Source organism: Paenibacillus sp. S28 (genome assembly GCF_016624415.1).
GTDB classification, from domain to species: domain Bacteria; phylum Bacillota; class Bacilli; order Paenibacillales; family Paenibacillaceae; genus Paenibacillus_AQ; species Paenibacillus_AQ favisporus.
Genome location: NZ_JACVTM010000026.1, coordinates 1 through 57671, shown reverse-complemented (window position 1 = coordinate 57671; position 57671 = coordinate 1). Strand labels below are relative to the sequence as shown.

Annotated in this window: 57 protein-coding genes and 1 riboswitch; of the genes, 3 read left to right on the top strand and 54 right to left on the bottom strand. The window is 53.0% G+C overall.

Translation table 11 applies throughout. The annotated features are described in order from the left end of the window. Positions 1–38: 38 nt before the first annotated feature. The 30 genes from folP to pth all read right to left on the bottom strand — a co-directional run bounded on the left by folP (position 39) and on the right by pth (position 34214). On the bottom strand, positions 39–863 hold the full coding sequence (folP, locus tag IAE55_RS32040) for a dihydropteroate synthase (protein ID WP_145165254.1): 825 nt from the start codon (positions 861–863) through the stop codon (positions 39–41). A 35-nt stretch (positions 864–898) separates the two neighbouring features. Continuing rightward, positions 899–1786, bottom strand: coding sequence for an aminotransferase class IV (locus tag IAE55_RS32035; RefSeq protein WP_145165242.1), 888 nt, complete (start codon positions 1784–1786; stop codon positions 899–901). Then, complete coding sequence (gene pabA, locus IAE55_RS32030) at positions 1783–2364, bottom strand: aminodeoxychorismate/anthranilate synthase component II (RefSeq protein WP_105442418.1); 582 nt, start codon at positions 2362–2364, stop codon at positions 1783–1785. The genes IAE55_RS32035 and pabA overlap by 4 nt, the downstream gene beginning before the upstream one ends. Before the next feature lie 4 nt (positions 2365–2368). Beyond that, complete coding sequence (locus IAE55_RS32025) at positions 2369–3967, bottom strand: anthranilate synthase component I family protein (protein ID WP_145165240.1); 1599 nt, start codon at positions 3965–3967, stop codon at positions 2369–2371. A gap of 191 nt (positions 3968–4158) precedes the next feature. Further along, entirely contained in the window at positions 4159–5097 is a 939-nt protein-coding gene (gene cysK / locus IAE55_RS32020) for a cysteine synthase A (RefSeq protein WP_105442420.1), read from the bottom strand. Between the two features lie 250 nt (positions 5098–5347). Next, a complete protein-coding gene (locus IAE55_RS32015; protein ID WP_084204274.1) occupies positions 5348–6304 on the bottom strand; it encodes a peptidylprolyl isomerase in 957 nt (318 codons plus the stop codon). A gap of 17 nt (positions 6305–6321) precedes the next feature. Beyond that, positions 6322–7206: an Hsp33 family molecular chaperone HslO gene (gene hslO, locus IAE55_RS32010; protein WP_145029920.1), complete on the bottom strand. Its 885-nt coding sequence runs from the start codon at positions 7204–7206 to the stop codon at positions 6322–6324. A gap of 108 nt (positions 7207–7314) precedes the next feature. Further along, on the bottom strand, positions 7315–8082 hold the full coding sequence (locus IAE55_RS32005) for a type III pantothenate kinase (RefSeq protein ID WP_105442423.1): 768 nt from the start codon (positions 8080–8082) through the stop codon (positions 7315–7317). A 5-nt stretch (positions 8083–8087) separates the two neighbouring features. Further along, positions 8088–8954: a carboxylating nicotinate-nucleotide diphosphorylase gene (nadC, locus tag IAE55_RS32000; RefSeq protein ID WP_145165238.1), complete on the bottom strand. Its 867-nt coding sequence runs from the start codon at positions 8952–8954 to the stop codon at positions 8088–8090. Next, positions 8944–10560: an L-aspartate oxidase gene (gene nadB / locus IAE55_RS31995; RefSeq protein WP_145165236.1), complete on the bottom strand. Its 1617-nt coding sequence runs from the start codon at positions 10558–10560 to the stop codon at positions 8944–8946. The genes nadC and nadB overlap by 11 nt, the downstream gene beginning before the upstream one ends. Positions 10561–10599: 39 nt before the next feature. Next, positions 10600–11538: a quinolinate synthase NadA gene (nadA, locus tag IAE55_RS31990; protein WP_145029928.1), complete on the bottom strand. Its 939-nt coding sequence runs from the start codon at positions 11536–11538 to the stop codon at positions 10600–10602. 442 nt (positions 11539–11980) lie between these two features. Continuing rightward, positions 11981–14095: an ATP-dependent zinc metalloprotease FtsH gene (gene ftsH, locus IAE55_RS31985; protein ID WP_145165234.1), complete on the bottom strand. Its 2115-nt coding sequence runs from the start codon at positions 14093–14095 to the stop codon at positions 11981–11983. A 113-nt stretch (positions 14096–14208) separates the two neighbouring features. Then, the gene (gene hpt / locus IAE55_RS31980; RefSeq protein ID WP_076176679.1) at positions 14209–14748 is read right to left on the bottom strand and encodes a hypoxanthine phosphoribosyltransferase; all 540 of its coding nucleotides are present in this window, start codon (positions 14746–14748) and stop codon (positions 14209–14211) included. Between the two features lie 52 nt (positions 14749–14800). Beyond that, positions 14801–16246 (bottom strand): tRNA lysidine(34) synthetase TilS, encoded by a 1446-nt coding sequence (tilS, locus tag IAE55_RS31975; protein ID WP_105442426.1) that lies wholly within the window; start codon positions 16244–16246, stop codon positions 14801–14803. Between the two features lie 77 nt (positions 16247–16323). Next, positions 16324–17271: a serine/threonine protein kinase gene (locus IAE55_RS31970; protein WP_145165232.1), complete on the bottom strand. Its 948-nt coding sequence runs from the start codon at positions 17269–17271 to the stop codon at positions 16324–16326. Next, positions 17255–17992, bottom strand: coding sequence for a vWA domain-containing protein (locus tag IAE55_RS31965; protein ID WP_145165230.1), 738 nt, complete (start codon positions 17990–17992; stop codon positions 17255–17257). Before IAE55_RS31965 ends, IAE55_RS31970 begins: the two co-directional genes overlap by 17 nt. Positions 17993–18158: 166 nt before the next feature. Next, positions 18159–20570, bottom strand: a complete 2412-nt coding sequence (gene spoIIE, locus IAE55_RS31960) for a stage II sporulation protein E (protein ID WP_438822561.1) — start codon at positions 20568–20570, stop codon at positions 18159–18161. A 536-nt stretch (positions 20571–21106) separates the two neighbouring features. Further along, on the bottom strand, positions 21107–21592 hold the full coding sequence (locus IAE55_RS31955) for a S1 domain-containing RNA-binding protein (RefSeq protein WP_116234462.1): 486 nt from the start codon (positions 21590–21592) through the stop codon (positions 21107–21109). A gap of 125 nt (positions 21593–21717) precedes the next feature. Continuing rightward, positions 21718–22083 carry an FtsB family cell division protein gene (locus tag IAE55_RS31950; RefSeq protein WP_116234463.1) on the bottom strand — a complete coding sequence of 122 codons (366 nt, stop codon included), beginning with the start codon at positions 22081–22083 and terminating at the stop codon, positions 21718–21720. Between the two features lie 60 nt (positions 22084–22143). Beyond that, positions 22144–22722 (bottom strand): spore cortex biosynthesis protein YabQ, encoded by a 579-nt coding sequence (gene yabQ / locus IAE55_RS31945; protein WP_145029942.1) that lies wholly within the window; start codon positions 22720–22722, stop codon positions 22144–22146. Next, entirely contained in the window at positions 22719–23000 is a 282-nt protein-coding gene (gene yabP / locus IAE55_RS31940) for a sporulation protein YabP (protein ID WP_089549461.1), read from the bottom strand. The genes yabQ and yabP overlap by 4 nt, the downstream gene beginning before the upstream one ends. A gap of 189 nt (positions 23001–23189) precedes the next feature. Next, positions 23190–23468, bottom strand: a complete 279-nt coding sequence (locus IAE55_RS31935; protein WP_076176670.1) for an RNA-binding S4 domain-containing protein — start codon at positions 23466–23468, stop codon at positions 23190–23192. Between the two features lies 1 nt (position 23469). Beyond that, the gene (locus IAE55_RS31930) at positions 23470–23742 is read right to left on the bottom strand and encodes an HU family DNA-binding protein (RefSeq protein ID WP_076176669.1); all 273 of its coding nucleotides are present in this window, start codon (positions 23740–23742) and stop codon (positions 23470–23472) included. 317 nt (positions 23743–24059) lie between these two features. Next, positions 24060–25550, bottom strand: coding sequence for a nucleoside triphosphate pyrophosphohydrolase (gene mazG, locus IAE55_RS31925; protein WP_200634853.1), 1491 nt, complete (start codon positions 25548–25550; stop codon positions 24060–24062). A gap of 218 nt (positions 25551–25768) precedes the next feature. Continuing rightward, positions 25769–27448, bottom strand: a complete 1680-nt coding sequence (locus tag IAE55_RS31920) for a putative polysaccharide biosynthesis protein (RefSeq protein WP_200634858.1) — start codon at positions 27446–27448, stop codon at positions 25769–25771. A 189-nt stretch (positions 27449–27637) separates the two neighbouring features. Beyond that, positions 27638–28180, bottom strand: coding sequence for a stage V sporulation protein T (gene spoVT / locus IAE55_RS31915; protein WP_105442451.1), 543 nt, complete (start codon positions 28178–28180; stop codon positions 27638–27640). Between the two features lie 244 nt (positions 28181–28424). Continuing rightward, the gene (locus IAE55_RS31910; RefSeq protein WP_200634852.1) at positions 28425–29591 is read right to left on the bottom strand and encodes a peptidylprolyl isomerase; all 1167 of its coding nucleotides are present in this window, start codon (positions 29589–29591) and stop codon (positions 28425–28427) included. Continuing rightward, on the bottom strand, positions 29578–33102 hold the full coding sequence (mfd, locus tag IAE55_RS31905) for a transcription-repair coupling factor (protein ID WP_105442432.1): 3525 nt from the start codon (positions 33100–33102) through the stop codon (positions 29578–29580). Before mfd ends, IAE55_RS31910 begins: the two co-directional genes overlap by 14 nt. Positions 33103–33342: 240 nt before the next feature. After that, on the bottom strand, positions 33343–33573 hold the full coding sequence (locus tag IAE55_RS31900) for an anti-sigma-F factor Fin family protein (protein ID WP_076176664.1): 231 nt from the start codon (positions 33571–33573) through the stop codon (positions 33343–33345). An 80-nt stretch (positions 33574–33653) separates the two neighbouring features. Next, on the bottom strand, positions 33654–34214 hold the full coding sequence (pth, locus tag IAE55_RS31895; protein ID WP_076176663.1) for an aminoacyl-tRNA hydrolase: 561 nt from the start codon (positions 34212–34214) through the stop codon (positions 33654–33656). Between the two features lie 149 nt (positions 34215–34363). Between pth and IAE55_RS31890 the strand changes: the two genes are divergently transcribed. Beyond that, entirely contained in the window at positions 34364–34564 is a 201-nt protein-coding gene (locus IAE55_RS31890) for a hypothetical protein (RefSeq protein ID WP_076176662.1), read from the top strand. Positions 34565–34641: 77 nt separating this feature from the next. On the opposite strand, the gene IAE55_RS31885 is transcribed toward IAE55_RS31890, so the two are convergent. The 13 genes from IAE55_RS31885 to IAE55_RS31825 all read right to left on the bottom strand — a co-directional run bounded on the left by IAE55_RS31885 (position 34642) and on the right by IAE55_RS31825 (position 47200). After that, the gene (locus IAE55_RS31885) at positions 34642–35595 is read right to left on the bottom strand and encodes a ribose-phosphate diphosphokinase (RefSeq protein ID WP_105442434.1); all 954 of its coding nucleotides are present in this window, start codon (positions 35593–35595) and stop codon (positions 34642–34644) included. Between the two features lie 104 nt (positions 35596–35699). Further along, positions 35700–37091 (bottom strand): bifunctional UDP-N-acetylglucosamine diphosphorylase/glucosamine-1-phosphate N-acetyltransferase GlmU, encoded by a 1392-nt coding sequence (gene glmU / locus IAE55_RS31880; RefSeq protein ID WP_200634857.1) that lies wholly within the window; start codon positions 37089–37091, stop codon positions 35700–35702. 123 nt (positions 37092–37214) lie between these two features. Further along, positions 37215–37499, bottom strand: a complete 285-nt coding sequence (gene spoVG, locus IAE55_RS31875) for a septation regulator SpoVG (protein ID WP_076176659.1) — start codon at positions 37497–37499, stop codon at positions 37215–37217. A gap of 194 nt (positions 37500–37693) precedes the next feature. Then, positions 37694–38524: a pur operon repressor gene (gene purR, locus IAE55_RS31870; protein WP_076176658.1), complete on the bottom strand. Its 831-nt coding sequence runs from the start codon at positions 38522–38524 to the stop codon at positions 37694–37696. A gap of 120 nt (positions 38525–38644) precedes the next feature. After that, positions 38645–39499 carry a 4-(cytidine 5'-diphospho)-2-C-methyl-D-erythritol kinase gene (ispE, locus tag IAE55_RS31865; RefSeq protein ID WP_105442436.1) on the bottom strand — a complete coding sequence of 285 codons (855 nt, stop codon included), beginning with the start codon at positions 39497–39499 and terminating at the stop codon, positions 38645–38647. A gap of 266 nt (positions 39500–39765) precedes the next feature. Then, a complete protein-coding gene (locus tag IAE55_RS31860; RefSeq protein ID WP_076176656.1) occupies positions 39766–39945 on the bottom strand; it encodes a small, acid-soluble spore protein, alpha/beta type in 180 nt (59 codons plus the stop codon). A 134-nt stretch (positions 39946–40079) separates the two neighbouring features. Continuing rightward, positions 40080–40355, bottom strand: a complete 276-nt coding sequence (gene veg, locus IAE55_RS31855) for a biofilm formation stimulator Veg (RefSeq protein WP_076176655.1) — start codon at positions 40353–40355, stop codon at positions 40080–40082. Positions 40356–40592: 237 nt separating this feature from the next. Continuing rightward, entirely contained in the window at positions 40593–41492 is a 900-nt protein-coding gene (gene yabG / locus IAE55_RS31850; RefSeq protein WP_076176699.1) for a sporulation peptidase YabG, read from the bottom strand. Between the two features lie 56 nt (positions 41493–41548). After that, a complete protein-coding gene (gene rsmA / locus IAE55_RS31845) occupies positions 41549–42439 on the bottom strand; it encodes a 16S rRNA (adenine(1518)-N(6)/adenine(1519)-N(6))-dimethyltransferase RsmA (RefSeq protein WP_145165220.1) in 891 nt (296 codons plus the stop codon). Beyond that, a complete protein-coding gene (gene rnmV / locus IAE55_RS31840; RefSeq protein WP_076176653.1) occupies positions 42436–42990 on the bottom strand; it encodes a ribonuclease M5 in 555 nt (184 codons plus the stop codon). The genes rsmA and rnmV overlap by 4 nt, the downstream gene beginning before the upstream one ends. A gap of 228 nt (positions 42991–43218) precedes the next feature. Continuing rightward, positions 43219–44388 (bottom strand): ubiquitin-like domain-containing protein, encoded by a 1170-nt coding sequence (locus tag IAE55_RS31835; protein ID WP_200634851.1) that lies wholly within the window; start codon positions 44386–44388, stop codon positions 43219–43221. Positions 44389–44658: 270 nt separating this feature from the next. Continuing rightward, positions 44659–44885, bottom strand: a riboswitch (cyclic di-AMP (ydaO/yuaA leader). A 205-nt stretch (positions 44886–45090) separates the two neighbouring features. After that, positions 45091–45861, bottom strand: coding sequence for a TatD family hydrolase (locus IAE55_RS31830; protein WP_145165216.1), 771 nt, complete (start codon positions 45859–45861; stop codon positions 45091–45093). A gap of 58 nt (positions 45862–45919) precedes the next feature. Continuing rightward, positions 45920–47200 carry an HD domain-containing protein gene (locus tag IAE55_RS31825; protein WP_192717534.1) on the bottom strand — a complete coding sequence of 427 codons (1281 nt, stop codon included), beginning with the start codon at positions 47198–47200 and terminating at the stop codon, positions 45920–45922. 322 nt (positions 47201–47522) lie between these two features. Between IAE55_RS31825 and IAE55_RS31820 the strand changes: the two genes are divergently transcribed. Beyond that, on the top strand, positions 47523–47777 hold the full coding sequence (locus tag IAE55_RS31820) for an AbrB/MazE/SpoVT family DNA-binding domain-containing protein (RefSeq protein ID WP_036712714.1): 255 nt from the start codon (positions 47523–47525) through the stop codon (positions 47775–47777). A 307-nt stretch (positions 47778–48084) separates the two neighbouring features. Here the strand turns inward: IAE55_RS31820 and rsmI are convergent, their stop codons facing one another. From rsmI to IAE55_RS31770, 10 genes are all read right to left on the bottom strand, one after another. Then, positions 48085–48969: a 16S rRNA (cytidine(1402)-2'-O)-methyltransferase gene (gene rsmI / locus IAE55_RS31815; RefSeq protein ID WP_200634850.1), complete on the bottom strand. Its 885-nt coding sequence runs from the start codon at positions 48967–48969 to the stop codon at positions 48085–48087. After that, entirely contained in the window at positions 48966–49733 is a 768-nt protein-coding gene (locus IAE55_RS31810) for a tRNA1(Val) (adenine(37)-N6)-methyltransferase (RefSeq protein ID WP_076176648.1), read from the bottom strand. The genes rsmI and IAE55_RS31810 overlap by 4 nt, the downstream gene beginning before the upstream one ends. A 112-nt stretch (positions 49734–49845) precedes the next feature. Continuing rightward, positions 49846–50211, bottom strand: coding sequence for a DNA replication initiation control protein YabA (yabA, locus tag IAE55_RS31805; RefSeq protein WP_076176647.1), 366 nt, complete (start codon positions 50209–50211; stop codon positions 49846–49848). 29 nt (positions 50212–50240) lie between these two features. Then, complete coding sequence (locus IAE55_RS31800) at positions 50241–51041, bottom strand: PSP1 domain-containing protein (protein WP_076176646.1); 801 nt, start codon at positions 51039–51041, stop codon at positions 50241–50243. A gap of 45 nt (positions 51042–51086) precedes the next feature. Then, the gene (holB, locus tag IAE55_RS31795; RefSeq protein WP_105442445.1) at positions 51087–52061 is read right to left on the bottom strand and encodes a DNA polymerase III subunit delta'; all 975 of its coding nucleotides are present in this window, start codon (positions 52059–52061) and stop codon (positions 51087–51089) included. Between the two features lie 139 nt (positions 52062–52200). Then, positions 52201–52644, bottom strand: a complete 444-nt coding sequence (locus IAE55_RS31790; RefSeq protein ID WP_076176644.1) for a YaaR family protein — start codon at positions 52642–52644, stop codon at positions 52201–52203. Positions 52645–52659: 15 nt separating this feature from the next. After that, positions 52660–52989 (bottom strand): cyclic-di-AMP receptor, encoded by a 330-nt coding sequence (locus tag IAE55_RS31785; RefSeq protein WP_036712689.1) that lies wholly within the window; start codon positions 52987–52989, stop codon positions 52660–52662. A 175-nt stretch (positions 52990–53164) separates the two neighbouring features. Beyond that, positions 53165–53794 (bottom strand): dTMP kinase, encoded by a 630-nt coding sequence (tmk, locus tag IAE55_RS31780; RefSeq protein ID WP_076176643.1) that lies wholly within the window; start codon positions 53792–53794, stop codon positions 53165–53167. Beyond that, positions 53791–55470 carry an aminotransferase class I/II-fold pyridoxal phosphate-dependent enzyme gene (locus tag IAE55_RS31775; RefSeq protein WP_200634849.1) on the bottom strand — a complete coding sequence of 560 codons (1680 nt, stop codon included), beginning with the start codon at positions 55468–55470 and terminating at the stop codon, positions 53791–53793. Before IAE55_RS31775 ends, tmk begins: the two co-directional genes overlap by 4 nt. A 308-nt stretch (positions 55471–55778) precedes the next feature. After that, the gene (locus tag IAE55_RS31770) at positions 55779–55964 is read right to left on the bottom strand and encodes a sigma factor G inhibitor Gin (RefSeq protein WP_076176641.1); all 186 of its coding nucleotides are present in this window, start codon (positions 55962–55964) and stop codon (positions 55779–55781) included. A 210-nt stretch (positions 55965–56174) separates the two neighbouring features. Here IAE55_RS31770 and IAE55_RS31765 point away from each other — a divergent pair, with 210 nt between their 5' ends. After that, positions 56175–56699, top strand: coding sequence for a hypothetical protein (locus IAE55_RS31765; RefSeq protein ID WP_105442448.1), 525 nt, complete (start codon positions 56175–56177; stop codon positions 56697–56699). A 101-nt stretch (positions 56700–56800) separates the two neighbouring features. Here IAE55_RS31765 and IAE55_RS31760 read toward each other — a convergent pair whose 3' ends face one another. Then, entirely contained in the window at positions 56801–57217 is a 417-nt protein-coding gene (locus IAE55_RS31760) for a hypothetical protein (protein ID WP_076176639.1), read from the bottom strand. Between the last annotated feature and the right edge of the window lie 454 nt (positions 57218–57671).

Genomic DNA, 57671 nt, shown 5'->3' with positions numbered 1-57671 from the left:
AATCTACATCGTACCAAACGCTCCTGTATTTAAAACGTCTATTCTCGGCTCACAACCGCTGAAGTGTATATCATCGCATCGCACATTTTGACGGTTCGTTTGATCGATTTCACATCGTGCACCCTCACCAGCTGGCAGCCCTGGGCGATTCCGAATGCCACCGTGGCCGCGGTGCCCTCGACCAAATCATCCACCGGCAGATCCAGCACGCTGCGGATGAACCTTTTGCGGGACGTGGCCAGCAGCACGGGATATCCAATCTGATTCAAACGGTCCAGCTGGGTCATCAGCTTCAAGTTGTGCTCTCCATTTTTGGCAAAACCGATCCCCGGGTCCAAAATAATATGTTCCGGACGAACTCCGGCCGCCAAGGCGAGGCGCACGCTCTCTTTCAGGTCAGCGACGACGTCCTCCACAAAATCGGTGTAGTCCATATCGTGCCGGTTATGCATCAGAATAATCGGACAGCCCAGCTCGGCTGCCACCTTCAGCATGTCCGGATCGCCTTTGCCTCCCCAAATATCGTTGATGATATGGGCACCGGCCAGAATGGCCTGGCGAGCCACTTCCGCCTTGTACGTATCGATCGAGATCGGAATGTGCGGGGCCGCTTTATGGATCGCCTCAATCACGGGAATCACGCGGGCCAGTTCCTCTTCCGCGGATACCGGCGTATATCCCGGCCGGGTTGATTCTCCTCCGATATCAATCAGGTCAGCGCCGTCCAGCATCATTTTGAGCGCATGGCGTACGGCCGTGTCCGGATCCACATACCGGCCGCCGTCGGAGAAGGAATCAGGCGTTACATTTAAAATGCCCATCACCTGGGTAGACTGTCCGAGCCTCAGCACGGCTTGACCCATCGTAAAGTTACGTTCGTAGATTGTCGTTTTCACTGTCAAATCCCTGCTTTCTGTCGGTACAAATCGAGCAGCCTGCGGGTGATCGGTCCGGCGGCGCCGTGACTCACCGTTGTGCCCGTTCCCTGCCTGTCCAGCAGGAGCGTAACGGGCACAAGCTCCTGGATGGAGCTGGTCACGAACACCTCATCTGCGTCCAGCAGATCTTCCCACGTATACAGGCCTTCCGTGCAGCGGATGCCTGCCGCGCCGGCGAGTTCAAGCACAACCTGGCGCGTAATGCCAGGCAGCAGCCCGGTGGATGCATCAGGTGTATAGAGTTCCCCTTCTTTCACAAAAAACACATTGCTGACGACGCCTTCGCTGACATGTCCGCGCTCATCGAGCATCAGGCCTTCCGCCTGGCGGGAACGCGGGTCGCTCACAGCCACCAGCTCCCTTTTCGCCAAAATGTTGTTCATGTAATGGAGCGACTTTAGGCGGATCGGAGCTTCGGGAGAGTTGCGCCGCGTGTCCAGCAGCTGCAGGGCTTTTCCTTGGGTGTAGAGGTTCTCCGGCGCCTCGGGCAGCGCCTTAACAAGCAGAACATGATTGGGGCGGCTGTACGCCTCCCCGGGAAGCCCGAGAACATCAACGCCAGCGCTGACGGTATAACGAATGTAAGCCTCCTCAAGGCCGTTCGCCTTCATCAAGGCTTCAATCCAGCCGGGCATGGACGCAAGGGCATCCTCCGGCGAAAAGGGAATGCCCAGCATCCGGCAGCCCTCTGCCATCCGCTTCAAGTGCCTCTCCAGCAAAAAGGGCCGGCCGCGGTATGTCCGCAGCGTCTCGAACAGCCCCATTCCGTATAAAAAGCCGTGATCCATTACAGGTACCACGGCGTCGGCGGCATCCACGATCCCGCCGTTCAATCCTATCTTCTTCATGCTTTGGCGCCTGCGGTCTGCTTCAGGAAATTACGCAGTATTTGATGCCCGTAATCGGTGATGATCGACTCCGGATGGAACTGGACGCCTTCAATTGGATACTCCTTATGACGCAGTCCCATAATCTCGCCTTCCTCGGTTTCTGCGGTGATCTCCAGGCAGTCCGGCAGACTGTCCCGCTCCACCAGCAGCGAGTGGTATCTTGTCGCCGTAAATGGCGATGGAAGGCCTTCGAACACGGAGGTGCCGTGATGATGGATCGGCGATGTTTTTCCGTGCATCAGCCGTTCAGCGCGGATGACATTGCCGCCGAATGCCTGCCCAATGGCCTGATGACCCAAGCATACGCCGAAAATCGGGATTTTGCCTTTAAAATTCGCAATCGTCTCCAGGCTGATTCCCGCCTCGTTCGGCGTGCAGGGACCCGGGGAAATCAAAATATGGTCGGGTGCAAGCTCCTCAATGCCGGATACGGTAATTTCATCGTTGCGGTATACCTTCACTTCCTGTCCGAGCTCCCCCAAATACTGCACCAGATTGTACGTAAAAGAGTCATAATTGTCGATAACCAAAATCATATGCTCATCCCCTTATCCCAGATTTGGCGGCGGATTCCTCTTCGCTTGCGAGAACCGCCAGGATCATGCCTTTAGCCTTGTTTTGGCATTCCCGGTATTCCCGGTAAGGGTCGGAATCGATGACGATTCCCGCCCCGGCCTGGATATATCCCGTACCTTCCAGGACGGCCATCGTTCTTATGATAATATTTAATTCCATATTGCCGTTGTAGTCAATCCAGCCGATTGAGCCGGTGTATGGCCCGCGCCTTACCGGTTCCAGCTCCTCGATGATCTCCATCGTCCTCACCTTAGGGGCGCCCGTGATGGTTCCTCCCGGGAAAAAGGCGGCGATCACGTCGTATACGCCTTTGCCCGGAGCGAGCCGGCCTTCCACCTGAGAAACGAGATGCATCACATGAGAGTAATGCTCGACTGTCATCAGCTCCGGGACGTGCACCGAGCCGTACGCCGCTACCTTCCCCAGATCGTTACGTTCGAGATCCACCAGCATGATATGCTCGGCTCTCTCCTTCTCGCTGCCCAGCAGCTCGGCCGCCATGGCCGCATCCTCCTGCGGGGTCAGCCCCCGGCGCCTCGTGCCGGCGATCGGGCGGGTGCTGATCCGCTCCCCCTGAAGCTTCACCAGCAGTTCCGGAGAGCCGCTGACCAGCGTGAATCCCGGAGAGCGCAGAAGCCCCATGTAAGGGGAAGGGTTCAGCAGGCGGAGCCATTCATAGGCCTGCTCCGGCGGCGAATGGAGGTCTAGCTCCTGACGGAGCGACAGATTCACCTGGAAGACGTCCCCTTCGCGAATGTACTGCTGGATGGCCCGCACAGCCTGCTCAAAGGATTCCTGCGGGAATCCGGTACGCAGCTGCGGCCACTCCATCCGGGGGGACAGCTCCTCCGCCTGCTTTCGCCGCCGGTCCGCTTCGGCCTGGATCCCGTCGTCCAGATTCACCATGGACAGCCACAACGACTGCATGGACCGGGCACGCTCGGCAGCCTCTTCGTAAAGCACACCCAGCCTTTGCCCGATCAGATCCCTGTCCAGCCCTTCTGCATCAAAATGCACATGGACCGTGCAGTACACCTTCCGTCTGTCTGCATCATGCACCCACAACTCTTCCATCCGCATCCACAAATAATCCGGGAATGCCGGAAGATCGGCTGCGGTGGATGGAAGAGATTCAAGGGAACGAACGATGTCATATCCTAGAAAGCCAACGCATCCTCCAAGAAGGGGCGGCAAATCTGGATCCGGCTGCTGGGGAGCCCGGTACGGCGCCATCCACCGCTGCAGCACCTGCAGCGGACTTCCGTCCACCTTCTCAGTTGCCCCGCTCAGCAGGTGCGTCACGACGCCACCGTGATCTTTTCCGTGAAGAACCGACACCGGCCGCAGCCCCAGGTAGGTATACCGCCCCTCCTTACCGCTCTCGAGTACGAAGGAATAGGGCGAAGCCTGTTCCCAGGCTGACGTCCAAGCCGCCGGGAACTCCTCTTCTTCCTGCCGGTCCCATCCTCCGGACGACAGCACATATGGAAACATCGTGATGCCCTCTGCGGCCCAAGTCATCCATTGATCCAAGGTGATCAAACCGCTCTCGTTTCTCTTCATTTTCTGATCCCCTTTTAGTAACAAGACCTGTCTATTGGTTGTCAGTATACTTGGAGTCGGCAGGTTTGAAAAGACTTTTCCAAAAAGATGCCTGATTTGGCTGCCAATGAGCAGCTGCATGAACAAAAAAAACCTGCAGCCGGATAGACCGGCAGCAGGGGCGAGAGTTTTTACAATGTATAAGACGCTAATTACGCCTCAAAGTTATACAGCGGTGTGCTCAAATAGCGTTCGCCGTTACTTGGGATGACTACCACGACACGTTTGCCTTTACCGAGCTCTTTGGCCACTTTAAGTGCGGCAAACACGGCAGCGCCGGAAGAAATACCGGACAGGACGCCTTCTTCTTTGGCGATACGGCGTGCCGTTTCAAAGGCTTCGTCGTTCTCCACGTGAATGATTTCATCGTAGATGTCACGGTTAAGGATATCCGGAATAAAGTTGGCGCCCAGACCTTGAATTTTGTGCGGTCCTGGTTTGCCTCCTGCCAGAATTGGAGAAGCCGCAGGCTCAACAGCCACGATCTTAATGTCAGGGAAGCGGTTCTTCAGCACTTCGCCTGCACCGGAAATCGTTCCGCCCGTTCCGATTCCTGCCACGAAGGCGTCGAGGGAGCCGCCGATGGATTCAATCGCTTCCACAATTTCCGGACCCGTCGTTTCGCGGTGAATCTTCACGTTGGCCGGGTTTTTGAACTGCTCAGCCATGAAATAATCCGGATTTTCCTTCACGATTTCCTCAGCTTTCTTAACGGCACCGTTCATGCCTTCAGCTCCCGGTGTCAGAACCAATTCTGCACCGTAGGCGCGAAGCAGGTTGCGGCGCTCAAGGCTCATCGTTTCAGGCATGACGATCACGGCTTTGTAGCCTTTGGCTGCAGCTACCATAGCCAGACCGATACCGGTGTTGCCGCTTGTCGCTTCCACAATCGTACCGCCAGGCTTCAGAAGGCCGTCCTTCTCCGCTTGTTCGACGATGCTGATCGCAATCCGGTCCTTAACGCTGGAGCCCGGATTTTGATATTCCAGCTTCAAGTAAATTTCCGCGCTGTCTTCCGGTGCAAGCCGGTTCAGCCGGACAAGGGGTGTTCCTCCGATTAATTCCGTTACGTTGTTGACGACCTTAGCCATAGGTAAATCCTCCCTGTTTATAATGAATTTGATGAATAACTGCTGTATACAAAATTCTAGAAAGAGAATCTGGCTGGCTTGGATCAAACTATATCCGAGTAAATAAGTAGGTATTTATACCTTCATCTTATCAACCTTCCACCTCAATGTCAATACGAACCCGGACGTAAGGCCTGGTTGTAAACAAAGAAAACATCCTGAAAACGTATGTAAGCCAGGGCTCATCATCTTGCCTGCCGCTTCTGTCGTTTCAGGATGCTTTGGATGGCGATATTTTGATCAAAATTTTGGCGTCATATTTGTTTCTCAACTGTTCTTCCAGCTGCGAAAGGGGGACAGCCTCGCTTAAGGCAAGCTGTTTGCGGGCCTCCCGAATGATCTCCTCGCTGCTCTTGGTACTGCCGTTCTCCACGCTGATCAGCTGGACGACCGCATATCCGTCATTTAGCCGTACCGGACCCGCTGCGTCCCCTGGCTTCAGGGTTGAGGCTGTCTGCAGTACTTCCGGAGCAATAAAAGGATCATCCTCTTCCACCGTCCCCAGGTCACCGCCTTGATCGCGTGTAAATTCATCCAGGGAGTACGCTGCCGCCAGCGTGCCGAAATCCTCTCCCTGCTGCAGGCGGTCAAGCACCCGATTCGCCTCATCTTCGGTATCCGTCTGAATCCAGGCAAGATGATAAGCCTTCTTGGCTGCAAACTCCTCCTGATGCTGATCGATATAACGCTGTACCTCCGCATCCGTGATGCGAATTCCTGCGGTTGCGATCTTTTGCAGTGTGAGACGGTACTCGGTTTCCGCCCGGATTTCCTCGGGAGTCAGGTTCAGCTGGTCGGCCATCTCCCGATAATAGTCGTCCGGGGAAGCGTAACCCTGCATTTCCCGGTTAATCTCCTCCGTCACTTCCTCCGGGGTTACCTTAATTTTTAGGGACTGGGCTTCCGCATATACCGCCTTGTGATTCAGCATCTGCGTCAATGCTTCCTCCCCGTGCGTCCGTTTCAGCTCCTCGACCCAATCGCTTTCCGTAATGGTGCTGCCGTTAAAAGACGCCACCGCATCCGCCCCTGCTTGCTTGTCTTCAGCCGGTGACGGCTCATCTGCCGGTTTAAGTCCACGGATGACAATCAGACTCCCCATAAACAACACGCCCGCTGCCAAAATAATGACCGCGGCCCACAGCCCCTTCTCCTGTCTGGTTATCATATCATCGAACCCGCCCCTTACTTCATGGCTTGTTCAAGAATTTGCTGCAGTTGTTCCCTGTCAAAATCATACGCTTCATTGCAGAAATGGCACACCACTTCCGCCTGTCCATCTTCCTCGATCAAACGCTCCAGTTCCGCTTGGCCTAGGCTGACCAACGTTTGCTCTACCCGGTCACGGGAGCACTGACAGCGAAACATGATGTCCATCTCTTCGAGAACCTCTACATCGGGAAGCAGCTGCTTCAGCATATCCTCCAGCTCCAGCCCTTGGTCCAGCAGGGTGGTTACCGGCGGAATCGCGCTTACCGCCTGCTCGATCGCCGTGATTTCCTCATCGGAAAGGCCCGGAAGCAGCTGAATGATAAAGCCGCCGGCCACGAGCACGGAATTGTCGGGAGCGACGAGTACGCCCAGGCCAACCGCAGTAGGGGTTTGCTCCGATACGGCAAAATAATACGTAAAGTCCTCTCCGAGCTCTCCCGAAATAATCGGTACGCTTCCGCGGTAAGGCTCTTTGAGGCCCAGGTCTTTAGTTACGTGCAGGTATCCCTCACGGCCAACCGCGCCGGCTACGTCGAGTTTTCCCTGGCTGTTGCTGGGCAAATGGACATGCGGATTAGTGACGTATCCCGTCACTTCGCCAAAGGAGTTGGCTTCTACGACGATCTGTCCGATCGGTCCGTCGCCCTTGACTTGAATGCTCAGCTTTTCCTTGCCCTTCAGCATGGCGCCCATCATACCAGCGGCTGTCAGCGTGCGTCCCAGCGCCGCTGTGGCGGTAGGCCACGTATCATGCCTTCTGCGAAGCTCCTCCACGAGAGCCGTCGTTCTCACCGCGAAAGCCCGGACACGTCCGTTCATGGCCGTGCCCCGGATGAGGCGGTCCTGTTTGTTTTCCATTATGTGTACTGCCTCCTTTATTGGATGAGCCGGGAAGGCTCTGCCCTTATCTATCTATTTTACCGCAAAACAGGCCTTTTTGGTGATCCGGTTGATCTTTCTGGCAATTCAGCGGTTGCGCTCATAAATAATCCGGAGACCGTCGAGCGTCAGCAGCGGATTCACTTCCTGGATGACCTTCGTTTCGCTGGCGATCAGATCCGCCAGTCCGCCCGTTGCGACCACTTTCAGGGAGGGCACCTGCATCTCGCCGCGAATCCGCTCTACAATGCCTTCAACCTGCCCGGCGTATCCGAAAATAATGCCTGCCTGCATCGCATGGACTGTATTTCGTCCGATGACCTTTTTGGGCTTCTCCAGCTCAATCCGAGGCAGCTTCGATGCGCGCTGATACAGCGCTTCGGTCGCAATGCCGATGCCCGGCACGATCAGGCCGCCGAGATAGGCGCCTTTGGGATCGATGCAGTCAAATGTGGTAGCCGTGCCAAAGTCGATCACGACGAGCGGGCCCTGGTACTTCTCCACGGCGGCAACGGCGTTGGCGATCCGGTCAGCCCCGACCTCGCGCGGATTTTCGTAACGCAGATTGAGCCCGGTTTTAATCCCCGGTCCGACGATGAGCGGCGAATGGTGGATATATTTTTGGCACATCTCCTCAATGACATGGACCATAGGCGGTACCACCGAAGAAATGATCACGCCCTCAATATCGCTGACCGGGATCCCGGACATCTGAAACATGTTCCGGAACATAATGCCGTACTCGTCCGGCGTGGAATGATTGACCGTGCTGAGACGGAAATGATGCAATAGCTCCCGGTTTCTGTATATCCCTAGGACGATGTTCGTATTCCCGATGTCGATCACCAGAATCACGGGGGCTATCCCTCCTTCACCGCATTGAGATCAAGGCTGATGTCCAGGCTGTCGAAGGAATACGTCAGTCTGCCGACCGAAATGACGTCGACACCGCAGACCGCGATCCCCTTCACAGTCTTCAAAGACACGTTGCCGGAGGCCTCCACAGTCACATGCGGGGACTTGGCCTTAATACGCCGGACGGCCTCTTTCATCAGATCCTGGCTCATGTTATCCAGCATGATGATGTCTGCACCGGCTTCCAGCGCTTCCTCGACCTGCTCAAGCGATTCCGTCTCCACTTCGATGGTCATCGTATGAGGAATAAACGCCCGGGCACGCTCCACGGCCTTGCGGATTCCGCCGGCGCCTTTAATATGGTTGTCCTTGATCATCACAGCATCATACAGCCCGAAGCGGTGGTTGGCTCCCCCGCCGACGCGGACCGCGTATTTCTCCAGCATGCGGTGTCCCGGCGTCGTCTTCCGGGTATCGACCAAGCGGGTAGGCAGGCCTTCCAGCGCATCCACGAACGAACGTGTCCGCGTCGCAATGCCTGACAGGCGCTGCAGCAAATTCAAGGCCAGCCGCTCCCCCGTCAAAATCCGGTGCGTGCTGCCTTCCACGACAGCGAGTACCGTTCCCTTCTTTACGAAATCGCCTTCCGATACTTGAGGCGTGAACGTGAGCGCCGGGTCCACGACTTGAAACACAAGCTCCGATACGGGAAGTCCGGCTACCACGCCATCTTCCTTGGCATGAATGATTCCCTTGGATTCATGTCCTGTCGGGATGGTCGACAGCGTCGTCACATCTCCCGATCCGACGTCCTCTCTCAGCCACAGCCGGATGGATTCCACAAGACTTTCATCATATCCGTTAAACGTCATCGCTGATTTCCTCCACTATTTCTTGATCCCGCCGCTGCAGCAGATGCTTGCGCCAGCCTTCGTCATCCCGCAGGGGGAAGTCTTCGCGGTAATGCGCCCCACGGCTCTCTTCCCGGGACAATGCCGCGCTGGTCACCAGCAGACTGCTGGTCAGCATGTTGGCAAATTCAAATTCCTCACGCTTGCTCAGTCCGGACTGGAAAATCGGCAGCTGGCGCTTCAGTTCATCCAGCCCCTTCAACAGCAGCGTCTTGTTCCGGCGCAGTCCAACGTACCGCACCATCACCTTCTGAAGCTTGAGCCGACGCTCTACAATGGCCTGCCTTGGCGATTCAAGGCGCCCCTCATCGACCCGAATATCTTTGGGTTCCCAGTCCAGCGGGGACAGTTCCTGCAGGCGGTTCACAATACGCCGTCCAAACACGATCGCTTCGGAGAGCGAGTTACTGGCCAATCGGTTGGCGCCGTGCACGCCGGTCGAGGACACTTCGCCGCAGGCAAACAGCCGCTTGATGCTGCTCTCACCATTCAGGTCCGTTTTGACGCCGCCCATCATATAATGCGCAGCCGGAGCCACTGGAATCCAGTCCGTCGACATATCCAATCCGTAAGTCATGCACGTTTCGTAAATGGTCGGAAACCGATGCTTAAGCATATCCTCCGGCTCATGGGTAATATCCAAATAGACGAAGGTGGATTTCGTTTCTTCCATTTCGCTGAGGATCGCCCGGGCGACAATGTCGCGTGGCGCCAATTCGAGCAGCTCATGGTATTTTTCCATAAAACGTTCGCCTTTAATATTCCGCAGAACGGCGCCTTCGCCCCGAACCGCCTCGGAGATTAAAAACCTCGGAGCACCCGGATAACAGAGAGCCGTCGGGTGAAACTGGATAAACTCCATATCCCGTACCTCAGCCCCCGCCCGATAGGCAATCGCCACACCATCGGCCGTGGCCACTTCCGGATTGGTGGTATACCGGTAGAGCTGTCCCGCGCCGCCGGAACAAAGCACGGTCGCGTTCGCCTGCACAAAGATCCGCTGCCCGTCGGGACGCTGAACCAGTGCTCCCTTGCACTCGCCGTCTTCTGTAATAACGTCTATTACAAAGTGATGCTCCCATACCTCAATATGATCATGCTCCGCAACCTTCTCCGCCAGGGCTCTGACAATTTCGTAGCCGGTCGCGTCCCCGTTGGCATGCAAAATCCGCCGGTGGCTGTGCGCGCCTTCCTGGGTCAGGGCAAGCTCCCCGTTCTCCAGGTCAAACGTTGTGCCGAGCCGGATCAGCTCCTTGACGCCCTCAGGGCCTTCATTGACCAAGAGGTCCACCGAGGAGGATGAACACAGCCCTGCCCCTGCCATCAGCGTATCCTGCCGGTGATACTGTGGGGAATCGTCCTCCGAAATGACCGCGGCAATCCCCCCTTGGGCGTACCGGGTGTTGCTTTCGAGCAGTGCCTTTTTCGTGATCATGATGACGTGCCGGTCCTGGCTTGCCTGAATCGCCGTAAACAGTCCGGCTATGCCCGAGCCGATGACGATGACATCCGTCTTGGTCCGGGGCAAAGTCTGCAGATCAAAGTCAACCAGATATTGTGGAATCATGTGCCTGTTCACCTGTCTTAAGAGAAAGAGTAGCGCATGCTACTGTACTTGTAACATGCGCTCTAAAGAAGTTCTGGCTTTATCTGCAACAACCGGCGGCACGTAGATTTGCGGCTTCATGGTTTCCAGACACTTCACCAGTTTTTTCAGATTGTTCACCTTCATGTTCGGGCATACCAAAAACTTGGTGGCGAAATGAAACTCCTTATCCGGGCTGTCGAGACGAAGCTGGTATCCGGTACCGTCTTCGGTTCCGACGATAAACTGTTTGCTGCTTGATTTTTTGCAGTATTCCAAAATTGCCGTAGTGCTGCCGACGAAATCGCCCATAGCCACGACCTCCGGACGGCATTCCGGGTGTACGACAAACTCGGCGTCGGGATATTTGGCTCTCATCTCCACAACGTCTTTTACCGTCAGCATATCATGCGTATTGCAGTACCCTTCCCAAATGATGAGCTTCTTGTCGGTATGCTGCTGCACATAGTGACCCAAATTTTTGTCCGGTACCCAGATGATCTCATCGGAATCGACCGATTGAATCACTTTTACCGCATTGGAAGAGGTACAGCAAATATCCGTTTCCGCCTTGATCTCTGCCGAAGAGTTGATATACGTAACCACTTTGGCGTTAGGATGCTGCGCTTTCAGTTTGCGGAGTCCGTCCACGTTGACCATATCGGCCATTGGACAGCCTGCACGCTCATCCGGAATCAGCACCGTTTTGTTCGGAGCCAGAATCTTAGCGCTTTCACCCATAAAATGAACGCCGCAGAAGACGATGACTTCCGCATCGGTTTGAGCCGCTTTCTGGGCAAGCAGGAAGGAATCACCACGGAAATCCGCTACTTCCTGAATTTCATCCCTTTGATAATAATGCGCCAAAATAATGGCGTTTCTTTCCTTCTTCAGCTTAAGCAGCTTCTCCGTCAGTTCCCGCTTTTGTTCCTGCTTATGCTCCAGTGCCAGAGCTTCCACCAGTAACCCACTCCCTCTGAAATCCCATGATTTTACCCGGTTGATGGCTTCATAACCTCATAACATCATGAATAGTTTGTGAAAATTCTCCCAAAGTTGCCCGTTGCAACCTCGAGACCATCTTGTTTATCAACTAATTTACACAAGGTTCACGATACTGTCAATTGACTAAAATGATCTTTATATGCTATCTAGCCGAAAGAAAACAAAGCTTCCCGCTCGATTCCGTCCGATTAGGCCGCCTCGCTTCTGTTTGGAGCTTGCAGCCGCCCCTATCGCTACTATGCCTCAAAAAAAAATTAACTGGTGCGACAGAGTTAAGGCGGAACGCTATCGGCTTCAATGCTTGAACACCCCAAATGGCCGCCGCTCTTATTTCCTGGCAAACGACACAAAAAACCCGGGGACGGCTAACCGTCTCCGGGCTGTTGTTGCATTGGGATTAGGATCTGGATTCCGGCGGTGTTCCGCCGTTGCCCGAACCTGGATTCTCATTCGTCCCATCATTGTTATTTGGAATGTCGCCCGGTGTATCCGTGTTGATATCGCTAGGCGGGTCATTCGGCAAGTTGGATGGAACATCGTTCGGAATTTCTTCCGTTGGCAGGCTGGTATTATCCTTGCCCTGAATGCGTACACGCACGTCACCGACGTTGTCGATCACTGGGGCACCGCTTTCGGAAGAACCTTCACCATCTCCGCCCTCTTTCGGACCGTCTTCGGAAAGATAACCCTGCTCGATCAATTCCTTGATTTGATCAAGCTCCAGCGTTTCCTTCTCAAGCAGCGTGTTGGCGATGAGGTGAACCTCTTTCGAGTACTTGGTCAGCAGTTCTTTCGCCCGCTCGTAAGACTCGTTTGTCATGCGTTGCATTTCCTGGTCGATCTCGTAAGCGATCGAATCACTGTAGTTCTGCTCGTGACCGAGGTCGCGGCCCAGGAATACCTGACCTTGCGTGGACCCGAATTGAAGCGGTCCAAGCTTCTCGCTCATACCGTATTCCATAATCATGCTGCGGACGATACCCGTAGCCTGCTGGAAGTCACTGTATGCACCGGTTCCGATTTCACCGATAAACAGTTCCTCGGAAACCCGGCCGCCCAGGAGACCCGTTACTTTATCAAGCAGCTCCTGCTTGGTTACCAGCATCCGGTCTTCCTTCGGCATCATGATCACATATCCTCCGGCGCGTCCACGCGGAATGATCGTTACCTTGTGCACCATATCGGCATGCTCCAGGAAGTAGCCCACGATCGTGTGGCCTGCTTCGTGGTAGGCGACAATCCGTTTCTCCCGGTCACTGATCACGCGGCTGCGCTTCTCCGTACCGACGATAACACGGTCAATCGCTTCATCGACCTCTCTCATGGAGATGTCTTTACGATTACGGCGTGCGGCAAGCAGTGCCGCTTCGTTCATCAGGTTCTCCAGCTCGGCGCCGGTAAAACCTGTCGTACGTTTAGCTACAACATCCAGCTTGACGTCTTTGGTCAGCGGCTTGTTGCGTGCGTGAACCTTCAGTACTGCCTCGCGGCCTTTCACGTCCGGACGATCGACCGTAATTTGACGGTCAAAACGGCCTGGGCGCAGAAGCGCAGGGTCGAGGATGTCGGCACGGTTCGTTGCAGCCACGATGATGATGCCTTCGTTGCCGCCGAAACCGTCCATCTCTACGAGGAGCTGGTTCAGCGTCTGCTCGCGCTCATCATGCCCGCCGCCGAGTCCGGCACCGCGCTGACGACCTACGGCGTCAATCTCGTCAATGAAGATAATACATGGTGCGTTCTTCTTGGCATTCTCGAACAAGTCACGCACACGGGATGCACCGACACCGACGAACATTTCCACGAAGTCCGAACCGGAAATACTGAAGAACGGAACTCCGGCTTCACCCGCTACGGCACGGGCGAGAAGGGTCTTACCTGTACCTGGAGGGCCTACGAGGAGAACCCCTTTAGGAATACGGGCACCTACCGCGGCAAACTTCCGCGGATCCTTCAGGAATTCAACGACTTCGACAAGCTCCTGCTTCTCTTCGTCGGCTCCCGCAACATCCTCGAAGGTAACCCTTTTCTTCTCTTCATTATATAGACGGGCGCGGCTCTTGCCGAAGTTCATAACCTTGCCCCCGCCTCCCTGCGCTTGATTGAACAGGAAGAAGAAGAGAATAAACATAATAACCAAAGGAATCAGGGAGGAGAGCAGCGTCAGCCAGACGCTTTCGCCTTCCATTTTCTTCTGGGTGAATTTCATGCCGGTTTTGTCACTGGCAGCTACCAACTCATCGATTGCAGCATCTGTAGCCGGAGTGTAGGTCGAGAAATTCTCTGATTTAACGTCGGCCGGTTTATTCTTATATTTACCGGTTACCAGATAGGCGTAACCGTCGAATTGAACCGTAATTTCCGATACGTTACCAGCAGCGATTTGCTGGCGCAATTGATCGTATCTAGGGCTGTCAGCAGATTCACCGCTGTTGCTGACAAACTGGACTATGCCCACCACAACTAAAAAAAGAATCAAATAAAAACCAGAATTCCGGATGAACCGATTCATCCCCTACCTCCTCTCAAAACACTTTAATTATTTTACCATAGCCTGTCTAACCATCTCAAATAGAGGTGGTAAAGGCATGAGCGTGCTTAAGCTCATGGGCTTGAGTAGCGCAATTAGTGGGTATAGATTTCCGGTTTCAAGATCCCGATGTAGGGCAGGTTCCGGTAATGCTCAGCGTAATCCAGACCGTATCCGACAACAAACGCGTCAGGGAGTACGAATCCGGTATAATCCGCCTCGAGCTTCACAGTTCGGCGGGCAGGTTTGTCAAAGAGCGTAACCACGCACGTCGATTTGGCGTTGCGGCTCTTGAGCAGCTCAATCAGATGGCTCAGCGTGAGACCGCTGTCGATGATATCTTCGACAATCAGCACGTCACGTCCTTCAACCGGGACATCCAAATCCTTGATGATTTTGACAACGCCCGAAGACTTGGTCTGCGCCCCGTAACTGGATACGGCCATGAAATCGAGTTCCATAGGTACTGTCATATTTTTAACCAAATCCGCCATAAAAATAAACGCGCCTTTGAGTACACAAATCACAAGAGGGTTGCGACCCTCATATACCGAGCTCAGCTCGGCACCGAGTTCCTTAATTTTCTTCTGGATTTCTTCTTCGCTGATCAGAACTTCTTGAATATCGTTTTGCAACTGAGCGAACCTCCTACGTTATACTATGAAAGCCTAACAATGACCATTACAGTTACTCCGCATTCCCCGCATCCTCCAGGGAAAAGTGAAGCACCGTCGATGTATGCGCACCTACAGCGGCATGAATCGAACGCCTTACACCCGGGATCCATACGATGCTGCCTGAACCGTCAACAAGAACCGGTATGCGGGAGCGCATGGATGGAGGTATCTTCGCGTCAATGAAAATATCTTTTACCTTTTTGCTTCCGTTTAATCCCATGATTCTCATTGTGTCCCCAGGCTGTCTTGAACGGATCGTGAGCGGAAACTGCAGCTCATCGGCGTCAAAAACCGCTTGATGACCGTCTAACGCCATCTTGGACAATTGATTTACTTCAGGCGTATGCTCCGCCATTCTCAGGACTTTCCTTATTTCTTCCAACCACAACTCCGGGACGATTGCATCCAACCGATATGTATAGCCAATCATCTTCTCCGGCATCCCGTGCATAAACGTTATCCAATCGTATTCGCGTATGCAGACCAGGCCGCAGCCCAGGTCCAGGTGCCATGTTGTGCTGTCTTTCTGGTGAATCCCGTGCCGAATGGTTTCGATCTTGTGATAATCGGTGTTTTCGGAACCCGGCGACAGATAATTTAATATTAGTTTAATCAACCTCCGTTGTAAAGCGACATGTAAGGCCAAAAAGGAAGGCGCCCGAAAAGCGTGCCTTCCATGATTACACTGTACCAGTTCGCGGTATGCGTTCACCGCTGCCTGTTCCACGAAGTCGTCTTCCGGGCCGATAATGTCAGCCATCTGATTGATCGATTGAACAATCCGACTATTATATTGCCCTAAATAAGGCAGGACATCCAGACGGATTGCATTCCGTCTGTACTCGGTCTGGAAGTTGGTCTGGTCGACAGCGTAAGGATAACCATTCTGCTCACACATATCCACGAGGTCTGTTTTGTATATACGTAAGAAAGGGCGGATAAGTTCCACATTTTTTTCCCGTCTTTTGAACCGGATTCCCCGGAGCCCCCCCGGCCCGCTTCCGCGCAGCAAATGCATCAGCACCGTCTCCGCCTGATCGTCGGCGTGATGGGCCAAAGCGATAGTGTTGGCGCCGCACGCCTGCGCCGTTTCAAACAAAAATTCATAGCGCTTGAACCGGGCCGCCTCCTCCACCCCCTTGCCGCTCTCCTTCATATAAGAGGGTACGTCGACTCTGGCCATCTCAAACCGGATGCCTAATTCCGCGGCCAGCCGCCGGACCAGTTCGGCTTCCTCATCCGCTTCCGCCCGCAGCCCATGGTGAGCGTGGGCACAAATGAGGTTAAGGGGGACCGCCGTTTCGGAAATGTCCTTCAGAACATGCAAAAGAGCCACAGAGTCCGGACCTCCGGATACTGCGACTACGAGGGTGTCATGGGGAGACCATAAGCGGTGCTCTTCCGCCGTGCGGAGCACTTGCTCTTTAATTGTGCTGAACTTCTGCCTGCTCTCCATCCATGTTCTCCTTTTTTCTCGCATTCATGCCTATGTATCAATATCTTCTATTATACAGCTCACCGATCTGGTGTTGCTCATTTAAAAAATACAAAGTACACCGCAGCTCCCAGCATAATGACTGAGAAGGCAAACGTATTGATCAGCCACCTCGGCGTCTTGCCCGGGGCTCTGCCGGAAATGGCCGGTGCATAAATTTGCTGTTTCCACGCGGCCAGCGCCTCCCTGGACCCTGAAAACTCACCTTGGATTGCTTTGCGCAGCCATTGGGCATACGGCTTCAGCCTCGGGCTCCGGCCAATCAGATTGAGCAGCTCTGAACGGTTCCGCGTCTGCGGAAGCAGCTGGGCGCAGGCCGCCTTCAGTCCCTCTTCATTCAGAAGCTGGATTATCAGCACGGCAAAAGCGAACAAGTCGTAAGCTTCATCACTGCTGCGGCTGCCGGCATTCCAGTAACCCCGGTCATACCACTCCGTGAACTGCTTGACGCTGCGTCCAATTTTACTGACGCCGCCATAATCGATCAATTCCACCTGCCCATAATCCGATACCATGACATTGTCGGGCTTAAGGTCTCCGAATATGAACCCGAGCCGATGCAGGCCGGTCAGCTTTTCGAGCAGCCGCAGCCCTGTAATTCCAACCCATTCCTCGCCCCGCCGGCGGATAAAATGATGGATCGGATTCCCCTCAATATAACGCATCACGTAGAATGGCACTTCTTTACCCATCCCCGTAAAATCATCCACTTCCAGCAGAAACGGAGTTTTGAAGCTCCCCTTCAGTCCGTCCTGGCGCCTGCTCTGTGACTGCAATGAGGTCAGCACATTGATCTCCGACTGCAGATCCAGCGTGTCATACCCCATTTTCAGCGCGTACAAATTCCGGTATCCGGCCTTGTGAACGAGGTATACGATGCCATTGCCGCCCTGTCCAAGCACTCGCCGGATCACAAAGCGGTTATTATGCCATTTTCCCGTAATTACCGTTCCGGCCGGATATGCCGGTCTAGACGACGTAGTCACCGAGCATCCCTTCTCCTTCTCCGTCATTTCCCCGCCAGGTTTGTCCGTCTAGTGTACCATAACGGAAGAAATCAATCACCTTCAGAATCGCCGGTCCGGTTGGCGTGGCCCCTTTCATTTGGATTCGTTGGAACAAGTTGCGCACTCCGGCAAGATCCTGGATCCAGTCGGAGTCCATGACGGCGTCCTCTCCGCTGTTCCGTCCGGGAAAATGGAATACAGCCAGTTCACTTAGGCCTTCCCTGGCCTGCAGGCTGAGCATCAAATCCCGAATGGCGTCCTCGACCGCAGCCAGCTTCGGCTTCATACTGGCACTGGCATCAATCAACAGGGCAACTTGAAGCGGTGTCGTTTCGGTCAGCTCATCCACGACTTGAACCACCTGAGACCGCTGCTGAGGCGGAAGCTCCTCCAGGGATCCGTCCCCCAAAATCGTCTTTAACTCCTTATTAACCGCCTGCTGTATCGTCTGAACCACCGTTTTGCGTGTCATCATCTGCATCGTTTGAGCCAGCTGCCTGGTCCCCACGATGCGGCTCACCCCCCCGCCGGCCTTGGCAATTTCAGCAATTTCCAAGCTGCCAAGCTCCCCAATCGTTCCGTAATCGATCACACCGGCGACATTTACCGTAATTCCTTCCTGCAGCGCATGAGCCGCGGCCATGACCGGGCTTGCTCCGACATTGGAACAACCGTCCGTAATTAATAAAATTTGTTTCATGATGGCATCATTCCTCCCAAAAGTGTCTATCACCCTTTAGGTTCTAGTATTTCCACTTTTGAGAGATTCAAACGGCTGCCCGGCCTCTCCATCCCATTTCCCGGGCAATGGGACGGATAACAACTAGTTTTACATATTCACCTCCGATCATGATCCGGCAATGCGGTCAGCTGACCGTGCGCGGCCGCTCCATGCGGTCGACGCCCGGCACATGCAGGGTAGCCCACTCCGGCTGGTAATGCTCTACCTTTCCTACAACGACGGTCATGTCGTCATGAATTTGATTTTGCTGGTAACGAATCACTTTCTCGAGCAGGCAGTCGGCAATATGCTGCGGGTCGTTACTTTCAATCTCCTGCAGCATCCGCTTCATCCACAATTCCTTGTTCACGGCGTAACCCGGCGCATCATAGATGCCGTCCGTCATCATGATAACGATATCCCCTGCTTGCAGCTTCAAGGTGACCAGATCCACCTCAATATCCTGAATAATGCCGATCGGCAGGTTGCTGGCCGAGACGGGAATCACTTCATTGCCCCGTTTGATAAAGCTTGGGGCGGAGCCGATTTTCATAAACGTCGTTTCCGCTGTATATTGATCAATCAACGCCATATCCACTGTCGCATAAATCTCCTCCGGGGATCTCAGCATTAGAATGGAATTCACCGATTTGATCGCCAGTTTCTCATCCATGCCCGACTGCAGCAGCTGCTCCAAAATGTTCAGCGCGGTGCTGCTCTCCAGCCTCGCCCGCTCTCCGTTGCCCATTCCGTCGCTCAGCGCCACGGCGAAAGTGCCGTTGCCTAGCTCAACCGTACTAAAGCTGTCGCCTGACAGCAGATCTCCTCCTTTGGCGGCCCCGGCCACCCCCGTCGTAATTTCAAACGTTTTGGCCGACCCGAACATCACGGTCGCAAGCCCGTCTTTGGTGCTGCTGAACGTTTCATTCAGCACGGCCACATGCTCGTCCAATATATCGGAGAGCAGCGGCGCAATAATTTTACGGCATTCATCGTACCCCCTTGTATACGCATGCACAATTTCGATTTCCACATGTCCGGGATCCAGACTAATGATTTCGATCCCCTGGATCGACAGTCCCAGCTTCTCCAAAGCGTCCCGGATTTGCTCCTCCTGCCGGTACATCGCTTGTCCTTCCCGCTGAATTTCCTTAGCCAGGTCCTCCATCACCTGGGATACGCCCGATAATTGCTCGGCGACCAATTGACGGCTATCGTATATTTGCCGTTTCCACTGCATATCATGTTGGTAGAGATGATACTGCTGCTTCATGACATCCACAACGTCGCCGGTTTTGGCGCACATTCTCTTCCATTCCTCCGGAACGTCCTCAGCCGACATCTCCGGATTCTCCTCCACCGAAGTCATCACGTCGGTCATATATTTATAGGTTTGATAGAACTTCGCGTCCCAGCAATGGTTTTTCTTGAAACAGTTCGCACACGCCCCTTCCGTCACAGCATTCATAAAATGGTCCATATCTTCGTTCCGCTTGCTCACCTCCTCCGTGCCGGACACCTGGCCGAAGCTCTGGGACAGCTGACGGAACACCTGCGAGAATTGGGTCACCCGCTCGGCGGTCAAATCCCTTACCCGCTTGGCATACTCATGCTGCGATTTGCTGTGATCCGTCGTCCCCGGCACATACTTGGAGATCACCGCAATCATCGCTTTCGGGGTCAGCAGAAACAGTCCGATGGCGATACAGGTTTCCCAGGTGGACTGCATGACGTCGCCCGGACCGCTGAAATAGATGGACAAAATGGAAGAGCCCAGCAGCATGCCGATGGATACGGCCCCTTTCCGCCCTTCCCGCAGCATTCCGGCGAGCATCCCGGAAAAAGCGAGCAGGCTCATCTGATAAATGGCCGATATATCCGCCAAGCTCAGAATCAACCCGGTTACGACGCCGACCGAAGCCCCGAGCGGCGCCCCGCCGACCAGCGCAAACACCAGGATCAGGTACCTGGAGAGGACATGCTCCACGGACAAATTATATACGCTCCACCCCACCGCACCTGTCATGACGGAAGCAAGCAGGATAATCAAGCATAGAATTTCTTCGTTTTTCAGCTGGTAGTTCTTTTTCCTGTACGTAAACACCGGAATCGCCTGGATAAACACGAGCGTCAGCACAAAGCTGAGTACGGCATCGACCGCGGTCATCATCAGGGCATACCATGTAAACGGCGGACCGATCAGCACCATGAATATTTTGACGCAGAAGGCGGAGACGAACACCATCAGCGGCGCGTAGGATAACTCGGCGTGGTCAAAGGCGTTCAGCCCTTTATACATCAGGTGGAAGATGATGAGCTCAGCGGCGATAATCAGCGGTGCCGGAAACGGAGCAAACAGGGAGCCCAGGATTACGGCCATCCCCACCGGCAGGATGTAATCCCGGCGCATGAAGGCGATGACTGCAAAAAAGGCGACCGCAAACGGCGACAGCTCGTCCAGTATCATGGCTTTTCCGAGTAAGAAGCCCATAAAAGTCAGCAGCAGCATCCACTTCTTTGCTGCGAGGAACTGCATCGGCCGCTGCACGGCCGACATGTTCCGGATCCGTTCCGACCAGCTCATTCCGTCCACGACCGCTTCCCCCTTTGCCGATTTCATGACAGGCACGTCCATCACATTCCATTTTTCCATGATCTTGGCACCACCATTTCGTAGGATTTGTTGGTACCCATTATAGAACCGGTGAAACATGAAAGTTTGTCAGAACAGCGGACAAGCGACCAAGAAATTTCCGACAAAAAAGCCTGCGTTCCCGAATGATCGGAAATCAGGGTCGACTGGTTGTCCCCCAACACTTCCAGCCCGTTTCCAGCGGGTTCGATCCGGGGGAATCTCCCGAATAAAATCACCGCTTCGGCTAGCGATTGCGACAGAGATAGCTGGAATGGCGTTGGATGCTGTCGGTAATTTCTTGCAGAACGACAAAATTACCGAATGCCGCCCTTGATGGGAAGAAGACTGCAGAACAGCGCCTGGCCCGCAGCAAAAACAAAAAAACCGCAGAAGGCTTGATGCCCTCTACGGTTATCTGCTTCATACGGTTATCGTATGCTCTAATCTGTTAGTAAAAATTACATGCGTTTCGCGCCACGGCCTCCGCGCTTGGATTCCGTGTTCTTCTTGATCGACGATATGCGCTCCTCGCTGTCTTTTAGGAAACGAGACATTTTATCCTCGAATGAAGTCTTGTTGGCCGCAGGCTTAAACGGACGCCCGCCACGTTCACGATTGTAACCTCCACCACCGCCAAAACGGTCTCCGCCGCCTCCACCAGTACGTTCCGGTCTTGGTCCTCTTGGAGGCCGAGCTTCGGATGCCGGCTTATCAACAGCTTGTTTGATGGAAAGCCCGATCTTGCCGTCCTTATCGACATTGATCACCTTCACTGTCACAACATCATTGATCTTCAGGTGATCGTTAACATCCTTGACGTAATTATCGGCGATTTCCGAGATGTGAACGAGACCCGTGACACCTCCTGACAGATCCACAAATGCTCCAAAATGCGTTATGCCTGTCACCTTGCCTTCTAACTTGGTGCCCACTTCGATTGCCATAGAATAAAATGATCCTCCCTTAAAAATATACAACAAGATTTAATAAAACCTTGGCTGTGGTGATTTGATTATACATAAAGCGTAAACCCAGGTCAACTGAGTAATAACCCACTTCAGCGCCTATATTAAGGGCTGGTGGATTCCGCATGAATCGGGGTTTCCCCCGGCAAATACAGACCATAATTTTTCCTTGCCAACTGTCCGATATACTCCGGATCGTTCAGCCGTTTCACATCCCGCTCGAGCTGTGCCTTCGTCTGTGTGGTCTGTGCCTCCAACTTCAGCTTCTTCGACAGCTCGGAACTCTTGTCCGCAATTTGCGAATTCTGGTCAATAAAGGTATAACCTGCCCACCCCATAAACAGAATCATGAAAGTCAGCCATAAAAAAATCCGCCTCCGTGCGCCAGCATGATGACCGGCAGGCTGTTTGTCATTCTTTTGTGTAGTCTGCGGACGGGTTTGGGCTGGTGATGCAGCGTATTTTCCCATGAATGCCTCCTCTTTACAAATACGGAAATCGTTGCGTAACAGGCCGTTCCTAAGCCTTGTCTACTCCTTGGAGAACCATCGCTTCCACAGCTCTGCAGCTGCGGTGAGAAACTTCCTGAACCACTCGGGCATCTTCAGACGGGAGGTGATGGGGCGGAGCATCCATTGAAGCAGCTTCCAGAAAGGCGTGAGACAGCGCAGGATCACGTGGAGAAGAAACATCAGGAGGCTGCCGAGCATGACGGCAATCCACTTCAACAGTTTCAAGATCGCACGGATCGGAGCCCAGACGAGCGCTCGAAACAAACGCTTGACCACATCAATCACGTAACGTACTGTCCTTATTAACATTACCACAAAACGCTGGGTTGTAACACTCAAGATTAAAAAATATAACCATACCCCAATAAAGAGTCCCACAAATACATAAAACCGAAGCTGGCCGTAATTGCTGATATACAGCATCCGAAACACAAACAGGGCCGCAGCGCTCCAGTACAGCACGTCCAATACATGAAGGGTCCATTTCGGAAAGTGGAGCTGGCCCGACAGCACCCGGTAACTGTCATAGGCCACCCCCAACGCCGCTCCCGAGAACAGCATCCACAGCAGGGTAATCCATTGAATCTGTGGACTCATTTAAACAGCTTGCCGAGCATTCCTTTGTTTTTGCTGTGCGAACCGGGATCCAAATAAACCAGGGAATTCACGTGACCCTCGATCGAGAGCAGGCCTTCTTCCAGGTTTAAATTTTTAATATGTAAATTCTGGCCTTTGATGGTCAGGTGCCCTAGCTCGGTTTGGAGCAGAAACTCCTCGCTGTCAAAACTCTCCACATTGTTTACCCCCGTCAGGTGCAGCTGCTTGCGATTCAGCATATGCAATTCATGCTGCTTGTTTTTCGCTTGCTCGATCATGGCATGTACCCCTCCTTCTTAACAATAGCTTATGGAGCGGTTTCGGGGTTTAGAACCAGCCCTGCCGGGTGAAACGGAGGAACTTTAAGCATGATCTGAGCATCGTGCCAAGCTAAAAAGGCATCCCCCGATCGTGATCGGAAGATGCCTCTAATGTGCTGCTGTGTATATGCCTTCTGGAATGCCCGCTTACCAGTTCAAACCGTTATCTTTGGCGATCGGTTCTTCCTTGACCAAGGTGTACAGGCTGTTCGCCTCGTCCTTGCGGGTCGTTTCGGCAAGCCGCTCCACCTTCACGGTGACCAGCTTCTGGCCGAACTGGACGGTGATCTCATCGCCCACCTTGACCGTACTGCTGGGCTTGGCTTCCCTGCCGTTAATGAGGACCCTTCCCTGATCGGAGACGTCCTTCGCAACGGTACGCCGCTTAATTAACCTTGATACCTTAAGGAATTTGTCGACGCGCATCTTATTTTACGGCTTCTTTAAGCTTGTTGCCCGCTTTGAAAGCAGGAACGTTGGATTCCGGAATTTCGATGGTTTTGCCGGTTTGCGGGTTGCGGCCTGTACGACCGGAACGCTTGCGGGTTTCAAAAGTGCCGAAGCCGATCAGCTGAACTTTTTCACCGCTTGCCAGAGCTTCCTCAATTTCACCCAGGAAACCGTTCAGAACGGACTCCACGTCTTTTTTAGTCAAACCGCTTTTCGTGGAAATGTTGTTGATCAGATCTGTCTTGTTCATAAATTATAATCCTCCCAATATACAAAGAAATAAGTATTGGCGCGGTAGAGGAGCTTAGCCCCCAAAACATACCGCTTTTGGCGCGTTCTGTATGGTATTCTTGCTGTGCTGCCCGAATTCCTGCCTCAATCCGCCAATTTTTTATAATTTCCGAGGAAATCCCTGCAAAAAGAAGCTTCTGGGCGTCGTCTAACGGAAATTTTGCGCGAAATCGGAACCATGAAACACGGAAGTCATTCATTCCTGTTCGCTAAAAGGGCTTCACTCCACAGGCATTGAAGGCACCCCCCGTCCCTCCAGGGACTGGAGATTTCATATCATACCTCATTTTTGGCCTGTTGCCAAATCGTCTCCATCTCATCCAGGCTGGTTTCCTGCAGCGTTTTGCCTTCTGCGTGCAGCACATCCTCGATGTAACGGAACCGGTTGACGAACTTGCGGTTCGTTCTCGACAGCGCTTCTTCCGGATCGGCATCCAGGAACCGGGCCGCGTTCGCCGCCGCGAACAGAAGGTCACCCAGCTCACCCACCTGCTCGCCGACGCCCTGTCCCTCCGCCACGGCCTGCCGCAGCTCTCCGAGCTCCTCCTCGATCTTGTCGAATACACCCTCGATGGAATCCCAGTCGAACCCGACCTTGGATGCCTTCTTCTGAAGCTTATAAGCCTTCATTAGCGCAGGCAGGTCTCTTGGAATCCCGTCCAGGGCGGACGCCTTCTCGGGCTCGATGCCTTTACGGCGTTTCTCCTCAGCCTTCATGGCATCCCAGTTCTGTAAGGCGGCTTCCGCATCCTTGGCCTTGTTCTCGCCGAACACATGCGGATGGCGGAAAATCAGCTTGTCATTCAACCCTTGAATGACGTCGAACACGCTGAAAGTGCCTTCCTCTTCCTCCATTTGCGAATGCAGCATGATCTGCAGCAGCAAATCTCCAAGCTCCTCCTGCATATGCTCAGGGTCATCGTCATCGATGGTCTCCAGCACCTCGTAGGTTTCCTCGATGAGATTTTTCCGGATCGACGCATGCGTCTGTTCCCGGTCCCAAGGGCAGCCCTCCGGACTGCGGAGGATGCCGACGATCTCATGAAGCCGGGCGAAGGTCCGCTGGCGCAGGCTCTCGTCGTCGCTTCTTGGGACGTATACGAGCGAGAGGTTACCGTAACCAAGGACACGGTCAAGCTCAAACAGCGGAACCTGAAGCACCTGCTCCTCCCCTTCGACACCAAGCGCATGTCCGACAATGACCTGGTAATCGTCAGGATAGAGCTCCATGAGGCACAGCTTTACCTCAGAAGCGGTAAACTCGTCGTATACCTGCCCGATCACGGTGTGCAGCTGAGGCTGCAGCATGCTGCTGCGAATGCCGGTGGAATCGAGAAGCTGAAAGCCTTCGATCGGATCAAAACCGAGTCGGATAAAGGCTTCGTCGAGAAAGGACTCCCCGCCCAGGATTTCAAGGGAGATCCCCTTCTGCGGGCAGTGCTCCCTCAGCAGCTGGACGGTGGACTCCGCCACCATCGGATGCCCGGGCACCGCATAGACGATCACGCTGTGTTCATCGCCGGCTGAAGCCAGCTCCAGCAGCCGGTCTGCGATGGAGGCGTACACCTCCGGAAACGAATCATGCGCTTCGTAGATGTGGTCAAACGAACTGACTTCGAGCTTCAGCTCCTCCAGCATCGACATGACCGGATGCTCTTTCGTTCTGACGTAGATTTGTGATGCCTGCTGCAACGTTCTCACAATACCCATTGTCAGCCGGTCCGGGTTGCCCGAACCGAGACCGACAACCTTCAGTACTGCGCTCATATGTCATTCCTCCGCTCTATTTCCCATTCTTCCGGGAATGGGGCATAAATATACTATATCACGGTTTCTTTTTTAAAAGAAAACCAGAAGCGCAAACGGGTCCTCATATGGCCCGGCCCTTTACTGAAGCCTGTTCGGCGGATCCGTTGATCCACCGCCTTCTATCATTCTCCCTCTATGACGACCAAAATAGAAGATTCCTCAGTCCCATGCGGATATTACCGCAGCAGCCGAACCCGCTTCAGTAAGGCGGTCAGAGGACGGCCGATCTTCGGCAGCATGACAAGCTCCTCTTCGGTAAGGAGCTTGGCCAGCACGGCGCCGGCGAGGAACACGGCGCCTCCGGCCGCGGCACCGGCAACACTTGCCGCGGCGGCCACGAGGCGGGCGGGCAGCCCGAGCGCGGACAGCACCGCGTCCGCCGCGAGCGCCACAGCGCCCGCCACCACGGCCATGCCGGCCAGCATCAGCGCCGGCTTGGCCAAGGCGGCACCGGCGCGAATGCGCAGGCCGGTGCTGCGGGCCAGCAGCGCGATGTTGAGCGCTGCCGCCAGGAAGTGCGCGGCCACGCCGGCGATGGCCGCGCCGGTAATGCCCAGCTGTGGAACCAGCAGCAGGTTCAGCAGCGTCTTCGCCGCTGCCGCGGCCAGCAGATGCACGGCCGGCGCGCGCACGATGCCGACGCCCTGCAGGAGCGCGGCTGAAATGATGCTTAGCGCGCTGCCGACGGCGGTGAAGGCGATCCAGCGCATGACGCCGCTGCCCGCCGTGTCCTGGTACAGCGCGATATTCAGGGGATCAGCCAGAATGGCAATCCCCACCGATGCGGCGAGTCCCAGCAGCCAGAACCAGCGCAGGGTCAGCCGGGTACGCTCGCTCACCAGCTCGCGGTCTCCTCTCGCCTTTGCGTCCGCCAAAGCGGGGATGAACAGCACTGACAGCGACGTGGCCAGCATCGTCACCAGCTGGACGATGGGGATGCCGCGGTTATAGATGCCGAACTGGATCATCGCCCCCGCCTCGCCGGCGCCTCCGGCTTTGAGCAGCCGCGGTACGGTAAAGCTGTCTACCATGCCGATTAAAGGCACGGCCAGTGAACCCAGACAGACGGGAATCGCGTACAACAGGATCCGCTTCAGCAGGCTCCAGCTTCTCTCCCACCCGGCTTGACGCGGCTGACCCGTCCGAACGGTAGACTCCTTGTGCGTCGACACGGCAGCGCCTTCTGCGCCGGCAGAGCCACGCTGAGCCCGCCGGAACCTGCGCCAATAGCCGAGCATAACGATGAGACCCGCGGCACCACCAGCGGCCGACCCCAACAGCGCCCCTGCTGCGATGGTCTCCGGCTTCGCCCCGATCCCCGTCAGGTAAATCAGCAGCCCGATCATGACGGCGACCCGCGCACACTGCTCCGTGATCTGCGAAACGGCGGTGGGCATCATGTTTTGGTATCCCTGAAAAAAGCCTCGCATCCCGGTCATCACCGGCACGAACAGCAGCGCTAAGGACGCCGTCCGCACCGCCGGCACGACGCTGGAATTGTCGATCCAGGTCCCAATAAGCGGAGCGCAGGCGTACACGGCGGCCCCCAGGACGATGCCGAGCAGCGCCAGCAGCACAGAGGACAGCCTCATCACCCGGAGTCCTTCCCCCGTCCCCCCGACGGCTTCGTCCTCTGCGACGAATTTCGAGATCGCGGCGGGCAGGCCCGCGAGCGCGATCGTCATCATTAATGAATAGAGCGGATATACCGTGTTATAGATGCCGAACACCGCATCCCCGCCCATGTTTTGCAGCGGAATTTTCTGCAGCGTGCCGATCAGTTTCGACAGCACCATAGCCATGCTTAAAATCAAAGCCCCCTGCAGCATCTTCGATGCCGCACCTGTCTGTTTCATCCTCTTCCCTACTTTTTGCCCGGATTCAACCTCGGTCATTTGGCGTTGCTTCCGTTTTTTCGATACGAATACACCTATTATACCTGAGGAGAGCGGACACAAAAAACTCCCGCCTTCATTCCCGGGTCATCCGTGAATAAGAAGGGGGAGCTTCGGGTGCTCGAGGAAGAGCCGTACCGGGCTGCCGGATTACTGCTCCATTTGCTTGCCAAGAAAAGCAGCGGCTGTCTCGGACATTTTGACTTCCAGCTGCGACATCTTGGTCGCTTCGTCCTTGCTCAGCAGGATCACTGAACCAATTGGATCTCCGCCGGAAATGATCGGCGCGACCACAAAGGAGGACAGGTTCTCCTGATGGTCCTTGCTGATTTCGTAGCTGCCTTGGTTTGTTTCCAGCAGCGTCTTGCGGCTGTCCATGCAGTTCTCGATCAGGGATCCGATCGGTTTCTCCAAGTATTCCTTCTTGGAACCGCCTGCAACGGCGATGAAGGTATCGCGGTCAGAAATGATCGTGATGTGTCCGGTACCTTCATACAGCGATTCCGCATATTCCTTGGCGAAGTCGCCCAGCTCGCCGATCGGGGAATACTTCTTCAGAATGACTTCACCATCACGGTCTACAAAAATTTCAAGCGGATCTCCTTCACGGATACGCAATGTACGTCTGATTTCTTTTGGGATGACCACTCTGCCCAGGTCATCGATACGGCGGACTATTCCAGTAGCTTTCATTAACATGTTGCCCCGCTTTCTAGAGAAGATTTTTCAACTACTGTTCTTATGGGAAGAGGTGAGTCCCAGGAATATAAGTTGTGATATCTGCCCATAGTATTCATCCATTCCCAATTCCTTATACATGATGTTGGAACTATTAGTTGCGGTTGTTCTGCACATTTTATCCAGCTCATTGATGCAAAAAAGACGCGGATCTGGCCCGCGCCTTCCTTCATGCACACGATTCAATGCGAAATATGGATTACTTGCCCGATCCCTCGCCGGGCTCGGTTACCTTTTCTTCAAAAGTAGTTGTACCTTTATCGGTGGTTTTGGCATCTCCGCTGCTGCTGCCTGTCGCACCTGTTCCGCTTCCGGATGTACCGGAAGTAGTGCCTTCCGTGCCGCTGCCGGACGATCCCGTTCCGGTTGTTCCCGTGCCGCTCTTGGACGTATCCGCCGTTTTCGGCAGATCAATCTTCTTGATGATCTTCGTCAGATCATTCTGCATAAACTGATCGATTTTCGATGCGCCCAGATTGCTTCGGATCATTTCTTTCTGATCGTTCGTCAGCTTGTCATAAGGCGTGTCCTTGCGGGAGTCGACCTTGATAATGCTGTATCCGAGATTGGATTCGACGGGAGCACTGATTTTGTTCAGCGGAAGGGTCAGCACCTGCTCCTTGAACTCCTGCACGCTCCACTGTCCAACGGTAAAGTCTTTGTAGACGCCGCCATTGTCCTTGGAGGAGGAATCATCCGAGTACTTTTTGGCCAGCTCGGCAAAATCTCCCCCTTTGTCCAGCTGCGATTTGACGTCTTTGGCAATCTTCAGCGCATCTTCCTTGGTGCGCTCCTTGTTATTCGAATCGGTCAGCCCGATCAAAATATGATGCACCGTGGCCACCATGAAATCCTGCTTGTTGGCCTCATACTGCTTCTTGATGTCGTCTTCGGTCACTTTGGCGTTCATGTCCTCCATAACCGTCATAACCTGCACCAAATATTGCTTGAGCTCGTCCTCTTTGAGCTTCTGGTCGCCCAGCAGCTGCTTGAACTGGTCATCGCCCACCTGTTTCTTCATTTGGTCGATTTGCTGGCCTGCCTTTTTCTCGCCTTCCTTCTTGGCGTCGTCCGTAGCCTTGCCGCTCAAATATTTAAAAGCAATTTTTTGCTTCACCAAATAATCCTGGAAATCGGCCATGTCCATAAATTGGGCATACTCCGGAGACATAAACGTCATGATTTTTTTCTGCATCTCAAATTCATTCTCCGTAATCTCTCCGCCTTCGTAGGTTGCCACCGTTTTACTGGCATCCTTCTCTTTATCGGAGCCGCCTTTCTCGCAGGCTGCCAGCACGGAAAGGGTCAGTACACACACCAAGGTCAGCAGAATTCCTCTCCATGCTTTTTTCTTATTGAACAACATCCTGAAGTTCCTCCTTCGATTTGAACAGCTCACGGATCGCTTCCAAGAATTGTTCCAGCAGATCGAGCAGCTGCTTGTCATCAAGCCCCTTGCCTTTGATTCGGATCGTCATTTGAGCATCCTGCTCAAATTGTACACGTCTCTCGAAGCGATTGCCAACTTGTGCAAGCTTCGCGGTGCTGACGGCCTTTTCCTGCCCCTCGTAAAATTTGAGGATCAGATCATCCCCACGGCGGTTGATGGAGTCGATGCCGTACATCTTGCCGTATACCTTCAGCCTGGCGACGGTCAGCAGGTTCGTTACCGCCTCAGGCAGTTCCCCAAAGCGGTCCAGCAGCTCATCCTCCAGCTCCTTCCCGTCATCGAACGAAGAAACTGCCGCCACTTTCTTATAAATTTCAATCTTTTGAATGCTGTCATAAATGTACTCGGACGGCAAATACGCATCGATGCCGATATCGAGCGCAGTGTTCCATGTCTTCTCCGGTTCGACTTTTTCTCCGAGAACGGACACCTTCCGCTTCTGGATTTCCTCGGCAAGCATTTGCGAGTACAGGTCGAAGCCGACGGAGGCAATGAACCCGTGCTGTTCCGCACCGAGCAGGTTCCCCGCTCCGCGGATCGCCAGGTCGCGCATCGCGATTTTGAAGCCGGAGCCGAGCTCCGTAAACTCCTTGATCGACTGTAGGCGTTTCTCCGCCACCTCGGTCAGCACCTTATCCCGCTGGTACGTAAAGTACGCGTACGCAATCCGGTTGGAGCGTCCGACACGGCCGCGCAGCTGATAGAGCTGGGACAGGCCCATTTTGTCAGCATCATGCACGATAAGCGTATTCACGTTCGGAATATCGACGCCTGTCTCGATAATGCTCGTGCTGACAAGGACGTCGTATTCCCCGTCCAGAAAGTCGAGAATCGTCTTCTCCAGCTCCGTCTCCGACATTTGCCCGTGGCCCACTCCAACCTTGGCCTCCGGCACCAGCGCCGAAATTTGGGCGGCCATTTCATGAATGCCTTGAACGCGGTTGTACAGATAATACACCTGACCGCCGCGGGCCAGCTCCCGTTCGATGGCCTCCCGGACCAGCGTCTGGCTGTATTCCACGACATACGTCTGCACAGGGAAACGGTTTTCCGGCGGCGTCTCGATGACGGACAGATCCCGGACTCCCAGCATGGACATATGCAGCGTCCGCGGAATCGGCGTCGCCGTCAGGGTCAGCACGTCGACATTCGTCTTCAGACGCTTCAGCTTCTCCTTATGCGTCACACCGAACCGCTGCTCCTCGTCCACAATCAGGAGGCCCAGATCCTTGAACACCAGATCCTGGGACAACAAGCGGTGCGTGCCGATCACGACGTCGACCGTCCCCTGACGAATCCCCTTGATCGTTTCGTTCTGCTCCTTCCGCGAACGGAACCGGCTCAGCACCTGGATGTTCATCGGATATCCCGAGAACCGCTCCCGGAACGTCTCATAATGCTGCTGCGCCAGAATCGTCGTCGGCACAAGAACGGCCACCTGCTTGCCCTCCATGGCAGCCTTGAACGCGGCGCGGATCGCCACTTCGGTCTTGCCGTAGCCTACGTCTCCGCACAGCAGCCGGTCCATCGGACGGTTCCGCTCCATATCCTTCTTGATCTCTTCGATCGCCCGCAGCTGATCGCGTGTCTCATCGTAAGGGAACATTTCTTCGAATTCCTGCTGCTCGGTCGTATCCTTCTCAAAGCCGTATCCCGGCGTCGATTGCCGCTCGGCGTACAGCTTGATCAAATCGTCGGCGATGTCCTGTACCGAAGAGCGGACTTTATTTTTAACGCGTGTCCACTCGTTGCCGCCCAGCTTGTAGATCTTCGGCTCCTTTTCCTCTGAACCGACGTATTTTTGAATGAGATCGATCTGTTCGATCGGTACAGACAGCTTGTCGCCGCCGGCATACAGGATATGCATATAGTCCTTGTGGATGCCGTTGATTTCCAGCGTGCCGATACCCATATATTTACCGATGCCGTGGTTTTGATGGACGACATAATCGCCGACCTTCAGCTCGGTATAGCTCTTGATGCGCTCGGCGTTATCAATGTTTTTGCCCAGCTTGCGGATCTTCCGCTGCTTCTGGGAGAACATTTCGCCCTCAGTAATCACCGCCAGATGAATGGACGGCATCTCAAAGCCCGTCTGCAAATTACCCTGCAGCATGATCGGCTCCTCGATGTTATAATCCTGCAGCACCCGCCGCATCCGGTCGAGCCGTTCGTCGCTGCTGGCAAGCATCATCACCTGAACCCCGGACTTATGCCAGCGGTCCATTTCCGCTTTCAGCACGTTCATCTGCCCATGGAAATCCTGCATCCCCCGGCTGATAAAGTTCAGAATATTCTGAGGCTGGGTATGCGGAACCTGACGCAGGAAAATCGACATGAATATCGTCTGGAATGGACGCTGGTACAGTATCTCGTCGCCGTCAACGGACAAATGCAGCTGCGGCAGCGTCTTTCCGTTCTGCAGCAGATGCAAGTTCCACTCGGATTCGTCACGCTCCAGCTGTTTGGCCGTTTCAAGAAGGCGCGCCGGCTCGTCGAGAATGAGGACGGTGTCCTTGTGTAAATAGTCGTACAGCGTCTTGTGCTCCGGATAGAGCAGAGAGATATATTTATAGATTTCCGGAAAATAGACATGCTCGCGCAGCAGCTCCATCTCCCGTTTCATTTCTTCCGTTAGACGCAGCTTCGCCTGCCGGTCGGTCATCTTGCCAAGCTGCTCTTCCAGTAGTTGAGCGGTGGCTGCAGCTGCCTGCTCCAGCCTCTGGTGATCGGCGATGATCTCCTTGCAGGGCGTAATAGTGACTTCCTTAACTTTATCGATTGACCGCTGATCGGACGGGTCAAACGTGCGAATCGAATCGATTTCGTCGTCAAACAGCTCGACGCGGTAGGCCAATAGGGAGGTCATCGGGTAAAAGTCGATAATTCCTCCGCGTACGCTCATTTCGCCCTTGCCTTCGACCCGTTCTACCCGTTCGTATCCCATTTCGATCATTTGGGCCAGGAAAGCTTGGGCGTCCAGTGTGCCGCCATCCTGAATCACAATTTGGGCTTTGGCCATCACTTCCGGGGCAGGCAGAAACCGGCGCACACCCGAAAACGGTGCCACCACAATGCCCGAAAACCCCTGCGCGCACTTCATCAGCACATCAATACGCTGCGCAAGGGTCTCTGGACTGGATACCGCGGATTCGGCTGCCACCAGCTCATTGGCCGGATACAGCAGCACACGGTCCGGTGAAAGCGCTTCCTGTAAATCCTCCGCGATTTTCTGTGCGGAAAACATGTTGTGAGTGACGACGAGCATCGGGCGTTTGATTTCTTCAAACAGTGCCGACAGCATAACCTGACGCGCGGACCCCGATAACCCGGAAACGAGCTGTTCCTTCATACCGGCCGATAACCCGGCGGTAATCGACTTCAAATCCGGATCTTTAGAGAAAGCTTCTATAAGTGCATGTAACAAAGGGGGCACCTCTCTTATGCTTACTTGTTATCTTTTGGATGGTAGATTGAATTTTACCATAAAATACCTGACTGCGGTGATTTTTCGCTGTGCTTCATTAAAATATATCTACCGGCAGCGGACATCCCCTGGTCTTAGGAGACTGGACAAAAGGAATACCCAAAAGAAGCCTCAGCAGCACTGCCAAGGCCCTTCCATTCACGGTATCTGTCCGCATTTTCCGCGGTTTCGCGCACAACATTATTGAAGCGGGTTTGCCAATAGGCTCAGCTCCGGATTGTTCTCCAGCGCTTCTCTGCAGTAATCGCAGATCACTTTGACCGTTACGTCGCCGCTTAAATCATACGCTATTATATCTCTACGTTCTGCCGGGGTCAAGGAATGGAACCCCAGCTGGGCGTCGGTAACCAGGGACGAATCTATTTTTCCGAGCGGCGTGCGGCAGTGCCGGCAAATATAATTTATTGCCATCTATATGCCTCCTGAAAGTCGTTTATACTTCAGTATGCCCGAAAAAACGTTCGTTTAGCCCCCGATTCCTGCCCTCGAGATCAACCGTTAAACTTGGCCATCGTTTGTTCAAAGGTATGGTTCAGACTGAACTCCGCGGCGTCGCAGGCTTGCTCAATCATCGTCTTCAGCAGCTCGTTCTCCTTTTTCGGAAAATTCGAGAGCACATAGTCGACGATCGCATATCCCGGCTCAGGCCGGGAAATCCCCATCCGGATCCGGTCGAACACCTGCGTTCCCGTATGCTGAATGATCGATTTGATGCCGTTGTGGCCTCCGGCGCTGCCCTGATACCGCAGGCGGATTTTGCCGGTTGCCGTATCCATGTCGTCATAAACGACAATCATGTCCTCGAGCTTAGCCTTGTAATAATCCATATAGGCCCGCACCGCTTCTCCGGACAGGTTCATGTAGGTCATGGGCTTGATAAGAACAACCTTGTCGGTTCCGATAAAGCCCTCGCCGATCAGCGCCTTGCATTTGCTTGGCCCAAACTTAATACCATGCCGCTCCGCCAGCGCATCCAGCATCATAAAACCGACGTTGTGGCGCGTTTTTTCATAATTGGATCCCGGATTCCCGAGTCCTACAATCCATTTCATTGCGTTATTCGATCCTCCAAACCGCATGCTGCCGCTACGCCTGCTGTGCAAGTTAGCATTAGCACCAAATTTTGTTACAATAGAGTATAGGATGCTGCATCGCTTCTTGCCATGGCATCCATGATCACCATAAGAAGGTGGTACGGTTCATGACTGAATTCGGCCAATTGCTTACGCTGCACCGGCACTTTCAGCAGCACCAGATCCACGGCATTCCCGTTCAGGTTCTCCGGCAGGGCGTACACGTGGACATTGGAACGATTACCTCATTCACCAAGCACTTCGTTGAAATTCAAGGTACGCTCTACAACCGGAATTTGTATACGTTTGTATCGACTCCCGGATATTAAAAGAGCATGCGCGAGAAGGGTTATATTTCCTGGAGCCAGGAAACATAACCCTCTCTTTGCATATACCTTCCCTTGCCTTATTCGATTTCGAACAGCTTGCTGATGGACAATTCCTCATGCACACGGATGATGGCTTCACCCATCAACGGAGCTACCGACAGAACTTTGATCTTCTTGCTCGGCTCTGGATGCGTAATCGGGATCGTATCCGTCACGATGACTTCGCTGAGCGGAGAATTCTCCAGGCGTTCCATCGCCGGGCCGGAGAAGACGGGATGCGTACAGCAAGCATACACTTCCTTGACGCCACCTTCCATCAGAGCATTGGCCCCAAGCACGATCGTGCCGGCCGTGTCGATAATGTCATCGATCAAAATGGCCGTTTTGCCTTCGATATGACCGATGATGTTCATAACTTCACTTACGTTCGGTTCCGGACGGCGTTTATCAATGATGGCCAGCGGGGCATTCAGGAAATCAGCCAGTTTTCTGGCACGAACCACACCACCGTGGTCAGGAGACACAACAACCGGATTCTCGATTTGCTTGGATCGGAAATACTGGGCCAGAATCGGCACCCCAAGCAGATGATCAACCGGAATGTCGAAGAAGCCTTGAATCTGCATGGCATGCAGGTCCATCGTGATGACACGGTGGGCACCCGCCTTCTCAATCAGATTCGCTACCAGCTTAGCGGTAATCGGGTCACGGGAACGGGCCTTACGGTCTTGACGCGCATATCCATAATAAGGGATTACGACGTTAATGCTCTTCGCAGAAGCACGCTTCAGCGCATCGACCATGATCAGCAGCTCCATGAGATTGTCATTTACCGGACCGCATGTCGACTGCACGACATAAACGTGGCAGCCGCGAACGCTCTCCGATAATTTCACCTGAATCTCACCATCACTGAAGCTGGTCGTATGCGAATCCCCCATGGGGATGCCGATATAATCCGCAATTTGCTGTGCGAGCTTCGGATTGGAATTGCATGTAAATATTTTTAACTTCGAATCACAATAAGTCATAGAATTAAAACCCTCCGTGCTGGTTCATTGAAATTCTGGCCTGCCTCCATACCGCTTGAAACCATGTATCTCACACTTCCCGATAAGACGGGGACGCTTTACGTTTAAACCTGCTGCTTGCTTTCCTTCTTGGCTTTGGCCTTGGAGCGAATTTTCTCGGCATACCCCGGTTTATTCTCCTGGCGTTTTCTGGCGATGGCCAGGTCATTTTCGGGAACCGATTGGGTAATCGTCGAGCCCGCGACCACGTAGGCTCCTTTGCCCACTTTCACCGGAGCCACCAGATTCACATTGCTGCCGATAAAAGCATCATCTTCAATTTCAGTCATAAACTTATTATACCCATCGTAGTTGACCGTTATCGCACCGCAGCCGACATTGACGTTCTTGCCTACCGTAGCGTCGCCGACATAGCTTAGATGCGATACCTTGGAGCCGTTATCGATCGTTGCATTTTTCACTTCCACAAAATCGCCGATCTTGACGTCTTCCCCAAGCTTGGATTTCGGACGCAGATATGCATACGGGCCTACCGATGTTCTAGAACCCACTTCTGCCTGATCCAGCACCGAATGCTTGATCGTCACGCCGTCGCCGATGACGGAATCGCTGATATCGCTCTGCGGACCGATCAAGCAATCTTCGCCAATGACGGTTTTCCCCTTGAGTACCGTGCCGGGATAAATCACGGAGTCGGCTCCAATGGTCACGTCGGCACCGATATACGTCGAAGCGGGATCAATGATCGTGACGCCGTTCAGCATATGACGGATATTAATGCGTTCCCGCATTAATCCTTCAGCCTCTGAAAGTGCACGGCGGTCATTAACGCCGATCGACTCAGCGTAGTCGTCGGTCACATAGCCGAGAACGGTTTCTCCCTCACCTACAAGAATGCCGATCACGTCCGTTAAATAATATTCCTGCTGGACGTTGTTGTTCGTTACCTTTTCCAAAGCGGCAAACAATTTCGCATTATCAAAAACATAAGTGCCTGTATTGATTTCACGAACCGCATCCTCTTCCGGCGTGCAGTCCTTCTGTTCAACGATACGTAGTACGCTTCCGTCCTCGCTGCGGATCACGCGCCCGTAACCCTGCGGCTGGTCCATATAGGCAACCAGTACGGTGGCGGCAGCGTTGTTGCTTTCATGCAGCTGCGTCAGTCCCTGCAGTGTCTCGGCCGTGACCAGCGGAGTATCGCCGCAGATGACAATGGTTGAGCCTTCTTCCGAGCCCAGTAAAGCTTTGGCCTGCTTCACCGCATGGCCTGTACCAAGCTGCTGCTCTTGCAGCACGTATTCAGCGGCCTCACCCAGATAAGATTGGACAGCCTCTGCCCCGTGGCCAACGATGACAATGCTCCGTTCGCAGTTCACCTGTTTGACGGTATCCACCACGTGCCCAACCATCGGTTTGCCACAGACGGGATGAAGCACTTTGTATAGTTTGGATTTCATTCGTTTTCCCTGCCCTGCGGCAAGAACAATCGCCATTCTTTTCAAGGATCTTGACCTCCTACTCTAGAACTCGCTCAATACTGAATATATCGTATTATAAGCAAAAAGAAAAGAGAGCCATAGTCCTGGCCCTCCTTTCCTTGAACCCCAATTGTAAACTTAAGCGCCTTCCTCGATCACTTCTTCTTCACTGGCAGCGCGTTCATATTCCGCCAGGACGGCCGTTTGAATCTTCTCCCGGGTGCCGGAAGAGATTGGGTGGGCAATGTCGCGGAATTCTCCATCCGGAGTGCGTTTGCTCGGCATAGCAACGAACATTCCATTGTTTCCATCGATGACCCGAATGTCATGAACAACAAATTCGTTATCAATGGTAATGGATGCGATTGCTTTCATTCTCCCCTCGGAGTTAACGCGGCGGAGTCTGACATCCGTAATTTGCATGTGTGTGTTCACCACCTTTTTCCATCAGAGACTTGGTGTATAATTCCACACAGCATGCGCGAAATCCTCTTTTTTAAGTTAACAAAATGTCCTAAAATCAGGAATTTTTTTATAAGAATGTGAGTGTCGACAGACTTCGGAACTATTCGCCGATAAAATATTTTTATCGACAAAATCCGCAGGCCTCTTCAACGTTAAGACGGGTCAAAATAATTCCCCGGGCTCACAAATATTTCTTTCGTCTTTGGATCGACCGCCGTCAGTGTCGCCAGGGACACATAATCGTGCAGGAGCCGCTCCTCTGATTCCACCGCTCCCGACTCGACCAATACGCCTACGCCTGCGACTTCGGCATCAAATTCGGCCAGCAGATCTACCATGCCCTGGATGGTGCCGCCTGCCTTCATAAAATCGTCCACGATCAGGACGCGCGACTTTTCCTTCAGCGCCCGCCGCGAAAGTGACATCGTGTGGATGCTCTTATGCGATCCCGACACGTAATTGATGCTCACGGCAGATCCTTCCGTCACCTGGTGGTCCCGGCGCACGAGAACAACCGGCAGGTTCAGCTGGGCCCCGGTGGCATAAGCCAGCGGAATCCCTTTGGTCTCCACGGTCATGACCACGTCGATGTCCTTGCCGGAGAATGCAGTGGCAAAAATCTTTCCCGCCTCGTTCATAAGAGAAGGCTGTCCCAGCAAATCGGACATGTACAAATACCCGCCGGGCAGAATCCGGTCCTTCTGCTGAAGCTGGGAACAAAGATCGTTCGCAAACACCAGCGCCTGCTCCTTCGGCATTTTCGGAATATATTTCACGCCTCCGGCGGCCCCGGCCAGCGTCAGCAGGTCCCCGATACCTTCCTCCTCAAACACTTCCTTGATAATAACCAAATCTTCGCTGATCGAGGACTTGGCGGCTCCGTATCTATCGGCAAATGTGGTGAGCGGGATCAATGTATGCGGTCTGGACAAAAGATACTGCGTCATCTCCACCAAACGCGCGCTTCGCTTTAATTTTTTCACGAAATACTCCTCGCTATCGCTGTATTCATCGGAATCTAAAGCAAAATCACCCAGAAAATCCGAATATTATAGTAAGAATATATCATTTTTGTACGGATTTGTACAACATGGTTGGCGAAGTTAGGTCAATAGGCGCACCGCATACACTTCTTTGCAAAAGCCCCGCAGCCCGTTATAGATCCGTGCCACCTTCGATTCCTTGTACACCAGGCCGAATACGGTCGGCCCGCTGCCTGACATCAAAGCCCCGTCCGCGCCGAGACGCAGCATCCCTTCCTTCAGCTGCTGCACTTCGGGATGCAGCCTCAGCGTCACATCCTCCAGCACGTTCCCCAGGCGGCTGCATACGCCATGAAAGTCTCCCGCTTCGATCGCACGGATCATTCCTTGGGCCGACGGATGCTCCTTGACCTGCGCCGCTCTGAACTTGCCGTAGACCTCCGCGGTCGATACGTTAATCGGCGGTTTGGCCAAAATCACCCAGCACTGCAGCGGATTCGCCACAGGCGTCAGCTTTTCACCCCGCCCTGTCGCCAGTGCGGTACCTCCAGTCACGCAGAACGGAACGTCCGATCCGAGCTCCGCACCCAGTTTCTGCAGCTCCTCTACCGGGATGTTCAAATTCCACAGCCGGTTCAGACCACGCAGGGTGGCGGCGGCGTCGCTGCTTCCTCCGGCCAGACCTGCTGCTACGGGGATCTTCTTATCCAGGTGGATATGCACCCCGCTCTTGACGTCATACCGGTCCTTAATCAGCCTTGCGGCCTGAAACGCCAAGTTCTTCTCATCCAGCGGGATGTATCCCGCCTGGCTTGAAATAATAATCGTATCCCGGGGCAAAGCCGACATCTCCAGCCGGTCCGCCAGGTCAACCATCGTCATAACCATTTCGACCTCATGGTACCCGTCTGGCCGTTTATGTAATACATCCAGCATCAAATTGATTTTGGCCGGTGCTTTTTCGTAAATTTTCAAGGCGTTCACCCACCCTCAAGATTCCCTCTATCTGGATTGACACAAGCCGCTTCGAATCCTTGGGCTCAATCCGAAATCTGGAATGAACCTCAAGCATTTTTTCTCCTGGGCTCAATCCAGAGATCTGCAACTTCAAATCATTATATCAAACTGAACCAGTCAAGTCATTTTCCGTTTACAGACAAAGGGCGGAGCGGACACAGCCTTGAATTCAAAAACGGAGAACCTCCCGCTTGGGAGGCCTCCGCCGGCATTGCTGGTGTGAATCAGGATTTACGTGCGGCGGCCTGTTCGGCGAGCTGGATCGCTCTTTTTACCATGTTGCCCGCATCCTTGGCCTTAATACCTCCCCAGCCTTCCTGCTGGACAGTTTCGTAAAATCCCAAATCCTTTGCCAGCTCATTCTTCAGCTCATCCGACATGACACTGCGGCGTCTGCGGCTCATGAACATCCTCCTTTGGTTCCATCGGAATTAGGCTGCTGCCATAAGTATTATCCCGCTCCCTGCCGCTCCTCATTCCATATCCCCCTGCCAACTAAAAACAGCCCTCCATCAGGAAGGCTGTTTTGTCATTAAAGTTACGCTTTCTCCAACTCGATCCGGGTGCCGGTATTATCATCGCAAATAATAACCTCCACGGATTCCGTAAGAATATCGGCATAGCTGTATGAAACACGTTTAAAGGTTTGATGCTCTTGATCCAATTTCACAATAAAAACAGATGGGTACGTTTCTTCCAAAACACCAGTACGCTCGACGGTCTTGCGACGACCACCGTTAGCCCGAAGCGAAATCTTCTGACCCACGTGAGCTTCGAGATTGCGTTTGATTTCCAACAGCGTATTTTTAGCCATTGTCGACGACCACCTCTTTCCTTGTCCATTATAACTCGAAAAGAAGGTTTTGTCAAATCAAAACAATAATTATATCAGCATCAATTTTATGTTGTCAACGAATTTTTTTGCGGAAACCCAGCTCATTTCTGCTTACACCCGGATAACAACAAAAAACCGCAATCCGCCGGCAGATTACGGTTCCTGCATTTCGTTATACTGTCAGGTCAAGAGCTTTGCATGGCATTTCCGGACATGTTAAATGGCCGACGGCGTCACCTTAAGCTTGGTTAAGTCGTTCAGCCGGGGCAGGCCGATCCGGTAGCTCCCGCGGGTTTCAATGCCCCCGACGCCCTGCGTGCCGCTGATCGTATTGTGAAGCACATCCGTCATATTGATCGTATCTCTAACCGATGTAAACGACGCCTTGGCGGCAACATATACCGGATCCAGGGCATGAATCAAGATGCGCCCCGGGGAGCTGGCAAAGTTGGCTCCGGCCTGCAGCAGCGCCTCAAAGTGCGACTGGCATGCGCCGGCGATAATCGTCATCTGATCGTAATGGCGCTCAAACTGGCGCGCCACCTGAATCGCCCTGACGAAGTTCTGCGAGTTTTTATAGCTGTTCAAGCTGTACAAATCATGATTCTGGCGATGCTTCAGTACGCCGTCATGACCCGTGATCACCACAATATCAGGCCGGACCCGAGGCAGCAACCGGTACAGGGCGTCCGCCATCCCGGCCTCATTCACATAATGGCCCTCGGCCGGAACCCGAAGCTGCTCATACAGACTCAGGCTCTTTTTTAAATAATTCGGATCTCCATCCAGATGAAGCACCTTCCCGGGGACTTCGAAATAAGCCGGCTCAGCTGTTCCCCATTCCCCGCTTCCGCTCAAGGTGGCCTGATTCCGCTGGGTCTGCTCCTGACGGTGACGTTTCAGTAAACTGAGCGACTCGTTTGCTCTAATATTTGCTTTCTCGGTTTTTTCGCTTACCGGCGCATAAGGGACCCTTACCAGATCATCGAGCGGGGAATCCGCCAGAAGTCTGAACTCCGTTCCCTTAATCACCGCTTCGTCCCTGCGCAAATCCTCGACGCGGAACGCGATATCGCCGCCGTAGGATCTGCGCACGACCAGGTCTCCAATATTCATGAACATCACCCCTACCCCATGGTATGGGCGAATCCCCCTATTGGTTCATCTTTTGTTTAATTTAAGCCGATGCCTTCCTTCCGCAGCAGGTTGCTAAGCACGGCATATTCCTCAATGCTGAGCGTCTCGCCGCGGCGGGACGGGTCGATTCCCGCTGCATGCAGCAGCTGATCCAGACGCTCCCGGCCCTCTGTGGGGAAGAAGCGGCTCTTCAGATTGTTCGATATCGTCTTTCGCCGCTGAGCGAACGATGCTTGTACCACCTCGAAGAAATGCCGCTCATCGTCCACCGCAACCGGCGGCTGTTCCCGCACGGCCAGACGGATCACTGCCGATTCCACGTTCGGCTGCGGAATGAATACCGTCTTCGGCACGATACACACCAGCTCCGGCACGCTGTAATACTGCACGGCAATGCTCAGGCTGCCGTAATCCTTCGTGCCCGGCCGGGCGGCCATCCGGTCCGCCACCTCCTTCTGGATCATCACGACGATGTTCTCCAGCGGGAGCCGCTCCTCCAGCAGCTTCATCAAGATCGGCGTCGTCACATAGTACGGAAGGTTGGCCACAACGCTGACTTTGGATACGCCGGCAAAATTACTCTTAAACAGCGCAGCGAGGTCCGTCTTCAGTACATCCCCATGATGAACCTTTACGCCGGGGTATGGGGCGAGAACCTCCTCGAGGATCGGAATCAGCCTCTGGTCGATCTCAACCGCCGTGACGGCCCCTGCCTGCTGGGCCAGCTTTTCGGTCAGGGCGCCGATACCGGGACCGATCTCCAGGGCACCCTTGGTGGAATCAAGTCCGGCCGCATCCACGATTTTATTTAAAATATTTTGGTCGATCAAAAAATTTTGCCCCAGGCTCTTCTTGAATGAAAAGCCGTGGCGCTGGATGATTTCTTTGGTTCGCCTTGGTGTGGCGATGTCGTCCATGCCGTTCACGTTGTCCGGCCTCCTTCATCTTCGATACGGGCAAGCGCATCCGCGAATTCTTCGCGGGATATTTGAAATATAGCGAGTCGCTTATAAAATTGCTTGCCATTGCAGTAGCCGATACCGAGGAGGTTGCCCATCGCCATCCGCCGGGCGGCGGCATCCGGGTGCACCAGCAGCCCCGCCTCCATCAGGTCCTCCATGTCGATCTGGCTTTCCGCGCCCTCATAAGAGGTGTGAACCCGCTCCAGAGCTCTGCGGATCGCCGCAGGCGAGGCGTTCTCCACACCGATATCCCCCTTGCGGGTCGCATCGGCCTCCGGGATAAACGCATGCTTGCAGCCGGGCACCTTGGCCGAAATGATTTTGCGGATTCTTTCGCCGGCGTGGTCCGGGTCCGTCAGCACAATGACCCCCCGCCGCTCCTGAGCCAGCGCGATCCGCTGGAGTATACGCGCATTGATGGCCGAGCCGCCTGTCTCGATCGTATCGGCATCCACCGCCCGCTTCACGGCCACGGTATCATCCCGGCCTTCCACCACAATGACTTCTTTAATCATGATTTCCTGTCTTCCTTTCGAGTACATTATACCCGTCAATGCCGCCGGACAGCCAAGTATCCCTGCAAGTGGGCATAACCGTGATGCCTGTTCAGGTACTTTGCGGGGTCCCGGTATAGACAAACTGCTGTAAATTAACAACAAAAAGAAGAGGAAAGCTCCTCTTCTTTAGCATGACATTTTCATGATCATAATACTATAACATTAGAATGGCAAAGTAAAACGAAATTAGTTCAGCTCCGGTTTGACCGGACCGATCACGTACACCTTAAGGCCGGATTTACGGCCAAAGTTGCGTGCCTGCTGGACGGAATCGTAGTATATATCGATTTTATTTCCCTTAATGGCTCCGCCTGTGTCTTCCGCACGACGGAAGCCAACGCCTTCAATGTAAACCCACCATCCCAAAGGAATGACGCTTGGATCAACCGCAATCGTGCGGCCTTCCGTGACGCGTGTTCCTGTGGCGGTGCGTGTGCCGACTCCGGACTCGCCAGACGAATAAGCGGTCATGGATACTTTGATCAGCTTCTTGTAGGAAAAGTCAACGCCAGCCTTGCTGACCCGGTTGTTACTGCTGCTGCTGACCTTCTTCACCTTGGCAGGGGTAGAAGAAGCTTTGGCAACGGCTGTTTTGACTTCGGTCACTACGGGAACAGGCTTTTTCTTCGTGCCGACGGCAATGACCTTATCCTTGGTCACCGTCTGCACTTTTTTGCCCACCATTTTCATGGACACCAGCTTGCCGTCTTTGTACTTCTTCTCAATGTACTGCACCATGACGCCAGGAGCTCCCTGCTGAATCACCCGCGACTCGCCTTTGTAAATGCTGGGGTCGGAGGTTTTGACCACCCGGAAGGGGAGGGATTCATGACGCTGTACCACTTGTTTGTTCATCCGGACGATCCGGATGTCCGTGTTGGTGGAGACCGCCGTTTCGACAGCCGGAGTCACAATGTCCGTTTCCTTGACTTTGACGCCGGTTTCTTTCAGCACGTCGCCGACCGTTTTGGCCGTTGTATACAAATGCTTCGTTGCACCATCAGCCGTCACTTTCACAGGACTCGCGCGGTCGATCACGACCTTGTCGCCGTCGGATATAGCCCCGCTCAGCGGCATCGATATTTGGTCCTCGGGTTTCAGACTGATTTCCTGCTCATCCAGCATTTCTTGAAGTAAAGATGTATTGGTCTGTACAGATTTCATTTGACCGTCTACTACCAAATAAACTTGTTTTCGCGATTGACTGTACACGAGCAGCAAGATCATCAGGGTAACCGCGATTGAAACGATAGCTGCAGTGGAGATCTGGCGCAAATTCTCATGCTTCCATCGCAATGCGTAAGACATGCTGGAGATTTTTGAATCATGGGTCTTCTCTGGTTGGAAAACGCCCACTTTCTCGATCCTCCTTCATAGCCTCGCCGTCTAGAGTTATGCATGATTGTATTTGACGCGACTATACTCAATTTTTTACAAGAACCCACAGAAAGCATGCGTTCTTGCACCATGAACCAATCTCTCCATCATGATTTGTCACCTCCTGTTATACAACAGTATGATGACTGCCTCTCCTTTATTCAAAACAAAAGAAGCCGATAGAAAAGAGCTTACGAGGACTCTTTCGTGGCTTCCGGATGTCTGAATATCGGAATTGTCATGCACGAGGGTACCTCTCTTTATCCGCTTACGGGGTTAGCTGTCGGGTTCGGGCGAAAGAGAGCCGCCCTATTCGCGTCCTTACGCTCATGGCGTAAAGCCGTTCAATTCACCCCAGAGACCCAAGAAAGAAATCAAATACGCTTGCGGGCATGGGACCACTTCCGGTCTGTCATGACCCGCTCCAGTATTGGTTCCCCCGTTCTCCCATGCGGGAGACTCAGCGAGACTGGTTCATGAAAGCTGCGAAGGTAAGACCTTAACGACAGCTCAATGATTCACTGAAAAGATGATATCCTGTTTTGATGCATGTTGTAAAGCAGTAATCAACCACGTTTATTTGAAAAAGTGGTTAAAAAAATGTAATATTCGGCGTTTTGTTTGTTAAAATTCTTTAATCATTCGCTCATGCTCATTTTTTCGGCTGTTTTTCTCCCGATTTCACACAATTCCAAATCGTTCCAGCCCATTTTGGGTGGTAATCCGGGCAATTTCCTCCAGGTCAACCCCCTTAATCAGGGCTGCCGCTTCAGCGACCAGACGGACGTTTGCCGACTCGTTTCTCTTTCCTCGGAAAGGATGCGGCGTGAGATAAGGGGAGTCGGTTTCGATGAGCAGCCTGTCCATCGGAACCTGAGCTAGGACCTCTTTGGGAACTCTGGCATTCTTGAACGTAATCGGTCCGCCAAACGAAAGATGGAAGCCCATATTCAGGCACAGCTTCGCGGTTTCCCAGCTCCCCGAGAACGAATGCATGACGCCGCCGACCTCGCCGGCCTTCTCTTCCCGTAATATTTTCACAATATCCTCATGGGCGTCCCGGTTATGTATAACAATTGGCATGTTGAGCTCTCGGGCCAGTCCGATCTGCTGGCGGAGGACCCGGTGCTGCACATCCTTCGGCGAGGTGTCCCAGTAGTAATCCAGTCCAATTTCACCGATGGCCACCACCTTGGGATGACTGCATAAGGATGCAATCCACTCCAGATCGCCTTCCTGCATAAAAACGGCGTCCTGCGGATGCCAGCCTATGGCCGCATATATAAAATCATACGTTTCCACCAGCTTCATCGTCGATGGAATCGTCTCCCGGTTAAAGCCAACGTTGATCATCCGGGTTACACCGGCTTGTACGGCATTGTCAATGACCCGCTCCCGGTCCTCGTCGAATTGTTGCGCATCCAGATGGGTGTGCGTGTCGAACAGTTCCATGAATTTGAACTCCCTTCTTGTCGGTACCCCATGTTCCTTTTCGTACGGTATTTTGTCATTAAAGCTTGAAAATGCGAGAAATCGAAGGAGAAAGATCGGTTATCGCCTTTTCTAGTTTATCTTCCGGATAATACAAGTGATATTTCCCGCGGTGAATGCCGCTGATGGAACGGACAATATCCGACACCTCGGATATTTCCCGCAGCTGCTCCTGGCGGTCGAGCAGTAGGATCTGTTTCTGGCTCGACTCGTCACCCGGACGAAATACATCGTAAGGAAGATCGGTCGGAAAATCAATCTCCAGATCATATTCTGGGTTCATTCCAGCTTGTCCAAACTCCCGGCGGATTTCATCGATCATTTCCAAATCGACGGAGTCCATTTCTACATATTTATACAGTTTACGGTGCATAAATCGGGTGCACAGCTCGCTGAGTATGCGGTCGTCCTCATAGGACCACTGGAGGAAAGCCGTTTGAATCAGCGCCTCGTCCAGCTTCAGATAAGCTTGCACGTCCAGTTTGTCTTCAAAGAGCTGCGGCAGCGGCTCGACCATAAAGCCAAATGGATAACCATCCTGGTACAGCTCCTTGGCCCGCCGGAAAATTTGGCGCAAAATAATTTCCGAACTGCGGGTTACCGGATGGAAGTAGACCTGCCAGTACATCTGGTACCTGGACATTAAATAATCCTCCACGGCATGCATCCCGGACTCTTTGACCACCACTCTCCCCTGGTAAGGACGGAGCATCCGCAGAATACGGTCAATATCAATCGTACCGTAGTTCACCCCGGTGTAATAGGCATCCCGAAGCAGGTAATCCATCCGGTCGGCATCCAAGGGGCTTGAAACGAGGTTCACCACAATCGGTTTATCATAGGTCTTCGCGATGACGGCGGAAACCTTGTCCGGGAAGTCCGGGGCAATCTCGCTCAAAATGTCATTCACTTCCGTATCTCCGGTGACAATCCGGCGCGTCCAGTCTTCATGATTCATATGAAAGGCCTCTTCAATCGAATGGGAAAAGGGGCCGTGTCCCAGGTCGTGCAGCAGCGCCGCACACAGCGTCAGCAGCCTCTCTTCTTTCGGCCAATCCGGATATCCGCTGCGCTCAAATTGCGAAATAATCCGTCGTGTAATCTCATATACCCCTAAAGAATGGGAGAAACGGCTGTGCTCCGCTCCATGAAACGTCAAATACGAGGTTCCAAGCTGCCGGATCCGCCGCAAGCGCTGAAATTCGGTCGTATTAATGAGCCTCCAAACCGTGGAGTCCTGGACGTGAATATAATTGTGAACCGGATCTTTAAAGACTTTTTCCTCACTTAGTGGGTTCATGTTCAGGTCAACTCCATTCATTTTGTGAAATTCGGGTTGTTAAGTGTTTTAATTTTGAAATATTTTTGACAATTGGTGTCGATACATGTCGAAATAAGCAGAATTAAGGTTTTCCAAATCGACATTATACTACCAAGGCGATATAATTGGAAAAGAATCCTGATATGAGTGATTTCCTAGCTGTTATGCTATTTGTAAGGTTATTGAACCAAATTTACTGGTTGACTGTTTTGGGAATCGTTGGTATTATTGATATCATTAAAGAGAGAACGTTGTCGAATTATGACATTTAAAACTATGGCGAGAGGAGCAATGATCAGTTATGATGAAATCAACTGGTATTGTAAGAAAGGTAGACGAACTGGGTCGGGTAGTTATCCCCATTGAACTGCGCCGTACCTTGGGCATTGGAGAGAAAGACGCACTTGAGATTTACGTGGACGGAGAACGTATTATGCTCAAGAAATACGAACCGGCCTGCATCTTCTGCGGCAATGCCGAGAATGTTACTTACTTCAAAGGAAAAATTGTTTGTCACGATTGCATATCAGAAATCCCAACACCTGTGACAAATTAAGATTTTTAGTATATAATAAGAGTAATTCAAATTGTTAATTCTAACCTTTTTCATATCTCCTTGGTGTCTCCTCGGCTTAGAACCCGGCCGTGGGAGGCATTTTTTTTGATTGAAGACGATATGACCGCTCCAAGGAGAAGAGAAGCAGCCGCACGATGCATCCTAACTCCGGCTGCTTCCATTTTGCCACAAATTCCCTATCCTCGGAAAAACTTTCATCCCTATAAAAGGCGACTGTCTTTTCAAAAATGTGGTTTACCCACCAAATTTCTCTCTTCTACCTACTGCTCCCTCACCACTGCATTTGTTACAATAGCGCGTTATACACATCCCTTTTGGAAACGCCGCGGTCGGCGGCCGCCTTCTTCATAGCGTCTTTCCTTGGCAACCCTTCCCCTTCGTAATGCTCCACATGCTCTTCCAAGGTCAGCTCCTGCCACCAAGCATCCCGCTGCTTCTGCTCCTCCTTCGGATCCGCGCCTTCCAGTACGAGGCAGTATTCGCCAATCGGAGCATGCTCCTCCAGATACTCGAGGCACTCTTCAATGGTTCCCCTGACAAACTCCTCATATCGCTTGGTCAGCTCACGGGCAAGCACAATTCTCCGATTGCCGAGAATTTCAAGGATGGCCTTGAGTGTCTTCATTACCCGATGAGGCGATTCGTAAAACAGCAGCGTTCCGGATGCCGCCTGCAGCGGCTCCAGTACCGCTTGAATCTCTTTGCGTTCCCGGGGAAGAAAACCGATAAACGTAAAGCGCTCGGTCGGAAGTCCCGACACGATCAGGGAGGATAACGCAGCATTGGCACCCGGGACCGGAATAACGGAAATCCCTTGTTCCAACGCCAGCTGAACGAGGTCGGCCCCGGGGTCGGAAATCGCCGGCAGACCGGCATCGCTGACAAGAGCCAAATTTTTTCCTTCTATTATATAGCGTATTAATTCGGGTCCGCTTGCCGCCTTATTATGCTCATGATAGCTGAACAACATAGACGGGGAAATGTCGAAATGGGTGAGCAGCTTGCGCGTCTGCCTTGTATCCTCTGCGGCGATGATGTCACAGGCCTTTAGCGTGTTTACCGCCCGAAACGTCATGTCCTCCAAATTGCCGATGGGCGTGGCCACCAGGTATAACGAACCCGGCGCGCCCTCTTCTTTTTCCTGAAAACTGCTTTGTATGCTCAGACTCATTCTTTTCCCTCTTTAGCTCCGTAGTAAATATCCAGAATTTCCGGGCAGTAGCTGTTATTCTCATTATATACAATGAGCGGCGGCAGCAACCGCACCTCCGGCTTGCCTTCCCTCATCGCCTCGACCAGCACCATATTCGCCTCCAAGTGGGCCCTTGGATGAACAAATCGAATCCGTTTCGGCTCCAGCCGATGCTGCCGCATCAGCGATATAATGTCTGCAAGCCGCTGCGGCTTATGAACCATGCTGACTTTCCCGCCGGGCTTGACCAATCTGAAGCAGGTCTGAATAACCTCTTCCAGGGTGCAGCTGATTTCATGGCGGGCGATCGCCTGGTGAGGATTCAGCTTGATATCGCTGCCGTTCAGTGGCATATAGGGCGGATTGACCGTAATGGCGTCATACACACCGTGCCCGGTCTCCTTGTGCAGCTCACGCAAATCGCCTTCGCGGATGAGAACCCGGTCATTTAAGCCGTTCAGCTCCACGCTCCGCCGGGCCATGTCCGCCAGACGGGGCTGAATTTCAATACCTTCAATAGCCGCCGCGGTACGGGTGGTGAGCAGCATCGGAATGACGCCGTTGCCCGTACACAGGTCGAGCACTCTCCCCTTGGCCGGAATCCCTGCGAAACGTGCCAGAAGTACCGCATCCATGGAAAAGCTGAACACTTCGTCGCTTTGGATAATATGCAAATCATGCGTCAGCAGATCGTCGAGACGTTCCGTCGGCCGCAGGCTTACCTGTGATTTATCAATTTTCATTCTTCATTTTCCTTCTCTGCAGCATAGGGTAACCTTCCTTGGTACTTTTACATAAAACCATTGTAAACCATAAAAACATTGAAAAAAAACCGTAGGGAGTTATCCTACGGCTTCATTTATTCAGAAAAGACAGGCAGAAAAGGCAATCGCCTTCTGTGCGCAAATGTCCATAATAGACGTTGCATATATGGAAACCTTCGTGATACAGCCTCGCGAGGTTGTCGTATCCTTCCCCCACCACGTCCTCGATCTCATGCTCCTGCTCTGCTGTGGCATGGGCCGGTTGTGGCAGCGGGGATCCTTCCTCCGGTATGGCTCCTTTTAATATTTTGCGCAGCTGCTCATTCTCCAGGCTCAGGCGGTTGTTTTCCTCCAGCAGCTCTTTGATGAGAAGCTTCATTTCACCCAGATCACTGTGAACCTGCTCCATTTGTGTTTCCATCTCTTGAATGTGTGCAAAAATATTTTTCTTTTCCAAGTTTCCACCCCGAAAGTAACCTCTACGGTTTACTTGATGACAACATCATCCAATGGCAGTTCCTTGACCTTGCTGATTTCAAACAGCTGGACATGGACGCTTCGGCTGCCGGCATTGATACCGACCACTTTGCCTTCTCCCAACGATGTGATGACGATTTTGCCTACTGATGGCAGCTCTTCCTTCACACTTTCATAATTATCATGCTCATATTTCAGACAGCACATGAGTCTTCCGCACAAGCCGGAGATTTTGGTCGGATTTAGCGACAAGCTCTGGTCTTTAGCCATCTTGATGGATACAGGCTCGAAATCGCCGAGCCAGGACGAACAGCAAAGGATGCGACCGCATGGGCCGATACCGCCCAGCATCTTGGCTTCGTCACGCACACCAATTTGTCTAAGCTCGATCCGAGTCCGGAAAATACCGGCCAGATCCTTGACGAGCTCGCGAAAATCCACTCTTCCCTCAGCCGTAAAATAAAATATAATTTTATTTCGGTCAAACGTAAATTCCACATCCACCAGCTTCATCTTGAGGCCGTGATCGCGGATTTTATTTAAACAGGTAGCAAAAGCATCCTTGGCGGCCTGCTTGTTCTCTTCCACAACCCGTGCGTCGGAATCACCGGCGATCCGGATGACCTTCTTCAGCGGGAGGACCACATCGGATTCCTGCACCTCTTTTTTTCCAACGACAACCTTGCCGTATTCGATACCGCGCGCCGTTTCGACAATAACGCTGTTATCCTTCTCAATCGGGAAATCGAGCGGATCGAAGTAATAAATTTTGCCCGCCTTTTTAAAACGGACACCCACTACACTGTACAAAAACTAACCCCCTTATATGCCAGAGACCATTGGCTAGCCTTGAAGCTATCCTTCCAAACCGATTAAAAACTGTTCAAGACAGAGTTGGCTATTCACATTGTAGCGCAATTTCTTCCTGCATTCTGCGGCTAAATCCATATAGGAGACCCATTGTGCCGTGCTGCGGGTTAAAGCATGTGTAGACAAAAAGTCCAACTGATCTATGAAAACGATACTTTCGTGCTTACCGTACTGGACGTGAAGCATATCTTTGAACCACAAATGAAACAAATTAAGCAGTGTATCCAAGTGATCGGATAACCCGGCTTTGAACACCTTCTGCCCTGCGGTCACCAGAGCGGAGCTGCCGCGGCCTAGAGCTTCCTTCCCTAATTGTAACACTACGTTTCTAATTTCTGCAAACCAATTCTGCTCCATCAGCTCGCGGCATCCGTCCAGTCCCGACGATAGGTGAACGGCGCATCTGGCAAGCGGTGAAGGATATCCTTCATCCACCAGTGTCTGCAGCATCAGCCCGGGGCTGAGCGGGGTAAAAGGCACCAGCTGCGCGCGCGACTGAATCGTTGGGAGCAGAGCCTGTCCATTCTCCGTAATCAAAATCGCCACGGCCGGAATGGGCGGCTCCTCCAGAAACTTCAGCAGGCTGTTGGCCGCCTGCACGGTCATCGTATCAGCCTGGTCGATAATATATACCTTCGGATTCTTTGATTCCGAGCGATAGGAAAAGACCCGCTGTAAGTCGCGGATCTGGTCGATTTTGATAGACGATCCATCCGGAGCAAGGAGATGAAGATCGGGGTGATTGCCGTGTTCCACTTTGCGGCATTCGAGGCATTGTCCGCAGGCGTCGTCCTCAAGCGTAGTACAGAAGAGCGCTTGGGCAAACGTCCGGGCCGTCTTCATCTGCCCGCTCCCCGCTGGACCGCTGAATATATAAGCATGGCTGACGGAGTTTCGGCGAAGGGCGTTTTGCAGCATTTGCTTTGCCGCATCCTGACCCGCAATATCTGCAAAAGACATAATTCCTCTCTTCCCAATATCGATGGACCGGAAGACGGACCGCCTGGCCGGCGCATCGATGTTACAATACGGCATTCTATCTATACCTATAGTTTATCATGTACGAAGGGCTTTACCTATTCCTATTTCTTCTAATCTGTCAGAACATCAAATTGATCAGCATACCGCGGATTTCCCCAATCCGCTGCAGCAGCTCGATTTTTCCCTGTTCGCTCTCCAGCATATCGTCGGCCAGTCCCAAAAGGGCCGAGTCGATTTCATCAATCAGATTGTAGCGCTTGCCCCGGCCTCTGCGGTCCCAGCCACGAGCTTCCTTCATCCGGACTCCACGGCGGACCGTATCCTCCAAAAACCGTTTGACCAGCATACGGTAGGCCTTCAACTCGCGGATTGTCATCGATCTAGCGAGGCGGTCTCCCTGCATCTGAATCTCTTTAAACCGGCGGTCAAGCTCCTCCTGCGATACCTTCTCGCCGTGCTGCTGCATGATATCGGAAAACGATTTGGGCTGAATCTGCTTCGCATTGCCCTCGTTAATCTGCAAATCGCTCTTTAGGGGTCTGAACCCCGGATTAATCTTCAATGGATATCTCCTGCCTTAAAAATGTTCGAAACGGTCAACCGGCAGAACGAACACGGTAGCACCGCCGACCTGAACCTCTACGGGGAGCGGCAAATATGAATCGGTCGTACCGCTCATCGGGGTTACGGGAGTAACGAGCTGTTCCCGAACTTTACAGCTGCTGCGGATGACGTTCATCACGGCTTCAACCTGGCTGTCATCTACCCCGATCATAAATGTGGTGTTACCTGCCCGCAAGAACCCGCCGGTACTCGCCAATTTCGTCGCCCGGAAGTTCGCCTTGACCAGACCTGCCGACAAACGGTTGCTGTCCTTATCCTGTACAATCGCAACGATCAGTTTCATCTTGCATTCCCTCCTCGCTTATTTAGACCTGCCCATCCATATAGATTGAACCAAAGTAAGATGTAATAATCTTTTATAATAACATTGATGTCCACATTTGCATCATTAATTTAGTTCATTCTATATAGCTGCAGGCTGCTACTGTACTTATTTGACAAAGATCCTCAAAAATCCTTTAAAATCGCTCCTGAAGCACACGGATGATATCCTGTTCCACGGCAGACTGCTCTTTGGAAGCATCAATGACGACGATGCGCTCCGGATAACGGGATGCGATGATATGATAACCTTCCCGTACTTTCTGATGAAAAGATAAACCTTCAAGATCCAGGCGGTTGACCTCACGTCCCTGATTTGCCGCAATCCGCTGCAGTCCGGTTTCCGGCTCGATATCCAAATAAAAGGTGAGATCCGGCATCCGGTCATGAATGGCGAATTGATTAATGGCCCACACTTCATCCATGCCGAGTCCGCGGGCATATCCTTGATAAACCAGGCTGCTGTCGACGAATCGGTCGCAGATCACCGTGAGGCCTTTCTCTAGGGCAGGCTCCACCTTTTCAGCAAGATGCTGTCTTCTTGAAGCGGCATACAGAAGCGCCTCGGTTCGGGCATCCATGGCCGTATGGGACGGATTCAATATAATTTCCCGAATCTTCTCGGCAATTTCAATGCCTCCCGGCTCTCGGGTCATCATATAGGGGATGGCGAGCCGGTTAAAATATTCACCAATTTTTCCGATCACGGTTGTCTTCCCGGACCCTTCGCCTCCTTCCAGCGTAATAAATGCTCCTGGACCAGTCATAAATGGCTTCCCTGCTTTCTGTTTTTCTTATATACCATAATAGTTAGTAGATTCGGATCTGCCGCCCCCTGGCACTTCGCTCCCGCATTGGACAGGACGCGAAGCCTTGCTGCCGTATCCTCGGTGATCCGCTCTCCCGGATACAGAAGCGGGATTCCTGGAGGATACGGAATGATCATTTCTGCAGCGGTTCTGTCCGCGCAATCCTGAAGAGGAACCCTCTCGGTATCTTCAGCAGGTATGGGCTGCAGGCCGAATGGAATGGGCTCTGAGACGGTGGCCTGGGCTAAAATGTTCCACGTGGAAAATTCGGCAGGGCTGCCTTTCGACTTGGGCAGGCTGGACGCTCCCGTTAGACTTAAATCTTTTTCCGCCTCCGCCTGAACGGAATGGCGGCTTTCAGCTGCCGGTGAGGCATCTGCTGATCTCTGGGCGTCCGCCTTCTCTACAGTTATATGCCGGAGGGCATCCAGAAGGTGACGGGTGTCTTCCTCGGTAGATCCCAAGCTGTACACCAGGACGACGTATCGGTCATCGCTCATCTCCGGTACGCAGCCATACGCCTCAAGCCGCTCCTGCAGCTCATATCCGCTCAGGACGCCGGTGTCGTCATAAATGACGACCTTGAAGGGGTCCTGCGTGGTGTATGCGGCTGCCGCAGGGCGGATGGCCGCCTGCGCAGTGCTGCCCGCCGATGCTGCGCCGGCGGCGTCTTGGGGCTGCTGCCCCTGCGGGTGCAGCAGCTTGAAGCGCGGCAGCTCCGCCAGGCCGCGCACCAGGGCATCCACGGCGGCGAGCCCCGCCGTGAAGGCGCCGGCGCCCTGCACATGCAGCAGGCGCCGGGCCAGGTCCAGCGAGCCCATTATCGGGTACGATGGGCTCGAGCTCTGCACCATGGCGAGCCGCTGGCGGAGCAGGCCGCGGTCAATCCGCGGCCCTTGGACGTGCAGCATGGCTCCCATGGTGAGCGCGGCCAGCATTTTGTGCGTCGACTGTACGACGCCGTCTGCTCCGCTGGCCAAGGCACTTCCGGGCAGCCGCGGATGCTGCCCGTAGTGGGCGCCATGCGCCTCGTCCACCAGCAGCGGCACACCGTGCTGGTGGCACGCCTCCGCAAGCGGCGCCAAGTCGCTGCCCATGCCGTAATAGTTCGGCATGGTGACCAGCACGCCCTTGGCCTGCGGATAGGCGGCCAGGGCGGCGGTGACGGTCTCTGCGGACGGGGCTACTGCCAGTCCGCTGACCGGATCGGGCTCCGGCTGGATAAAGACCGCCTTCGCCCCCGCCAGCATCAGTCCATGGATCACCGATTTATGGACATTCCGCTGGACGATCAGCAGATCCCCCGGCTTGCTGCAGACCGCCAGAATCAGCGCTATATTTCCGGATGTGCTCCCACCGACCAGGAAGAAGCTCTCCTCGGCTCCAAAACAATCCGCCGCCAGTGCTTGCGCCTCCCGGATCACGCCCTCCGGGTGATGCAGATCGTCTGTCCCTGTGATTTCTGTCAAATCCGCCTGCAGCACATCCTGCAGAAATCCAGCTCCCCCGGATTCGGTATAGGCCTGTCCTTTTTTATGTCCGGGTACATGAAATGAAGAATAGGCTTTATCTTTCATCTCCTGCATCATCTCGTATATAGGTGCACGTTCCTTGTTCACATGTTGCTTTTTCATCCCCAGCCATAATCCCTTCCGGTTTCAATCTCTACCCTATTTTATCGCATATTGAATCATCCGGCTAACGGTCAGCGTATAAAGTCACTAGAAATAGTGGGTCATTTACTTCGATAAATGCACAATTTACGCAACAGCTTGAAAAGAAACGTCTACCGATGTACATTCGTGGTAGCCAGACCAGATGTATCAATTGTTTCTCTTGCGAATCAGCGGCGGCTGAGTCCCCACAGCTTTTACGTGCTTATATCCTTTTTCTATGCAAAAAAGGGACAGCTTCCCGCTGTCCCCCTGTACAAAATACCTGCTTACGCGTTGGTCTGTAAGTTGATTTGTCTCATCTGATGGATAAAATAATGGTATTTGGCGTCTTCGGCATTTGTATGCACCATTTCACATTCGCACTCTTCGCAAATAAATTGTGATATAATGGTGATTCCTTCTTCTTTGACTTGCCCGCAAATAATACAGACGTGTTCGGTTTGATTTTCCATCAACCATCCCACCTTATTTCATTAATTACTATCAAGTATGACTCATTTTCTATTATTTTAAACCTTTTCATAGTGGTTTCATATCCCCCTTTGATTCCTTACATACATATTCCCCGCAATCCCCGCGAGTGTCTGTACAGGAATTTTAAAAAAAGTCTTTCAATCAGCCGATATATGAATTAAAGACCTCTAGGAGGTGGAGCGTTCTCCATGCCGGATGAGAATCACGTTAACGCAACCTTTTACCACTATAAATTAATCAAAAAAATACCGGTTTCCCGGCTGCTCGTGCGCCTATATCTGCTTCTTCCCTACATAGCTGTGATTTCATTCATGATCATCATTTCCTGGACCAGCTGCTTCTATTTTGTTCTCGCCGCACCGGTTATGCTCTGGATTCATTATGTTATCTCCCGATCGGTTCTGCTGTTATCAGGAACACCGTTTCGTAAACGATGGAAATTTTCGCTGCGGCTGCCTTGGCTCGGGTATATCACCGATCAACATATCAGCTACCGCCTGTTTCGGAGAGTCTATATCTATATCACTGGATTTGGCCTGCTCCTGCTGGCTGTGATCATGTTTTGGTCACCGGTTCCCTTCACACTGTCCTTGCTGTTCTGGCATCTCTGGTTCCTGCTTCCGCAATATTATGCTTTTCTTCGTTTATTGAAGCAGCGTAAAGACGGTATGATTAAACTGAACGCACAGGACATCTCCTATTATCAGCAGTAGCCACTCGTCATCATTATGATGAACTTGAAGGTCCCTCTTACATAGAGGGGCCTTTGGTTTGCACGTATAATTAAAAAACCCGCATCCTTGGATGCAGGTCACTATAAATCGGTATCCACACTTTCAACTGTCGCCTTCCCCTTAGTTAAAACGGTCACCGTAAAATAATCTTTATGAATGGTTAAGTTAATTACCCGGCTTTGCTTCTCAAAAACGTGCGAGTTCCCTTCGGCCTCCTCCGTTTTTTCCTTCCAGCCCCACTCTTTAATTTTATTCAAGTAAGCTTCCGGAATCTGTTCATCTTCCTTGAGGCCTTTCATCGAATAGCGTACATAGTCTAATTTAGAATTACCGGATGTCCGATCAGTACGGTTCGCTTCCTTCGGTACCGGAAAGGTTTTATCGTTCGCAGCTCCTTCAAAGGATGTCCACGAGGGCTCGCTTTTCATACAGCCGGTAAGCAGCAAACAGACGACTCCAAACACAAGAAGAGCATGCAGCCACGGTCTATTGAGCATGTATGTCCTCCTTATATCGCAAAAGTAATAATTATTCAGTTTTCTTAGGCACCCCCAAACATGTACATACATATTATACTGACTACTTCTGCCCTGTCGGTAACAAAAATGTTACTTCGTTTAGAGAGTATACAAGCCTTATGCATGATAGCGAATAGGCAGCTGCGGTGTCTCGATCTTTTCTAATGACAAAAGATTCATAAACCCATATCATGTCTATCCCGATCCTATGTTCTCAAGACTTCCCTAACGGCCAATTTTATCATGCCGCCTAGTCTACAGGATGCATTCCATAATTAAAAAATTCAATCCTTCTTGTTAATGAATACGACAGGATCTGTTTTTCATAACCCATTTCCTCTCATAAACATAATTAAAAACAAAAAAACCACCGTTGATATTCATCAACAGTGGTCCTTCGCTTGGCAACGTCCTACTCTCCCAGGACCCTTCG

What these genes read in the sequence shown, in the direction of transcription:
- IAE55_RS31965 (WP_145165230.1), bottom strand. Translation starts at nt 17,992, where the DNA reads ATGAAACAAATTTTATTAATTACGGACGGTTGTTCCAATGTCGGAGCA.
- IAE55_RS31955 (WP_116234462.1), bottom strand. Translation starts at nt 21,592, where the DNA reads ATGGCAATCGAAGTGGGCACCAAGTTAGAAGGCAAGGTGACAGGCATA.
- nadC (WP_145165238.1), bottom strand. Translation starts at nt 8,954, where the DNA reads ATGACGTTTAACGGATATGATGAAAGTCTTGTGGAATCCATCCGGCTG.
- glmU (WP_200634857.1), bottom strand. Translation starts at nt 37,091, where the DNA reads ATGGCGATTGTTCTTGCCGCAGGGCAGGGAAAACGAATGAAATCCAAA.
- IAE55_RS31810 (WP_076176648.1), bottom strand. Translation starts at nt 49,733, where the DNA reads ATGAAAATTGATAAATCACAGGTAAGCCTGCGGCCGACGGAACGTCTC.
- spoIIE (WP_438822561.1), bottom strand. Translation starts at nt 20,570, where the DNA reads ATGTCGGCCGTGCAGCGGCCGATGCAGTTCCTCGCAGCAAAGAAGTGG.
- IAE55_RS32035 (WP_145165242.1), bottom strand. Translation starts at nt 1,786, where the DNA reads ATGAAGAAGATAGGATTGAACGGCGGGATCGTGGATGCCGCCGACGCC.
- tilS (WP_105442426.1), bottom strand. Translation starts at nt 16,246, where the DNA reads ATGGAGAGCAGGCAGAAGTTCAGCACAATTAAAGAGCAAGTGCTCCGC.
- holB (WP_105442445.1), bottom strand. Translation starts at nt 52,061, where the DNA reads ATGTCTTTTGCAGATATTGCGGGTCAGGATGCGGCAAAGCAAATGCTG.
- IAE55_RS31820 (WP_036712714.1), top strand. Translation starts at nt 47,523, where the DNA reads ATGATGAAATCAACTGGTATTGTAAGAAAGGTAGACGAACTGGGTCGG.
- IAE55_RS31775 (WP_200634849.1), bottom strand. Translation starts at nt 55,470, where the DNA reads ATGAAAAAGCAACATGTGAACAAGGAACGTGCACCTATATACGAGATG.
- IAE55_RS31920 (WP_200634858.1), bottom strand. Translation starts at nt 27,448, where the DNA reads ATGAAACAGACAGGTGCGGCATCGAAGATGCTGCAGGGGGCTTTGATT.
- yabQ (WP_145029942.1), bottom strand. Translation starts at nt 22,722, where the DNA reads ATGAGTCCACAGATTCAATGGATTACCCTGCTGTGGATGCTGTTCTCG.
- mazG (WP_200634853.1), bottom strand. Translation starts at nt 25,550, where the DNA reads ATGAGCGCAGTACTGAAGGTTGTCGGTCTCGGTTCGGGCAACCCGGAC.
- IAE55_RS31785 (WP_036712689.1), bottom strand. Translation starts at nt 52,989, where the DNA reads ATGAAACTGATCGTTGCGATTGTACAGGATAAGGACAGCAACCGTTTG.
- IAE55_RS31950 (WP_116234463.1), bottom strand. Translation starts at nt 22,083, where the DNA reads ATGGGAAAATACGCTGCATCACCAGCCCAAACCCGTCCGCAGACTACA.
- IAE55_RS31825 (WP_192717534.1), bottom strand. Translation starts at nt 47,200, where the DNA reads ATGAACCCACTAAGTGAGGAAAAAGTCTTTAAAGATCCGGTTCACAAT.
- IAE55_RS31770 (WP_076176641.1), bottom strand. Translation starts at nt 55,964, where the DNA reads ATGGAAAATCAAACCGAACACGTCTGTATTATTTGCGGGCAAGTCAAA.
- IAE55_RS31885 (WP_105442434.1), bottom strand. Translation starts at nt 35,595, where the DNA reads ATGACTTATTGTGATTCGAAGTTAAAAATATTTACATGCAATTCCAAT.
- spoVT (WP_105442451.1), bottom strand. Translation starts at nt 28,180, where the DNA reads ATGAAAGCTACTGGAATAGTCCGCCGTATCGATGACCTGGGCAGAGTG.
- IAE55_RS31900 (WP_076176664.1), bottom strand. Translation starts at nt 33,573, where the DNA reads ATGGCAATAAATTATATTTGCCGGCACTGCCGCACGCCGCTCGGAAAA.
- rsmI (WP_200634850.1), bottom strand. Translation starts at nt 48,969, where the DNA reads ATGAGTCTGAGCATACAAAGCAGTTTTCAGGAAAAAGAAGAGGGCGCG.
- ftsH (WP_145165234.1), bottom strand. Translation starts at nt 14,095, where the DNA reads ATGAATCGGTTCATCCGGAATTCTGGTTTTTATTTGATTCTTTTTTTA.
- IAE55_RS31930 (WP_076176669.1), bottom strand. Translation starts at nt 23,742, where the DNA reads ATGAACAAGACAGATCTGATCAACAACATTTCCACGAAAAGCGGTTTG.
- IAE55_RS31765 (WP_105442448.1), top strand. Translation starts at nt 56,175, where the DNA reads ATGCCGGATGAGAATCACGTTAACGCAACCTTTTACCACTATAAATTA.
- IAE55_RS31910 (WP_200634852.1), bottom strand. Translation starts at nt 29,591, where the DNA reads ATGTTGTTCAATAAGAAAAAAGCATGGAGAGGAATTCTGCTGACCTTG.
- yabP (WP_089549461.1), bottom strand. Translation starts at nt 23,000, where the DNA reads ATGATCGAGCAAGCGAAAAACAAGCAGCATGAATTGCATATGCTGAAT.
- IAE55_RS31860 (WP_076176656.1), bottom strand. Translation starts at nt 39,945, where the DNA reads ATGAGCCGCAGACGCCGCAGTGTCATGTCGGATGAGCTGAAGAATGAG.
- nadB (WP_145165236.1), bottom strand. Translation starts at nt 10,560, where the DNA reads ATGATTCCACAATATCTGGTTGACTTTGATCTGCAGACTTTGCCCCGG.
- veg (WP_076176655.1), bottom strand. Translation starts at nt 40,355, where the DNA reads ATGGCTAAAAATACGCTGTTGGAAATCAAACGCAATCTCGAAGCTCAC.
- folP (WP_145165254.1), bottom strand. Translation starts at nt 863, where the DNA reads ATGGGTCAAGCCGTGCTGAGGCTCGGACAGTCTACCCAGGTGATGGGC.
- IAE55_RS31830 (WP_145165216.1), bottom strand. Translation starts at nt 45,861, where the DNA reads ATGGAACTGTTCGACACGCACACCCATCTGGATGCGCAACAATTCGAC.
- tmk (WP_076176643.1), bottom strand. Translation starts at nt 53,794, where the DNA reads ATGACTGGTCCAGGAGCATTTATTACGCTGGAAGGAGGCGAAGGGTCC.
- rnmV (WP_076176653.1), bottom strand. Translation starts at nt 42,990, where the DNA reads ATGATTAAAGAAGTCATTGTGGTGGAAGGCCGGGATGATACCGTGGCC.
- IAE55_RS31890 (WP_076176662.1), top strand. Translation starts at nt 34,364, where the DNA reads ATGACTGAATTCGGCCAATTGCTTACGCTGCACCGGCACTTTCAGCAG.
- IAE55_RS31760 (WP_076176639.1), bottom strand. Translation starts at nt 57,217, where the DNA reads ATGCTCAATAGACCGTGGCTGCATGCTCTTCTTGTGTTTGGAGTCGTC.
- yabG (WP_076176699.1), bottom strand. Translation starts at nt 41,492, where the DNA reads ATGAATATTGGAGACCTGGTCGTGCGCAGATCCTACGGCGGCGATATC.
- IAE55_RS32025 (WP_145165240.1), bottom strand. Translation starts at nt 3,967, where the DNA reads ATGAAGAGAAACGAGAGCGGTTTGATCACCTTGGATCAATGGATGACT.
- spoVG (WP_076176659.1), bottom strand. Translation starts at nt 37,499, where the DNA reads ATGCAAATTACGGATGTCAGACTCCGCCGCGTTAACTCCGAGGGGAGA.
- cysK (WP_105442420.1), bottom strand. Translation starts at nt 5,097, where the DNA reads ATGGCTAAGGTCGTCAACAACGTAACGGAATTAATCGGAGGAACACCC.
- IAE55_RS31935 (WP_076176670.1), bottom strand. Translation starts at nt 23,468, where the DNA reads ATGCGCGTCGACAAATTCCTTAAGGTATCAAGGTTAATTAAGCGGCGT.
- pth (WP_076176663.1), bottom strand. Translation starts at nt 34,214, where the DNA reads ATGAAATGGATTGTAGGACTCGGGAATCCGGGATCCAATTATGAAAAA.
- hslO (WP_145029920.1), bottom strand. Translation starts at nt 7,206, where the DNA reads ATGGAAAACAAACAGGACCGCCTCATCCGGGGCACGGCCATGAACGGA.
- IAE55_RS32015 (WP_084204274.1), bottom strand. Translation starts at nt 6,304, where the DNA reads ATGATAACCAGACAGGAGAAGGGGCTGTGGGCCGCGGTCATTATTTTG.
- pabA (WP_105442418.1), bottom strand. Translation starts at nt 2,364, where the DNA reads ATGATTTTGGTTATCGACAATTATGACTCTTTTACGTACAATCTGGTG.